General features: G+C 56.0%; 63 protein-coding genes, 1 pseudogene and 1 CRISPR repeat array (1 of these 65 only partly in view). Of the genes and pseudogenes, 40 read left to right on the forward strand and 24 right to left on the reverse strand.

Annotated features, from left to right (window positions below):
• Positions 1-37 precede the first annotated feature (37 nt).
• Positions 38-476: a CRISPR direct-repeat array (repeat unit 30 nt; unit sequence GTTGCAATAAGACTCTAGGAGAATTGAAAT).
• A gap of 248 nt (positions 477-724) precedes the next feature.
• On the forward strand, positions 725-4,390 hold the full coding sequence (locus tag PFER_RS11805; protein ID WP_052696158.1) for a triple tyrosine motif-containing protein: 3,666 nt from the start codon (positions 725-727) through the stop codon (positions 4,388-4,390).
• Between the two features lie 59 nt (positions 4,391-4,449).
• Here the strand turns inward: PFER_RS11805 and PFER_RS01240 are convergent, their stop codons facing one another.
• Together PFER_RS01240 and PFER_RS01245 are read right to left on the reverse strand one after the other, a co-directional pair.
• Positions 4,450-5,145, reverse strand: a complete 696-nt coding sequence (locus tag PFER_RS01240; RefSeq protein WP_048147956.1) for a DUF1614 domain-containing protein — start codon at positions 5,143-5,145, stop codon at positions 4,450-4,452.
• Complete coding sequence (locus PFER_RS01245; RefSeq protein WP_048148335.1) at positions 5,142-5,495, reverse strand: ASCH domain-containing protein; 354 nt, start codon at positions 5,493-5,495, stop codon at positions 5,142-5,144. Before PFER_RS01245 ends, PFER_RS01240 begins: the two co-directional genes overlap by 4 nt.
• Positions 5,496-5,605: 110 nt before the next feature.
• Between PFER_RS01245 and PFER_RS01250 the strand changes: the two genes are divergently transcribed.
• Genes PFER_RS01250 through mobB form a run of 8 tightly spaced genes read left to right on the forward strand, consistent with a single transcriptional unit; the run spans position 5,606 to position 15,939 of the window.
• A complete protein-coding gene (locus PFER_RS01250; protein WP_048147957.1) occupies positions 5,606-7,369 on the forward strand; it encodes an ATP-binding protein in 1,764 nt (587 codons plus the stop codon).
• Complete coding sequence (locus PFER_RS01255) at positions 7,366-8,706, forward strand: metallophosphoesterase family protein (RefSeq protein WP_048147958.1); 1,341 nt, start codon at positions 7,366-7,368, stop codon at positions 8,704-8,706. The genes PFER_RS01250 and PFER_RS01255 overlap by 4 nt, the downstream gene beginning before the upstream one ends.
• Positions 8,703-11,381: a DNA double-strand break repair ATPase Rad50 gene (gene rad50 / locus PFER_RS01260; RefSeq protein ID WP_048147959.1), complete on the forward strand. Its 2,679-nt coding sequence runs from the start codon at positions 8,703-8,705 to the stop codon at positions 11,379-11,381. The genes PFER_RS01255 and rad50 overlap by 4 nt, the downstream gene beginning before the upstream one ends.
• 2 nt (positions 11,382-11,383) lie before the next feature.
• Positions 11,384-12,592 (forward strand): DNA double-strand break repair nuclease NurA, encoded by a 1,209-nt coding sequence (locus PFER_RS01265; RefSeq protein ID WP_048147960.1) that lies wholly within the window; start codon positions 11,384-11,386, stop codon positions 12,590-12,592.
• A 4-nt stretch (positions 12,593-12,596) separates the two neighbouring features.
• Positions 12,597-13,571 (forward strand): ATP-binding cassette domain-containing protein, encoded by a 975-nt coding sequence (locus PFER_RS01270; protein ID WP_048147961.1) that lies wholly within the window; start codon positions 12,597-12,599, stop codon positions 13,569-13,571.
• A complete protein-coding gene (locus PFER_RS01275; RefSeq protein WP_048147962.1) occupies positions 13,571-14,374 on the forward strand; it encodes an ABC transporter permease in 804 nt (267 codons plus the stop codon). Before PFER_RS01270 ends, PFER_RS01275 begins: the two co-directional genes overlap by 1 nt.
• A complete protein-coding gene (locus tag PFER_RS01280; protein ID WP_048147963.1) occupies positions 14,361-15,179 on the forward strand; it encodes an ABC transporter permease in 819 nt (272 codons plus the stop codon). Before PFER_RS01275 ends, PFER_RS01280 begins: the two co-directional genes overlap by 14 nt.
• Positions 15,180-15,204: 25 nt before the next feature.
• Positions 15,205-15,939: a molybdopterin-guanine dinucleotide biosynthesis protein B gene (mobB, locus tag PFER_RS01285; protein ID WP_048147964.1), complete on the forward strand. Its 735-nt coding sequence runs from the start codon at positions 15,205-15,207 to the stop codon at positions 15,937-15,939.
• 5 nt (positions 15,940-15,944) lie between these two features.
• Here the strand turns inward: mobB and PFER_RS12525 are convergent, their stop codons facing one another.
• The 4 genes from PFER_RS12525 to PFER_RS01300 are packed head-to-tail and all read right to left on the reverse strand — an operon-like array spanning position 15,945 to position 17,068.
• Entirely contained in the window at positions 15,945-16,094 is a 150-nt protein-coding gene (locus PFER_RS12525; protein ID WP_084593886.1) for a PIN domain-containing protein, read from the reverse strand.
• Positions 16,091-16,417 (reverse strand): PIN domain-containing protein, encoded by a 327-nt coding sequence (locus PFER_RS01290; protein WP_048147965.1) that lies wholly within the window; start codon positions 16,415-16,417, stop codon positions 16,091-16,093. Before PFER_RS01290 ends, PFER_RS12525 begins: the two co-directional genes overlap by 4 nt.
• Entirely contained in the window at positions 16,414-16,611 is a 198-nt protein-coding gene (locus PFER_RS01295; RefSeq protein WP_157254987.1) for a hypothetical protein, read from the reverse strand. The genes PFER_RS01290 and PFER_RS01295 overlap by 4 nt, the downstream gene beginning before the upstream one ends.
• A gap of 58 nt (positions 16,612-16,669) precedes the next feature.
• Complete coding sequence (locus tag PFER_RS01300) at positions 16,670-17,068, reverse strand: M67 family metallopeptidase (protein ID WP_048147967.1); 399 nt, start codon at positions 17,066-17,068, stop codon at positions 16,670-16,672.
• Positions 17,069-17,178: 110 nt separating this feature from the next.
• Here PFER_RS01300 and PFER_RS12100 point away from each other — a divergent pair, with 110 nt between their 5' ends.
• On the forward strand, positions 17,179-17,328 hold the full coding sequence (locus PFER_RS12100) for a hypothetical protein (RefSeq protein WP_157254989.1): 150 nt from the start codon (positions 17,179-17,181) through the stop codon (positions 17,326-17,328).
• On the opposite strand, the gene PFER_RS01305 is transcribed toward PFER_RS12100, so the two are convergent.
• The 3 genes from PFER_RS01305 to PFER_RS01315 form a co-directional block, all read right to left on the reverse strand.
• Positions 17,318-17,626, reverse strand: coding sequence for a hypothetical protein (locus PFER_RS01305; protein WP_245612390.1), 309 nt, complete (start codon positions 17,624-17,626; stop codon positions 17,318-17,320). The genes PFER_RS12100 and PFER_RS01305 overlap by 11 nt on opposite strands.
• Before the next feature lie 38 nt (positions 17,627-17,664).
• Positions 17,665-18,531 (reverse strand): DUF4349 domain-containing protein, encoded by an 867-nt coding sequence (locus PFER_RS01310; RefSeq protein WP_048147969.1) that lies wholly within the window; start codon positions 18,529-18,531, stop codon positions 17,665-17,667.
• Between the two features lie 94 nt (positions 18,532-18,625).
• Complete coding sequence (locus PFER_RS01315) at positions 18,626-19,837, reverse strand: CGP-CTERM-anchored Cys-rich protein (protein WP_048147970.1); 1,212 nt, start codon at positions 19,835-19,837, stop codon at positions 18,626-18,628.
• 158 nt (positions 19,838-19,995) lie between these two features.
• Between PFER_RS01315 and PFER_RS01320 the strand changes: the two genes are divergently transcribed.
• From PFER_RS01320 to cyaB, 4 genes are read left to right on the forward strand one after another with little or no spacing between them, the layout of a single operon-like run.
• Positions 19,996-20,838, forward strand: coding sequence for an SDH family Clp fold serine proteinase (locus PFER_RS01320; protein WP_048147971.1), 843 nt, complete (start codon positions 19,996-19,998; stop codon positions 20,836-20,838).
• A 47-nt stretch (positions 20,839-20,885) separates the two neighbouring features.
• Positions 20,886-21,251, forward strand: a complete 366-nt coding sequence (locus PFER_RS01325) for a DUF86 domain-containing protein (protein ID WP_245612392.1) — start codon at positions 20,886-20,888, stop codon at positions 21,249-21,251.
• Positions 21,232-21,816, forward strand: coding sequence for an archaemetzincin family Zn-dependent metalloprotease (locus PFER_RS01330; RefSeq protein ID WP_048147973.1), 585 nt, complete (start codon positions 21,232-21,234; stop codon positions 21,814-21,816). The genes PFER_RS01325 and PFER_RS01330 overlap by 20 nt, the downstream gene beginning before the upstream one ends.
• Complete coding sequence (cyaB, locus tag PFER_RS01335) at positions 21,797-22,327, forward strand: class IV adenylate cyclase (protein ID WP_048147974.1); 531 nt, start codon at positions 21,797-21,799, stop codon at positions 22,325-22,327. Before PFER_RS01330 ends, cyaB begins: the two co-directional genes overlap by 20 nt.
• Here the strand turns inward: cyaB and PFER_RS01340 are convergent.
• From PFER_RS01340 to PFER_RS01350, 3 genes are read right to left on the reverse strand one after another with little or no spacing between them, the layout of a single operon-like run.
• Complete coding sequence (locus PFER_RS01340; RefSeq protein ID WP_048147975.1) at positions 22,324-22,944, reverse strand: HD domain-containing protein; 621 nt, start codon at positions 22,942-22,944, stop codon at positions 22,324-22,326. The genes cyaB and PFER_RS01340 overlap by 4 nt on opposite strands.
• Before the next feature lie 8 nt (positions 22,945-22,952).
• Positions 22,953-23,765, reverse strand: coding sequence for a DUF4392 domain-containing protein (locus tag PFER_RS01345; RefSeq protein ID WP_048147976.1), 813 nt, complete (start codon positions 23,763-23,765; stop codon positions 22,953-22,955).
• A 2-nt stretch (positions 23,766-23,767) separates the two neighbouring features.
• Positions 23,768-24,451 carry a class I SAM-dependent methyltransferase gene (locus PFER_RS01350; RefSeq protein WP_048147977.1) on the reverse strand — a complete coding sequence of 228 codons (684 nt, stop codon included), beginning with the start codon at positions 24,449-24,451 and terminating at the stop codon, positions 23,768-23,770.
• Between the two features lie 96 nt (positions 24,452-24,547).
• Here PFER_RS01350 and PFER_RS01355 point away from each other — a divergent pair, with 96 nt between their 5' ends.
• Both PFER_RS01355 and PFER_RS01360 read left to right on the forward strand, forming a co-directional pair.
• The gene (locus tag PFER_RS01355; RefSeq protein ID WP_048147978.1) at positions 24,548-24,967 is read left to right on the forward strand and encodes a type 1 periplasmic-binding domain-containing protein; all 420 of its coding nucleotides are present in this window, start codon (positions 24,548-24,550) and stop codon (positions 24,965-24,967) included.
• Positions 24,968-25,034: 67 nt separating this feature from the next.
• Positions 25,035-25,670: a TIGR00296 family protein gene (locus PFER_RS01360; RefSeq protein ID WP_048147979.1), complete on the forward strand. Its 636-nt coding sequence runs from the start codon at positions 25,035-25,037 to the stop codon at positions 25,668-25,670.
• On the opposite strand, the gene PFER_RS01365 is transcribed toward PFER_RS01360, so the two are convergent.
• Positions 25,645-27,897, reverse strand: a complete 2,253-nt coding sequence (locus PFER_RS01365; RefSeq protein ID WP_048147980.1) for a DEAD/DEAH box helicase — start codon at positions 27,895-27,897, stop codon at positions 25,645-25,647. The genes PFER_RS01360 and PFER_RS01365 overlap by 26 nt on opposite strands.
• Before the next feature lie 78 nt (positions 27,898-27,975).
• Here PFER_RS01365 and PFER_RS01370 point away from each other — a divergent pair, with 78 nt between their 5' ends.
• Genes PFER_RS01370 through PFER_RS01380 form a run of 3 tightly spaced genes read left to right on the forward strand, consistent with a single transcriptional unit; the run spans position 27,976 to position 29,742 of the window.
• Positions 27,976-28,734, forward strand: a complete 759-nt coding sequence (locus tag PFER_RS01370) for a hypothetical protein (protein WP_157254991.1) — start codon at positions 27,976-27,978, stop codon at positions 28,732-28,734.
• 50 nt (positions 28,735-28,784) lie between these two features.
• Positions 28,785-29,126 (forward strand): DUF134 domain-containing protein, encoded by a 342-nt coding sequence (locus PFER_RS01375; RefSeq protein ID WP_048147982.1) that lies wholly within the window; start codon positions 28,785-28,787, stop codon positions 29,124-29,126.
• Positions 29,113-29,742 carry a class I SAM-dependent methyltransferase gene (locus tag PFER_RS01380; protein ID WP_048147983.1) on the forward strand — a complete coding sequence of 210 codons (630 nt, stop codon included), beginning with the start codon at positions 29,113-29,115 and terminating at the stop codon, positions 29,740-29,742. The genes PFER_RS01375 and PFER_RS01380 overlap by 14 nt, the downstream gene beginning before the upstream one ends.
• Positions 29,743-29,751: 9 nt before the next feature.
• Here the strand turns inward: PFER_RS01380 and PFER_RS01385 are convergent, their stop codons facing one another.
• Positions 29,752-30,642, reverse strand: coding sequence for a nucleotide-binding protein (locus PFER_RS01385; protein ID WP_048147984.1), 891 nt, complete (start codon positions 30,640-30,642; stop codon positions 29,752-29,754).
• Entirely contained in the window at positions 30,642-31,514 is an 873-nt protein-coding gene (locus tag PFER_RS01390) for a P-loop NTPase (protein ID WP_048147985.1), read from the reverse strand. Before PFER_RS01390 ends, PFER_RS01385 begins: the two co-directional genes overlap by 1 nt.
• A 72-nt stretch (positions 31,515-31,586) precedes the next feature.
• On the opposite strand from PFER_RS01390, the gene PFER_RS01395 reads away from it, so the two are divergent.
• Entirely contained in the window at positions 31,587-32,006 is a 420-nt protein-coding gene (locus PFER_RS01395; RefSeq protein WP_048147986.1) for a NifB/NifX family molybdenum-iron cluster-binding protein, read from the forward strand.
• A 226-nt stretch (positions 32,007-32,232) separates the two neighbouring features.
• Positions 32,233-32,739, forward strand: coding sequence for a tRNA (N6-threonylcarbamoyladenosine(37)-N6)-methyltransferase TrmO (gene tsaA / locus PFER_RS01400; protein WP_048147987.1), 507 nt, complete (start codon positions 32,233-32,235; stop codon positions 32,737-32,739).
• Here the strand turns inward: tsaA and PFER_RS01405 are convergent.
• Positions 32,736-33,476, reverse strand: a complete 741-nt coding sequence (locus tag PFER_RS01405; protein ID WP_048147988.1) for a Rossmann-like domain-containing protein — start codon at positions 33,474-33,476, stop codon at positions 32,736-32,738. The genes tsaA and PFER_RS01405 overlap by 4 nt on opposite strands.
• Positions 33,442-34,266, reverse strand: coding sequence for a hypothetical protein (locus tag PFER_RS01410; protein WP_048147989.1), 825 nt, complete (start codon positions 34,264-34,266; stop codon positions 33,442-33,444). Before PFER_RS01410 ends, PFER_RS01405 begins: the two co-directional genes overlap by 35 nt.
• A gap of 91 nt (positions 34,267-34,357) precedes the next feature.
• On the opposite strand from PFER_RS01410, the gene PFER_RS01415 reads away from it, so the two are divergent.
• The gene (locus PFER_RS01415) at positions 34,358-35,305 is read left to right on the forward strand and encodes a radical SAM protein (RefSeq protein WP_048147990.1); all 948 of its coding nucleotides are present in this window, start codon (positions 34,358-34,360) and stop codon (positions 35,303-35,305) included.
• 353 nt (positions 35,306-35,658) lie between these two features.
• Here the strand turns inward: PFER_RS01415 and PFER_RS01420 are convergent, their stop codons facing one another.
• A complete protein-coding gene (locus PFER_RS01420) occupies positions 35,659-37,137 on the reverse strand; it encodes a sodium/proline symporter (RefSeq protein WP_048147991.1) in 1,479 nt (492 codons plus the stop codon).
• Positions 37,138-37,647: 510 nt separating this feature from the next.
• On the opposite strand from PFER_RS01420, the gene PFER_RS01425 reads away from it, so the two are divergent.
• From PFER_RS01425 to PFER_RS01445, 5 genes are all read left to right on the forward strand, one after another.
• On the forward strand, positions 37,648-38,256 hold the full coding sequence (locus PFER_RS01425) for a NifB/NifX family molybdenum-iron cluster-binding protein (RefSeq protein ID WP_048147992.1): 609 nt from the start codon (positions 37,648-37,650) through the stop codon (positions 38,254-38,256).
• 68 nt (positions 38,257-38,324) lie between these two features.
• Complete coding sequence (locus tag PFER_RS01430; protein WP_048147993.1) at positions 38,325-38,522, forward strand: hypothetical protein; 198 nt, start codon at positions 38,325-38,327, stop codon at positions 38,520-38,522.
• A gap of 76 nt (positions 38,523-38,598) precedes the next feature.
• Positions 38,599-39,564: a hypothetical protein gene (locus PFER_RS01435; RefSeq protein WP_048147994.1), complete on the forward strand. Its 966-nt coding sequence runs from the start codon at positions 38,599-38,601 to the stop codon at positions 39,562-39,564.
• A gap of 65 nt (positions 39,565-39,629) precedes the next feature.
• Positions 39,630-40,214, forward strand: coding sequence for a DUF998 domain-containing protein (locus PFER_RS01440; RefSeq protein ID WP_048147995.1), 585 nt, complete (start codon positions 39,630-39,632; stop codon positions 40,212-40,214).
• Positions 40,215-40,224: 10 nt separating this feature from the next.
• Positions 40,225-40,797 carry a hypothetical protein gene (locus PFER_RS01445; protein ID WP_048147996.1) on the forward strand — a complete coding sequence of 191 codons (573 nt, stop codon included), beginning with the start codon at positions 40,225-40,227 and terminating at the stop codon, positions 40,795-40,797.
• 5 nt (positions 40,798-40,802) lie between these two features.
• Here PFER_RS01445 and sufB read toward each other — a convergent pair whose 3' ends face one another.
• Both sufB and sufC read right to left on the reverse strand, forming a co-directional pair.
• Entirely contained in the window at positions 40,803-42,158 is a 1,356-nt protein-coding gene (gene sufB, locus PFER_RS01450) for an SUF-like minimal system protein SmsB (RefSeq protein WP_048147997.1), read from the reverse strand.
• Positions 42,155-42,895, reverse strand: coding sequence for a Fe-S cluster assembly ATPase SufC (gene sufC, locus PFER_RS01455; RefSeq protein ID WP_048147998.1), 741 nt, complete (start codon positions 42,893-42,895; stop codon positions 42,155-42,157). The genes sufB and sufC overlap by 4 nt, the downstream gene beginning before the upstream one ends.
• Positions 42,896-43,018: 123 nt before the next feature.
• Between sufC and PFER_RS01460 the strand changes: the two genes are divergently transcribed.
• Both PFER_RS01460 and PFER_RS01465 read left to right on the forward strand, forming a co-directional pair.
• Positions 43,019-43,483 carry a NifB/NifX family molybdenum-iron cluster-binding protein gene (locus PFER_RS01460; protein WP_048147999.1) on the forward strand — a complete coding sequence of 155 codons (465 nt, stop codon included), beginning with the start codon at positions 43,019-43,021 and terminating at the stop codon, positions 43,481-43,483.
• 79 nt (positions 43,484-43,562) lie between these two features.
• Positions 43,563-44,375, forward strand: coding sequence for an MBL fold metallo-hydrolase (locus PFER_RS01465; RefSeq protein ID WP_048148000.1), 813 nt, complete (start codon positions 43,563-43,565; stop codon positions 44,373-44,375).
• On the opposite strand, the gene PFER_RS11810 is transcribed toward PFER_RS01465, so the two are convergent.
• Positions 44,372-45,202, reverse strand: a complete 831-nt coding sequence (locus PFER_RS11810; RefSeq protein ID WP_052696159.1) for a DUF835 domain-containing protein — start codon at positions 45,200-45,202, stop codon at positions 44,372-44,374. The two genes, PFER_RS01465 and PFER_RS11810, sit on opposite strands and share 4 nt — an antisense overlap.
• A 225-nt stretch (positions 45,203-45,427) precedes the next feature.
• On the opposite strand from PFER_RS11810, the gene PFER_RS01475 reads away from it, so the two are divergent.
• Positions 45,428-46,219: an SDR family oxidoreductase gene (locus PFER_RS01475; RefSeq protein WP_048148001.1), complete on the forward strand. Its 792-nt coding sequence runs from the start codon at positions 45,428-45,430 to the stop codon at positions 46,217-46,219.
• A gap of 21 nt (positions 46,220-46,240) precedes the next feature.
• Here PFER_RS01475 and PFER_RS01480 read toward each other — a convergent pair whose 3' ends face one another.
• A complete protein-coding gene (locus PFER_RS01480) occupies positions 46,241-47,182 on the reverse strand; it encodes a 4Fe-4S dicluster domain-containing protein (RefSeq protein WP_048148002.1) in 942 nt (313 codons plus the stop codon).
• 82 nt (positions 47,183-47,264) lie between these two features.
• On the opposite strand from PFER_RS01480, the gene PFER_RS01485 reads away from it, so the two are divergent.
• The 4 genes from PFER_RS01485 to PFER_RS01500 all read left to right on the forward strand — a co-directional run bounded on the left by PFER_RS01485 (position 47,265) and on the right by PFER_RS01500 (position 49,695).
• Positions 47,265-48,038: a TrmB family transcriptional regulator gene (locus PFER_RS01485; protein ID WP_048148003.1), complete on the forward strand. Its 774-nt coding sequence runs from the start codon at positions 47,265-47,267 to the stop codon at positions 48,036-48,038.
• Positions 48,039-48,138: 100 nt separating this feature from the next.
• Positions 48,139-48,327 carry a hypothetical protein gene (locus PFER_RS01490; protein WP_048148004.1) on the forward strand — a complete coding sequence of 63 codons (189 nt, stop codon included), beginning with the start codon at positions 48,139-48,141 and terminating at the stop codon, positions 48,325-48,327.
• Between the two features lie 6 nt (positions 48,328-48,333).
• Positions 48,334-49,320, forward strand: a complete 987-nt coding sequence (locus PFER_RS01495; RefSeq protein WP_157254995.1) for a hypothetical protein — start codon at positions 48,334-48,336, stop codon at positions 49,318-49,320.
• A gap of 66 nt (positions 49,321-49,386) precedes the next feature.
• Complete coding sequence (locus PFER_RS01500) at positions 49,387-49,695, forward strand: antibiotic biosynthesis monooxygenase (protein ID WP_048148006.1); 309 nt, start codon at positions 49,387-49,389, stop codon at positions 49,693-49,695.
• Positions 49,696-49,720: 25 nt separating this feature from the next.
• On the opposite strand, the gene PFER_RS01505 is transcribed toward PFER_RS01500, so the two are convergent.
• On the reverse strand, positions 49,721-50,140 hold the full coding sequence (locus PFER_RS01505) for a PPC domain-containing DNA-binding protein (protein ID WP_048148008.1): 420 nt from the start codon (positions 50,138-50,140) through the stop codon (positions 49,721-49,723).
• 115 nt (positions 50,141-50,255) lie between these two features.
• On the opposite strand from PFER_RS01505, the gene PFER_RS01510 reads away from it, so the two are divergent.
• Positions 50,256-50,777, forward strand: a complete 522-nt coding sequence (locus PFER_RS01510) for a hypothetical protein (RefSeq protein ID WP_048148010.1) — start codon at positions 50,256-50,258, stop codon at positions 50,775-50,777.
• On the opposite strand, the gene PFER_RS01515 is transcribed toward PFER_RS01510, so the two are convergent.
• Entirely contained in the window at positions 50,749-51,513 is a 765-nt protein-coding gene (locus PFER_RS01515; protein WP_048148012.1) for a sulfite exporter TauE/SafE family protein, read from the reverse strand. The two genes, PFER_RS01510 and PFER_RS01515, sit on opposite strands and share 29 nt — an antisense overlap.
• A 139-nt stretch (positions 51,514-51,652) precedes the next feature.
• Here PFER_RS01515 and PFER_RS01520 point away from each other — a divergent pair, with 139 nt between their 5' ends.
• The 5 genes and pseudogenes from PFER_RS01520 to PFER_RS01540 form a co-directional block, all read left to right on the forward strand.
• Positions 51,653-51,901 (forward strand): hypothetical protein, encoded by a 249-nt coding sequence (locus PFER_RS01520; protein ID WP_048148014.1) that lies wholly within the window; start codon positions 51,653-51,655, stop codon positions 51,899-51,901.
• Positions 51,898-52,539 carry a PAB0415 family putative ATP pyrophosphatase gene (locus PFER_RS01525; protein WP_048148016.1) on the forward strand — a complete coding sequence of 214 codons (642 nt, stop codon included), beginning with the start codon at positions 51,898-51,900 and terminating at the stop codon, positions 52,537-52,539. The genes PFER_RS01520 and PFER_RS01525 overlap by 4 nt, the downstream gene beginning before the upstream one ends.
• Positions 52,536-52,940: pseudogene (gene cobZ, locus PFER_RS01530) on the forward strand (alpha-ribazole phosphatase CobZ); the annotation flags it as partial. The gene PFER_RS01525 and the pseudogene cobZ, both read left to right, overlap by 4 nt.
• 204 nt (positions 52,941-53,144) lie before the next feature.
• Entirely contained in the window at positions 53,145-53,840 is a 696-nt protein-coding gene (gene cobS / locus PFER_RS01535; protein ID WP_048148020.1) for an adenosylcobinamide-GDP ribazoletransferase, read from the forward strand.
• Positions 53,837-53,955, forward strand: partial view of an NTP transferase domain-containing protein gene (locus PFER_RS01540; protein ID WP_048148022.1) — the start only. The gene runs 421 nt beyond the window's last position; 119 of the gene's 540 nt are visible here — the first part of the coding sequence; its start codon is at positions 53,837-53,839; its stop codon lies off the right edge, out of view. The genes cobS and PFER_RS01540 overlap by 4 nt, the downstream gene beginning before the upstream one ends.

A 53,955-nucleotide genomic window follows, 5' to 3' on the forward strand; every position in this document is an offset into this window, starting at 1 on the left:
TTGTTTACAAGGATGGGTACCTACAAAGCACATACAAGTTGCAATAAGACTCTAGGAGAATTGAAATGTGCGGTATTTGACATAAACGCCCCCAACACGAACAGTTGCAATAAGACTCTAGGAGAATTGAAATAACACGGAATTGAAAGAGCGGATTTTAGCGCTTTTGAGTTGCAATAAGACTCTAGGAGAATTGAAATCAAGGCTTCGCGTCGTAGTGTATGCGGTCGTCCCAACCCGTTGCAATAAGACTCTAGGAGAATTGAAATTCGTTGGTTCAGCTACTAAATCGGACTTCAACGCTACGTTGCAATAAGACTCTAGGAGAATTGAAATAGAGGTTGTTAAAACTTCCGAAGGACCCGAAGGAATAAATGTTGCAATAAGACTCTAGGAGAATTGAAATGAGAATATATGGCGGTGTAGAGCACAGGAAGCGCAAGCATGTTGCAATAAGACTCTAGGAGAATTGAAGCTGGGGGAGGTTTCTGGGGTTTTTCTGGCATCTTTCTGAGCCCCCTAAGTTACCCCCTTGTTCAGCGTTCCGTCGGTGGCTACTTTTGGTTAAACTGAAAGCCGACCAACTTTAGAGAATCCGAGGTATACTCCCACGCAGCGCTATCAGCCGCTTGTTCTTTTTCTTGATGTACATCCAACATGGAAATTGTAATATACAAGTTATGTTGCATAATCAATTGATTTATATCGCCTGGAGGGGAAAAATATGAAAAAATTGAACGTCCTAATGTTAGTACTACTTTTGCTTTTTTCCGCGGTTCCCCTCAGCACGCACTCACTCGCGGAAGCCACCACGGAGCCCGCGGCCACACCCACCTTGATGAACTTTACACTCTTTGGAACCCCGGAGGAGGGAATTGAAAGAGTTGCGAGCGGCAGTCTGGACCTCCTGCTGTCGAGCTACCCCCTCTCTACGTACAACTCCCTCCCTGGAGGGGTCATTGCAAACCTCTCACTGTACCGCACGGCCCTCGTCTACAACGAGCTCTCGTTTAACACCTACCACGACCCTGATAAGGACGCTCCCATCGTCACCGTTGGTGACCAGGTTTACTTCAACCCCTTCGCCATTAGAGAAGTCAGGTTCGCCATGAACTGGCTCGTCAACAGGGAGTACATCGTTAACGACATCCGGGCTGGCAGCGGGGAGCCCATGTTTGGATGCGTAAGGCCCACCCATCCGGCGGATGTGTACTTCGAGCCTGTCTACAGAAGCTTGGGAATCCCATCGGACGGTAACGTATACTACGCCCTTGACGTGTTTAATGACGCCATGTTAGCGGCGGTTTCTCAGGTTTCAACGTACGGACACACCCTTGAGCGTAGGGCGGATGGCTTCTGGTACTTCGACGGACAGCCCGTTACCATCAAGTTCATCATCCGCATAGAGGACGAGAGAAGGCAGATAGGCGACTACGTGGCGGATTTGATAGAAAACTACCTTGGATTCCACGTCGAAAGACTGTACTGGGACAGGAACACCGCCGGCAGCGTCGTATTCAATCACCCTCCAAGCGACTACGAGTGGAACATCTACACCGGAGGATGGGCTTCAATGGGCCTTCCCTCAGTATGGGTTGACAGCTACACAGCATGGTTCTACGGTTCATGGTTCGGTTTCGTGCCCGGTGGCGTTGAGCCCAGACACGAGAACACCCTAACCGTCAGAGAGGCACTGGAGTACATCGGGAGTGGCGACGCTTCCCTCGGTTTGAGCATGCTCGAGCCCATGTACTACACCACCCTCGACGTGCTTGGGCCCATACTCAACTGGACAGAGGAGGAGCTCACGTACCTGCTGATCCAATACTCGATAAGCCGTTCATCGGTCAGCGGCACCCCTCACCTCCACCCCGAGATCGTTCCCGACGACCCCATAAGCATAACGAGCGAGGAACAGTACTGGGACATCCAGAAGCTCAGCATGTTAGTGGGAATACTCGAAAGCCCGAGGATATTCCTTATGGAAAACACCAACTTCTACCCCGCCAGCAGGGGAAGGGTCGAGAGCATTACGGCCGAGCCGAACACGGGGATAAGCACCCGCTGGAGCCTCATGACCGCATCAACACCGGACGGAACCCTGAACGTGGGGATGGCCAATTCCTTCGTGACCCCCGCCAACCCCGTTGGGGGTATGAGGGATCTCTATTCGGCAAGTGTCCTAAACCTCGTGACGGATCCCGGCGCCTCAATGAACTTCAACGGTCGGATTGCCCCATACAGGTGTTCCTGGACGGTGGAGAACGGCCCCTTCACGGTTCCCGGGGATGCGGTGGTATACGACCAGAACGAGGGATGGGTGCCGAGGCACGCGGGAGAGGAGGCCAACGTTAGGGTGACGGTGAGCTGTGACCTTGGAAGCTGGCACAACGGAATTACCGGCGATATCGATGACATAAAGAATTACGTGGCATTCCTCTACGCCTGGTCCCAGCAGGACGGCCACGACGATAGTTACTACGATGCGAGCGTTGAGTCGAGAGTTGATTCCGTGCTCAACATGGTTAAGGGGTTCCAGTGGACGGCGGACGGCTACGTTGCCTATGGAACCTACATGAACCAGCTGGATGAGAACGTCACGGCCAGTTACTACGTGTTCTACCCGAGCCTCCCGTGGGAGCTCTACTGGGCCATGGGGGAGCTGGTGGCCGATGGTGCCGCCTACGGGGTCAGCGCCAACTACTCCTTCAGCAGCAGCGGAGAGGGAGTCATCTGGCTCGACCTCCTCAATTCGAGCCACGTGGCAGATCTCAGGACGGTGATAAGCGCCATAGCCAGCGGAAGCGCCGCCCACACCTTCCCCGGCATTGATTGGAGCTCCGCCACGGCGAGGTTCAACGCGGACATGGGCTTTAGCGATACCTACGGGCATCTGTTCATAGGCAACGGACCGTACTACATAGAGAGCTACACCGCGGAGCCGTTCAACGTCGTTCTGAGGGCCTTTGACGCTTATCCTGTAACCCGGGCGGAGCTGATGACGTTCCTCACCGGCCACTACGAGAGGGCGGACGTTACTCCCCCATCCATCGTGGACGTCAACGTCTCCCCCGAGAGCCAGGAGGTGGGCAACTTCACCACCATAAGCTGGGTGGCATCGGACGACAGCGGACTAGCGAACGTAACCCTCGAGATTACGGACCCCTCGGGGACGCCCCTGCGGGTTGAGCTCGACCCCTCCATTGGAGTTTACTCCTACGATTACACGATACCCGCAGTCGGCACGTACACGGCTAGGATAGTAGTTGAAGACACCTATGGAAACGTCCGTGAGGTGGGCCTCGAGTTCTACGGTAAGGAGAGCCTGGCAGAATCCTTAACGGTAAACGGGAGCACGGGCAACGTCACGGTCTCGACGGAGGGCGTGGAGCTCGGCATTGACGTTAACGAGAGCGTAGAGGGTGAGCAGACGATATCGGTCAACGTCACCATAACGACCAACGAGGGGGAGCTGGCAGGGGAGAACGTGAGTGGTCTGGCCGTCGCTACCACGGGCGCAGATGAAACGGTGGCCCCCGTGAAGTATGTTGCGGTCAGCGTTGAGGCGAACGAGAGCACCGTGGAGAAGTACACCCTCAACGTCAGCTACACCGATGGGGAGGTAGCAGGAATTGACGAGAGCACCCTGAGCCTCTACTACTGGAACGGAAGCGAATGGATACGCTTAAGGGACTACGTGGGCAGACAAGTTCCGAACGGGCCCTTCGTCTACGATGCCGGAGTGAACACGGTGGAAAACTACGTCTGGGCAGTGGTGGACCACTTCAGCGTCTACGCATTGGGCGGCCTTCCCGTTCCCAGTGTGGAGATAATCTCGCCAGAGGACGGTGAGGTGTTCTACACCAACACCACCGCAAACGTGACGGTAGAATGGAGCGGCCAGGACGAGCTTGCCGTTGACCACTACGAGATAAGGCTAAACGACGGAGAATGGATAAACGTCGGGCTCTCCACGGAGTACACGTTCCATGACCTCGAGCAGGGGAAGTACGAGGTTTACGTGAAGGCGGTGAACATAGCGGGCAATGAGAACACCACGAGTGTATCGTTCACGGTCTCTCCCTTCAAGAGGGCGCCCCCGGCACGCGGAAAGGGAGCGGTCAACGTCATAATCAAGCTCTGGACGCTCTACAGGTACAGGGAGATGAAGTTCGAGGAACTTTACACCGAAGCTGTCGAGGCGGGAGTGGACAACGAGACCCTCGGGGAGGCAATGGAGTACGCAACGCTCGCCAGGGAGTACTACCAGGAGGCCCTCACCTACGGGGAGCCTCCCCAGAAAGTCACGCCCCTCCAGATAAGACCACTCCTGCTGGCCTACCTCAACATGAACAGGGCGGTGGAGATACTGGAGAGGGCTTTGGGGTAGCCCTTCCCCTTTTACCTTTTCTTTCTTCTTTCGAAGCCTCGTCATTTAGGGTAAAGGTGTCAGACCAGCAAAACCGCCAGAATTCCCGCGAGGAAGATTCCATCGAAGGTTCCGGCGCCCCCTATGCTCGCCATTGGAGCCCCCAGGGACTTTATCTTGTCCATGTTCATTAAATCTGCCCCTATGAGAACCCCGAGGGTGCCGCTGGTGTAGGCTATGAGGGGCATGTTGCCGCCGAAGAGGAACGCCATCGCCACAGCCACCAGTGGGGGTAAGAGCGTCGGAACGGCTATTCCAAGCCCCTTAACGGGCCTCGCGAAGGAGTGGATTATGAGGGAGGATATAAGCGTTGCGAGTGCCACCTTGAAGAGTAGGTCGTAGGCCCCGAGGGCTATGAGCCTGAGTGTCTCGAAGAGAACCACGCTCAAAGGCACGAGGGCGCCGCCGACGTTTACAGCGACCACGGTCTTCTGCTCGCCCCAGTCCACGTAGGGTATGGGGTAGCGGATGCCGAAGAAGCTGACCTCCCTAACCCTAACCACCGGTCCGTAGCTCTTGAGCTCCATGATAGGTATGTTCACAAAGCTGCCTATGAGGGCGGCCCAGAAGAGCGTGTATGCAACAGGGATGGGAAGGCCGAGACGGCTGAAGGCCGTTGTTATCGTCCCCGCGAAGAGAAGGAAGAGTATCGGGAGTAGAATGAGAAGTATCAGCAGGAACGGAAGTGCCAGCGGGGGAAAGAGGTAGCGCCTCATTCTCTCAGCCTCCTGACGTTCGCCCACACCTGGGCTCCCCGGGCGATTTCAACCCTTTTGGGTTTTTCAAACTTCTGGGCATCGCTTAAGACCCAGGCGTAGAGGGGTTTCCCCTTGGAATACTCCCTCAGGAACTCCGGGCTCGCGTGGTGTTTGTCCACATGCGCTTCCAGCTCCTCTGGCGTGAATGGGCCGAGGACGTCAACGATTTTGACCTTCCCAAGAGCCCTCCCGTTGCTTAGTATGAGAACCGTTCCCCTAACGCTGGTTCTCTGCTTCCGTATCTCCCATACCTTCTTGCCCTCCACTATGAGCGTTGCGTAGGGTTCGCGCACTATGAGCCCCTTCATGGCCATCGCATAAACCTCCATCTCACCGTTTATAAATCCAACTCACGGCGGTACTACGCGAGTGAAAAACCATTTAAAGCTGCCGACCGTAAATAATGGGGGTGGAAGGTATGGAGATAGCAAGCCGTGAGGTCGGAATAGTCCAGGGTGAAAGCTCCGTTGGATATTTTGAATTTGTTGTAAACCCCGAGACGCGCCTGAAGTTCGGTGACTTTGTCGTTGCGAAGAATCAGGACGGTGAGTACGTTCTGGCCGTTGTGAGGAGGGTCGAGAGCAGCAATCTTCTCCTCTCCGAGGGGCACTTTACCTACCGTTCACTGAAGAGGGAGCTGGAACTCTACGAGGGAGTGAGGAACGTTGACCTGAACATCGCGAGGGCCCGCGTCCTCGGAAAGATAGTGACGCGCAGGGGCAGGGTTGTAACGCCGCTCCCCTCCAACAGGATACCCATAATGAACGGCGAAACTGTGTACCAGGCATCGAAGGAGCTCCTCGAGAGCCTCTACGCATCGGGGGAGGGCGTCAAGATAGGCGAGCTCCTGACGAGGGAAGACGGCGTTGAGGTTACCCTTGACGTTGATAAGCTCGTCTCGAGGCACTTCGCGGTTCTGGCCGTTACGGGCGCCGGAAAGTCCAACACGGTCAGCGTGATAGCGGACGAGATAGTGAACCGCTTTGGGGGAACCATAATAATCCTCGACCCCCACAGCGAGTACATAACCCTCCGCTTCCCCAACGGAGAGAAGGCGAACGTGATAGCTGGGAAGATAAGGCCCGAGGTTCTGGCGGCAGACGAGCTCGCGACCCTCGTCGGCATAGCCGAGAACGCGAAGAACCAGAGGGACTTCTTCAGGAGGGCCTACGATACGGTGACCTCCCCCGACACCTCGTTAAAGGCAAGGTACAACCTAAGCGGCGTTCTCGGAGGGGAGCTCTTCCTGAAGGCCATACTCCACGTCCTCCACGAGTGGGAGGAGAACGGCGGCGGTGAGTACTACGACCCGATAAGCAACACCTCAAAGGTCTTTGAGCTCAGAAGCGAGGACAAAGATCCGCTCGCGAAGGTCATGCGCAGGATACAGTCCTTCCTCAGGGACTACGGGGACATACTCACGAGCGAGGACTTCCTCACAAACCCCGACAACGGTGAAGGCAAGGTGCGCTTCGGAGACTTCAACGTGATTGACCTCGGGGGCCTCGACGACGACCAGATGACGGTAGTGGCCAACCACCTCATAAAGAAGACCTACGAGACGAGGGTCACCTACGAGAAGGCCAAGAAGAGGCTCGAATTCTTGAACGGTGTTATGGCGAAGAGCCCCTCGGAACTCTACCGCAAGGAGAGGGAGGAGGTCAAAAAACTCATAGAGAACATAGAGACCAACTACCCCGCCCTCACAGAGCCCGTTCTAATCATCATAGAGGAGGCCCACATATTCGCCCCCGCGGAAGGCAGGAGCGAGATAGCCCAGCTTCTCGGCAAGATAGCGAGGGAGGGAAGAAAGTTCGGAATAGGCCTAGGTATAGTCTCCCAGAGGCCAAAGAAGCTCGACCCGGAGGTTCTGAGCCAGGCGAACACCAAGATCATCCTCCGCCTTGTTGAGCCCGAGGATCAGAACCACGTGAGGAAGGCGAGCGAGCAGCTGAGCTCCGACCTCCTCGAGGACATAGCCTCCCTCGGCATAGGTGAGGCCGTGGTGGTGGGTATGTCCATAGCCCTCCCGGCGCTCGTGAGGATAGACGACTTCCAGAAGAGGGGAGGAAGGTACGGCGGAAAGGACATAGAGATAGCGAAGCGCTGGAGGAAGAAGAGGGAGGCCCTTAAGAGGAAGGAGAGGAAGAGCAAAGCCATAGCGGGGGACCTGCCGCTATGAAGTTCGCCCACATAGCCGATGTGCACCTAGGCCTCTCGAGGAGAATCGTCAATACCCGCGAGGAAGATGTGGCGAGGAACTTCGAGGAGGCCATCAGAAAGTCCCTCTCAGAGGGGGTTGACTTCATCCTCATAGCAGGGGACCTCTTCGACTCATCGAGGCCAACGCCGCAGACGCTGAGGCAGGCGGTGAGGGTTCTTGACCTGGCCAGAGAAGCAGGGGTTCCCGTTTTTGCCATCGAGGGCAACCATGACAGGACCCACAGGAAGTCCTCCGCCTACGCGCTCCTCGAGGACTTGGGCCTCATACACCTCGTGGGCATCAGGGGGGAGAGTGTGGAGAACGAGTACCTCAGGAGCGAGCCGCGGGATGATGCCTACCTCGTCTACGGGAAGGTCGGGGACGTGACGATAAAGGGCATGAAGTACCAGAACGCCCCGTGGTTCAAGAGGAACGACCTCAAGGATATCTTCCGCCCCGATGGAAAGAGCATCCTCATGCTCCACCAGGGGATTGAGGAGACCATAAAGGACGTTGAAAGCCAGTACAGCGTCGGGGAGCTTGCCCTCTCCCAGATTCCGGAGGGCTTTGCCTACTACGCCTTCGGCCACATCCACACCAATTACTTCACCAACGTGGGGAAGGCCTACCTCGTCTACCCGGGCTCCGTTGAGAGGACGAGCGCAAAGGAGTACAGCAGGAAGGTGCTCATTGACGAGTTCGGAAAGTTCCAGGTTTTCAGGGGAAAGCCCAAGGGCTTCGTCATAGCGGAGTGGAGCGATGAGGAGGGGATATTCGTCCCGAGCTTCAGGCATCTCAAGACAAGGCGCTTCTACTCCATCAAAGCGAGGAGCATGCCTCTAGGGCTCCTCAGGGACGTTCTGAGGAAGGTGAGTTCGGAGCTCAAAGTCGGGGCGGAGGACGTGGTCAAGGTCACCGTGGAGGTGGAGAAGACCTCGAACCTCGACTTCATAAAATCCCTGTTCCCCACGGAGTTCATTGACGTTGAGCAGCGCGTCGTCCTTCGTGAGGAGAGGATAGCAGGGGTAGAGGGCGTCTCCCTCGAGGACTTCTTCTCGAAGGAGGAGATAGCCGTTCTCGCTGCCCTCTTCGAGGAGGAGCCCGATATCGAGGCGCTCGTGCCCGCGGTTCTCAGGGAGTTCAGCGTGAAGGAGCCCGAGGAGAATGAGGAAAAAGAAAAACCAGAGCCCCAAAAGGGACGGAAAAAAGAGGAACCGAAGGAGAAGAGCGGAGAAGAAGGCGAGGGTAGAAAAAAGAAGCCCGACAGAAAGGGGTCGGTAACTCTGGACGCTTTCCTCAAGGGGGGTAGGGTATGAGGATAAAGGCCCTCCGTGTTGCAGACTTCAGGTCACACGAGTTAACCGAGCTTGAGTTTGGAGAGGGAATAACGCTCCTCATCGGTGAGAACGGTGCCGGAAAGAGCTCGATCCTCGAGGCCATGATGGTGGCGCTCTACTGGGACAAGCCCTCGAGGACTGCGAAGCTCAAAAAGGAGTGGATCGGGAGGATAGAAGGCGAAAACAGGCTGACCCCCAAGATAAGGCTCGACTTCTGGATTGACGGCGATGAGTACGTAGCCTACCGCGAGCTGCCCATGAACAAGCCCGGGGAGGCGAGGCTCTTCAGGAGGGTAGACGGGGAGCTCGAGACGGTTGAATCCGGCCATTCGAACGTCACCTCACATATAGAGCGCTTCCTCCCCTTCGACGTCTTCATGAACGCCGTCTACATCCGCCAGGGGGAGATAGACGCAATACTCGAGAGCGACGAGAAGAGGGAGCGCGTCATAAGGGACGTTCTCGGGTTGGAGCGCTTCGACAGGGCCTACGACAACGCGAAGCGCCTGATAGACAGGCTGAAGAACGAGAAGAAGGTGGCGGAGGAGATAGTGAGGGCCTTCGGCGAGGCGCCAAAGAGGAGGGCCGAACGCGAGGAGGAGCTCTCGAAGGCGCTGGAGAAGAAGAAGGGCATAGAAGCCGACCTCAGGACGAAGAGGGCGGAGCTCGAGGGATGGGAGAAGAAGCTCGCGAAGCTGGAGGAGAAGGAGAGAAAGCTCAGGGATCTGGAGAAAGATAGGGCGGACCTGGAGAAGCGGAAGGCAAGCCTCGAAGCCAAGAGGGAGGCACTGGAGCGGTCAATCGCCGACCTCAAAAGGGAGATAGCCGAGCTTGAGGAGAAGAAGAGCCAGTGGGAGGCCCTCAAACCGAAGGCCGAGCTCTACACGGGGCTGCTCGAGTTCAAATCCTCCTACGAGTCCCGTGAAAGGAAGCTCCTGCTGGAGAGAAAGGGGCTTGAGGCCGAGCTCAGGAACACCGAAAAGGGACTGGCGGAGCTTGAAGCCAAGGAGAAGCGCTTTGAAGAGCTTTCAGCGAAGCGCGATGTCCTCCTAAAGGAGAAGGAGGGGCTGGAGCCCTACAGGGAGAAGCACGAGCGCCTGACTTCGCTGAGGAAGGAGATTGAGAGGCTGCAGAAAAAGACGGGGAACGCGGAGAAGCTCAAGGCGGAGCTTGAAAACGCAAAGAGGGAGCTGGAGGAAATAAGGAAACGGCTCGAGGAAGTGAAGAGCGATATACGCTTAGTTGAGGCCGAGATAGAGAGGAGGGAGGAGTTCATCGAGGAGATAGAGAGTGCAGAAGGTTCCTGCCCGCTGTGCCGCCAGCCGCTGGACGGGAAGCACAAGGAAGAACTCCTCGGGAAGTTCAGGCTCGAGAAGGATGAGCTCGAGAAGAGGTACCGCTCCCTCTGGAAGGAGAAGAAGGAACTGGGTGAGCGCGAGAAGGTACTCAAAAAGGTGCTGGAGAATGAGGATAGGATAAACGCCCTCTACTCCGAGTTCCTCCGCCTCAGGGAGCTGATGGGGGAGCTTGAGAAGCTGCCCGCGGAGGATATAGAAAAGAATTTCGAGCGCCTCCGGGAGGTCGAGAAGGAACTCTACGGCATCGAGGGCGAGCTCAAAACGCTCGAGAAGGACGTGAAAAAGAGGGACGAATACAGGAAGCGTCTGGAGGAGCTGAAGGAATCTCTCGAACGCAACGGGCGCGAGATGAAGGCACTCCAGGAGGAGCTTTGGGAAAGGGGCTTTGAGAGTATGGAAGAGCTTGAGAAGAAGCTTGAAGAGCTCAAGGCTGACTACGAGAGGTTCAAGACCCTTGAGGGCTCCCTGAAGACGCTCGAAGGCAAGAAAAGGGCCCTTGCCGAGAAGGAAGAGGCCCTGAAGAAGACCGTAACCCTAATCGGCGAGCTAAGCAAGAGGCTGGGCGAGATTGAGAAGGAGGTCGAGGCCCTGAACTTCAGCGAGGAGGAGCTCAGAAAGGCCAGGGAAGCCAAGGAGAGTGTAGGAAAGCTCGTGGTGGGTCTGACGGAGAGGCTGAGCGCACTTGAGAAGGAGATTAAAAACCTCGAGCGTGAGATCGAGGAGCTCAGGGAGCAGGAGCGGAAGGCGAAGGAATCCGGGGAGAAGCTTAAAATCCTTGAGGTGAGGATTCCGGAGCTCGAGCGCTTCAGGAAGAAGATAAGGGAGTACAAGAACCGCTACAAACTCTCCGCCCTGAGTGAGATAAGCAGGGACGCGAGCGAGATTTTCGCCGAGATGACGGAGGAGAAGTACAGCGCCGTCGTGGCCATCCCGAGGGAGAACAAGGTGGAGCTGAAGGTGCTCTACGGCAACGAGGAGAGGGATCTCTCGTTCCTCAGCGGCGGGGAGAGGATAAGCCTTGCTTTAGCCTTCAGGCTGGCCCTCTCGCGCTACCTAGCGGCGAAGGTCTCCAAGAGCGGCATAACCCTCCTCATACTCGACGAGCCAACGCCCTACCTCGACGAGGAGAGGAGAAAGAGGCTGGTGGAGATCATGCAGAGCTACCTCCGCAGGATTCCGCAGGTCATAGTGGTCTCCCACGACGAGGAGCTCAAGGACGCGGCCGACAGGGTCATCAAGGTGGCCCTGGTTGATGGAGTTTCGAGGGTCAGCGAGGAGAAGGTAGAGGGGTGGTGAGGATGCTCTACAGACTCTTCGGTGAGGAACAGCTCAAACTCCTCAAAGGCGAGCTCGAGGAGTACGTCGATAGGATTAGGGTCCTTGAGGATGTGGAACTCGACTGGAGACCCCTGCCGGGGGAAGTTGAAACCAAAAAAGCCTACGCCGTGGACGGGAGCAGAAAAAGCAGGAGGTTCAGCGGGCTCATAGCCTACTCCACCTCCGCCTTCGCCTACGGGAGCGGCCCTTCAAAGAGGCTCGTCTATTCAAACCTCCTCACTGCCAACGAGGACTTCGAGGACGAGCTCTTCAGGCTCCAGATGTCCGGACTGGAGGCGAGGATGTGCGCCATCATCGGCTCCCTCTACGAGCCGGAGCTTCTCTTCATGGATGGAACCCTCAGCGGCGCCCTTATAAGGCCTCCCACCTTCCCCAGGGCCGAGAACCGCTACGAGGAGCTTAAGGGGAAGATAGGCGAGGAGAGGATAATGGCGCTCATAGAGGAGCACCTGAACGACCTCGAGGAGCACCACGAAGAACTCCTCAACGAAGCGGCAGGTAAGGAGGAGTTAAGCACCGTCAAAGATAAGCCCGTGGTGCTCTCCGATGGAGCGCTCTTCAGGGGGGAGTTCGACCGCGAGGTGAGGAAGGGACTCCACATAATCTTCAACTACGTGGAGTACAAGTTCGCCCACGAGAAGATGCTCGAGACTGTGAGCCCCGTGTACATAGCCAAAACTCAGTACTCCAGAAGTCTCTCAAAGTCCGAAAAGCTCGACGTGCCCGATACGGTCCTCATAGACGGCTGGATAGCCCTCCACAACGCGGAGGAGACTGGCTACATAGTTTCCCCTACCCCCAAGCCCACTAAGGCACCGTCCTTCACCAGCAAGCTGATGGAAGCGTTCCCCAAGCACTTCCCGAAGCTCAAAGAGATTTACGAGAGGGGAATAAACTACGCCTACGTCCGCCTCGCACCAGGGGAACCCCTCTACCTCCTCGAGTTCACGGGGGAGATAGACAAGAAGCTCATCGGAAAAGTCCTCTACCACTCCGCCGACGTGGGCTACCCCGTGCCGCTGATTAGGGCGCACCACGGTGTGAAAATCACCGAAAAGCTCTTTTCCCGGGAGCTAAATGCCCTGACGAACCGCCTCGCCGAGGAGTGGGAACTCGAGTACCGCCTCCTGAAGGCCCTCTTTGCCTACGGAAGAAGCCCCCTGGGGTGAGGGAATGAAGGCCGTCGAGGTCAGGGAGCTCAGGAAAAGCTATCCCAGGAAGATTCCCTTCCCGCTTCGAAAGGTGGAGTGGGTTGAGGCCGTTAAGGGGATAACCTTCGACGTAAAGAAGGGGGAGCTCTTCGGCCTCCTCGGGCCCAACGGAGCAGGAAAGACAACGACGATAAAGATGCTCACCACGCTCCTCGAGCCGAGCGGAGGAACCGCGAGGGTTCTCGGATACGACGTTGTTAAAGAAGCCAGAGAGGTAAGGAAGAGGATAAACCTCGTTGCTGAAGGGGAAAGAACCCTCTACTGGCGCCTCTCAGCCTACGAGAACCTCAAGTACTTCGCGAGGATATACTACGTGCCGAAGGCCGAGGAGAAGGAGCGCATAGAAGAGCTTTTGAAGCTCGTCGGCCTCTGGGAGAGGAGGAACGACCTCGTGATGGGTTTTTCCAGGGGAATGAAGCAGAGGCTGGCCATAGCGAAGGCCCTCATAAACGACCCGGAGGTTCTCTTTCTGGATGAACCCACCCTCGGCCTCGACGTCCAGAGCGCCCTCTTCGTAAGGGAGTTCGTGAGGAAGCTCGTGGATGAGGAGGGAAAGACGGTAATCCTTACCACCCACTACATGGCGGAGGCGGAGGAGCTCGCTGATCGGATAGCCATAATAGACCACGGAAAGCTCATAGCCCTCGACACCCCAGAGGGGCTCAAGAGGCTCGTTAGGGAGGGGGACGCGGTTGAGGTGCGCGTGAGGGACTTCCAGCAGGCGAAGCTCGAAGGAAGCCCCTACAGGCTGGCGGTCATTGAAGAGGACCCTTCATCGAACACTCTGACACTCAGGGGGAGCGTTGACGAGGAGGAGCTCCCAAAGCTCGTCGAGTGGCTCGTGAAGAGCGGCGCAAAGGTGCTCTCCGTGGAGAGGAAGGAGCCCACGCTGGAAGACGTCTTCATAAAGCTAACCGGAAGGGCCATAAGGGATTGATGCCCATGCTGGCGGTGATAGAGAAGGAGATGAGGATGTTCTTCCGCTACCCGCTGAGGGTAGTGAGCTCCCTCCTGGTCGGGATAGTCTTTCTCATCCAGTTCATCTTCTTCGGCCAGGCGGTGCTTGGGGGCAGGTATTCGGATATACTCGCGAGTGCGACGGGGCTGGGGGATTACCCAACCTACGCGCTCATAGGCTACGTCCTCTGGTGGCTCTTCGCGTCTCCGATAGAGGCCTACATATTCGGCGTAAGAAGGGAGCTCCAGAGGGGAACGCTCGAGGGCAACATAGCGGCCCCGATAGGGGACATAACCTTCCTCGTTGGGCTCGCTGTTGGGTGGGTGCTCATAGACAACGTCCTGATGGCGGTGGTGTTCGCCTTCGGGGTGGTGGTTTTCGGCATACCCATCACGTGGGGGATACTCCTAAAGCTGCTCCCCGTGCTCCTGCTGGCGTTCGTGTCTTTCCTCGGCTTCGGGATAATCTTCGCGGGGCTGGTGATGCTCTTCAAGAACATAGGGGCCCTGGGGCAGATATTCGAGTTTCTCGTGCTCTTCCTCTCCGGGGTCTTCTTCCCCATGAACGTCATGCCCGCCTGGGTGAGAACGGCCGGAGAGCTGATACCCCTAACTCACGCCATAAACCTTGCGAGGGGAGCATTCATAGGACGCTCCTACCTGGAGATGCTGCCGAGCCTCGAGGCCCTTTTCCTCCTGAGCGCCCTTTACTGGGGTGTGGGATACCTCCTCTTCAAGTGGGCCGAGAAAACCACGAGGGTGGTGGGCTATGGAGGCTACTGAGTTCAGGGCTTTCTGGGGCGTCATGGTGAAGAGCTGGAGGGTGTTCACCAGCTACAAGGTGTGGCTGGTTACGGACATAGCCATGGGGCTCTTCTTCGTGGCGCAGGCCCTCCTCATAGGGCTCGGCCTCACGGGGGAGAGGAACTCGCCGGCGCTTCAAAAACTGACCGGCTACTCCGACTACGTGACCTTCGCGGTTCTGGGCTTGATGGTTCTGTTCTTCGGCATGACGTTCCTGAGTGGCTTTGTGTGGAGTGTGGTGGACGAGCTCTACGCGGGAACCCTTGAGTCATCCTTCGCCGCCCCGATGAGGAGGATAACCTTCTTCCTCGGCAACGTGGCGATGAGGCTTCTCCTCACGCTCCTCTACCTGATACTCTATTTGGTGTTCTTCAAGCTGCTCTTCGGGATAAGCCTGAGCCCCACCGGCTTCCTGAGGGGCATTCCCATCCTTTTCATTGGATCAATCGGGATGATAGGCTTCGGCATGGCCGCCACCGGAGTGGTCATATACTTCCGAGACCCCGGGCCATTCATAAGCATCCTCGAGATGCTCGTGTTCGCGCTGAGCGGGGCGATGTATCCCATAGACATACTCCCGCGTTGGCTGGCGCTCCTCGCAAAAATTTTACCCTATGCGCCAACGACAGACGCCCTCAGAACGGCCGTCACCCACGGCTACGGGACGGCATCGGCGAAGATAGCATACGTCGCGTTCGTGTCTCTCGTCTACGCCCTCCTTGGTTTCCTCGTCTACAGGTGGAGCGAGAGGCAGGCTAGGAGGGTAGGACTTAAGAGCTACTGAGGTGAGTACGTGTGGAGGTGGTTAAATGAGGGCGGTCGCCTTCGTGGGATTCAAGAAGAGCGGTAAAACAACGACAGTTGAAGCGGTCGCGAGGGTTCTAAGGAATAGAGGCTACCGCGTGGCGATAGCAAAGAGCATGCACACGGAGTTTGACAGGGAAGGGACCGACACCTGGCGCTTCTCAAAGGTTGCCGACTCGGTTATTGTGAGGGCCAGCGACACGGACGCTCTGCTGTTCAAAGCAAAAGACATAAACGCGCTCCTCTCAATGGTGCAGGCAGACTTCCTCCTCCTTGAGGGGTTTAAAGACATTCACCACGTCCCGAAGGTCGTCTGTGCCAGGGGCGAGGAGGACTTTAGGGAGCTCAACGACGGCCTGGCCATAGCTGTCAGTGGCGTCATAGCAGAAAGCGGCGTTGAGGCGATAGACGGCCTCCCCGTCATAAACGCCCTCACCGAAGCGGAGAGACTGGCCAACGTTGTTGAAAAGCGCGCCTTCATGCTTCCCAACATAGACTGCGGCATGTGCGGCTTCCGCTGTGCTGATATGGCGAGGATGATAGTTAAGGGCGAGAAAACCGTGAAGGACTGCGTTGTACTGAGCCAGAAGCCCAGAGTTACCGTCAAAATAGACGGTCAGGTTCTCCCCATGAAGGACTGGGTTCAGGAGCTCGTCGAGAAGACGATAAAGGGCATGCTCTCTGCTATGAAGGGCTATCGCGGGGGAAGGAGGATAGAGATAGTGATAAGGGAGGATTGAGACCTTCACCTTCCCCAGTATTGTTTTGGCAACAGCTCTACTATCTCCCGTGCTCTTTCAAAATCTCTGTCGAACGTCGCTATTTTCTTTGTTCCATATTCAAATGCGGTCGTTATTATCCTTGCGTCGTGGGGAAGCAGGCCGTAGTGCTTCATGAAAAGGAGCGTCCGTCCCAGTCACGGGAATCTGGCACTATCATGATGTCAAACGCTTCGAACACTGCCAATACTTTCTTTCCGATTTCGTAGGCAAATTCTGCCATTCCTGGATCTTTGGAGAGTTTTTCTCTGATGGCCAGAGAAGACTTCACGCCAAAATTTCTACCCATTTCCCTTTTGAGAATGATAAAAAGGAACTCATCAACGACGATGTCCGACGTTATCTTTGGTTCTTCCGATGTGAGGAGCCTCTCCGCAAATTCCGCAAACTCTCCGTTGGTTGTGTAATGGTAGAATACACTCGTATCTATATAAATCACTGCTCATACGCCTCTGTCCGGAGCTTTTTGAACTCCTCGTTCGTCCCTCCCTCGCCAAACATTCCTCTTTTAACATCCTTGGCGAGTTCTTTAATCTCCCGTCTAATCTCTTCGATTTCTATAAGCTCCTGAATCGTCTTTATGTCCAGGTTCCCCATGAGCTTTTTTAGGGTGGTGTTCTCCATGTGTTTCACCTGTCTTTTAGTTGGTTGTGGATTGATTTAAATGTTGTCTCTATCTCATTGGGTTTCGTCATATAACCCTAACCCTCACTTCCCTCACCTTCCCCCCTTCTGGGAGATACGCCCCGTAGTTCCCCTCATTGTCCACTATAAGCCATACAACCGGCCACAGCTCCATTCCCTTTAAATCCCTCCCGCTCGGCCTCGGCGGACACTTGAGATGGGAGTGGAATATTCCAACGACCTCAAGCCCCTTCTTTTCTGCCCCCTCTATCGCCTCGACCATCTCCACGGGCTCCATCTCGAAGGCAGCCGGGGAATTCAGCCTGTTGCCCACGAAGCGAACTTCCTCGACGGCTATGTTATCCCCCTCCCGCTTTCCGAAGAGGAAGCCGCAAACCTCCACCTCGCTTCTCCCAGCTACCTCCAGTATGGCCGAGAGGTGGGGGCGTTTAATCTTCAGCTCCATTCTGTTCACCGATGTAATTATATGTGCAGAAAAGCTTATAAGTTTAACATACAACCCATCCCCCGGCATCAATGTAGTATCACTTAAAGTGATATATGGAGGTGGAAAGAATGCTCGCGAGGATTGTGTATTTCCGCAGGGACACGGTTCCGGTAGAAGAGGTAATAGCGGCAAGCAGGTATGAGACCGCCCTGAACGTGGCAAAAAAGCACCTGAAGCGATGGGAAGCGGTCTCCTTCGAGATAGAGCTCATAGCATGAGTTCAAGCGCCCGGGCAAAGCGCTCCTCGAAGTCCGCGTCGTCGGCCGCGGGCCTCTCCTTCCCCAACGCTATTCTTTCGAGTGTTTTAACCGCGTTCTCCCACATCTCCTCAAAGGTGTCCCCCTTCTCCACGGCGTTCCTCAGCACGTGCCACCTCTCCCTCTCCCCGTCGTAAACGAGGATTCTGGGTATGAGCTCGATGTCCATGAAGGTGTTATCAAGTGAAAGTTCCACCCTGAAGGGGCCGACCTCGAGGAATCCCTCCTCCCTGAGTTTTTGCTTCCACTCCATAGGCATCAAAAAAGGTGGGGGTGGGGGGTTTATAGGGCTAACGCCTACTCCCTGCGTGGGGCGTAGCGGTCGTAGAGCCTCTTTGCGATGTAAACCATTGGAAGGAGGGGAAGGAGAACCACAACTGCCGCCACAGCCAGCTCGAGGAGCGCTATCACCACCCCAATCGCGGCGTAAATCCTCTCCCTGAAGTGGGTCTCGAGCTCAAAGGCGGGCCTCTCTTTGCTCTCTATCGTAACGTGGTAGGTTACGTAGTCCGTCACCTTCTCGTAGTAATCCTTCTGGAGGTAGAGGTAGTTGAGGCGCGAGTTGATAGATGATATCCTGTTCTCGAGCGCCATAAGTTCCTCCACGTCTTTCGCCATGTCGTAGAACTCCATGAGCTTCGCCTTCTCCGCCTCAAGGCTCTCTATCTCCGCCATGATCTGGTTGTACTGGCTCGTGACATCCTCCGTTTCCAGACGGAGGCTCTTAATGCGGTAGGCTTTTAGGAACTCCTCCATTCTAGCCTCATTTTCAGCGGTGTTCGGGACCCTGAAGGTGATGTAATAAACAACCCTCTCCTCGCTCCTTTCGAGATTCTCGCTCACCACGTAGCCGTTCAGCTCGGTCACCTTGCCCTTGAGCTTAGAAGCCAGCCCCACGGGGTCCTCGTACTGGACGGTGATGTAGTAGTCCTTCCTGAGCCGCTGGAGTGTTTCCCCCGTTGACGTGGGGACCGTTTGAGTTGAGGGTTCGACGGAGTAGTCCTCCATTCCCCCGCGGGATGCCGGGACGAAAACGGGCGTTGAGGAGGGAGCGTAGGCACCGCTTGAAGCGCCCCTGGTTCCGGAGGAACCCAGGAGGTAGAGGGCACCGCACAGCGCAATGAGGATTATAACAGCCACGACCAGTATGCTGCGCCTTCTCATCCAATCACCATTTAAAACTCTCCTCTAAAATATTTAAGGCGAGCGACGGCTTCAAGCGGGTTCGAAGTGAAAGAGGTGAAAAGGAGAATAAGAGTCAGCGCCTCCTCAGGAGAAGCGGAAGGAGGGCTAAGGCTGCAACAAACGTCGGTCCACAGGTGGGAGCTTCCACAGTCGTGGGGGACGTTTCGGTGTTTGAGGGGCTTGGGGTGGTTTTCACGGGGGTTTCCTTGGAAAGTACCACATCTCCCGGCGGGAGCGTGTAGCTTTCCGGGGTTGAGACGCACCTTACAAGCGAAGGATTTGAGCTCTCGTCGTAGGGCATCCACCTGTAAGTGCCGTTCTTGTCCTCGTACCAGCCTATGTGGGAGTTGTGGCCGGCCTTACCGCGCTCGACAACCTTAACTATCTCCTCCACGTCCTCCTCGGGTATGGAAACTATCCCGTTCTCGCGGAGCCACTCGAGCTCCTCCCTGAGGGCCGCCTTAAAGTCGAAGGTGTACTCGTCCACGACCCCGCTCGGAGCGTTCACCGTCTCGGATGTAAACGTGAGGTTCCCGCAGACGCCCAGCTCCCTCAGAGCAGCCTTTATCTCCTCCAGCTCCCCGGGTGAGGGCTTATCCTCGCCGTAAACGGCCGCGTAAACCTCCCCCTCCGGGAGTTTTATGACCTTCTCGGGGTCAACGCCGTGCCTCCGGAGGCACTCCTCAAAGCGCTCGTTTGGCTTCCACGTGCACACTCCATTGTAGCAGCCGCAGGTGGTCTCCTCAAAGCACGAGTACCACGGTTTATACACGCATACCGAGACAACCTCCTTCGCCGCCTCCCTAGTGGTGCAGATTTCCCCTGAGCAGCCGCCCGTGGCACAGTCCCTATCGGAGACGCACTCCTTCCCCTTTATGGGGCTGATGACGATGCGGATGTTTTTCTTTTCGAGCGTGAGGTTCTTCACCGCCCAGCCGGCTTTCCTCAGCTTTTCGAGGGTTTCGTTCTCGATTATTAAAGGTGCCCTGAGCTCGGCGTGAGCGTAGGTCGAGTTGAAGCTCTTTGGGGGTATCTCTATCCTTATGTGCAGTCCATCCTCCTCCCAGAGCATCACGGCTACCCTCTCATCGTAGTGGGAGCGGTAAACTATCCTCCCGTCGAGGAGGGAGACGTTCCCGGCATTCTGAAGGGGAGTTAGGTCGTAGGTTACCCCGGGCTTGTTGAGGTAGACTTCCACCGCAAGGTTGTCCATGGGGGAGAAACACGCGCTCGTCAGCGGAACCAGCATTAGAAGTATTATCGTCGCGATGGTCAATCCCTTCATGCCACCACCAGAGTAAGTTTGGCTTGGAGGTATATACGGCTAACGATGGCTTCAATCCAGTTTGGAGCGTTGCCTTCTTCTTTCGAAAGTCCCCCTTTATGGATGACGCAGGCGGGAAAGGTTATTAACACCAACGACCAAAATAATGTGGTGGGAACATGGACGCCCTCAGCGGATTCGCGGGCTCTATACTCTGGTGGCTGTTCTTCTTCTACCTGCTGATGGCCCCGCAACTGCAGTTCAGAGCCCTACAGGCCAGCAGGGCAAAGCTCCTAAGGGCACTCTCAAGAAAGAGGAACTCCACGGTTATAACGATGATACACCGCCAGGAGAGCATAGGACTCTTTGGAATACCCGTCTACAAGTTCATAAGCGTCGAGGACAGCGAGGATGTCCTGAGGGCAATAAGGATGGCACCGAAGGACAAACCAATAGACCTGATCATCCACACACCGGGGGGACTGGTTTTAGCGGCGACGCAGATAGCGAAGGCCCTAAGAGACCACCCGGCCGAGACAAGGGTTATAGTCCCCCACTACGCCATGAGCGGAGGCACTTTGATAGCGCTCGCTGCCGACAGGATAATTATGGACCCCCACGCGGTTTTGGGGCCGGTGGACCCGCAGCTCGGCCAGTACCCCGCACCGAGCATAGTGAGGGCCGTTGAAAAGAAGGGTGTCGAGAAGGTTGACGACCAAACGCTAATTTTGGCGGACGTGGCGGAGAAGGCCATCAAGCAGGTCAGGGACTTCCTCTTCGACATATTGAAGGACAAGTACGGAGAGGAAAAGGCGGCGGAACTGGCGGAGATGCTCACGGAGGGCCGGTGGACCCATGACTACCCGATAACGGTCGAGCACGCCAGGGAGCTGGGCCTCCACGTGGAGACGGACGTGCCGGAGGAAGTGTACGCCCTTATGGAGCTCTACAAGCAGCCCATGAAGCAGCGCGGAACGGTGGAGTTCATGCCCTACCCGGTGAAGCAGGAGGGCAGGCGCTGAACCCCAAAGTTTAATTTTCCCTTTTCCTATCCCCCATGGGTGGTGTCATGCTTGAAGAGAGCCTCAAACTGATAGAGGAGAACCTTCCTGAAACCCTCGAGGAGTTCAGGGCGATGGGCCTGGCCAAGGACGGGGTATACAAGCGGCTCGAGTTCGCGCTCCAGTGCCTCTTTGACGAGCTCTCCGAGAAGAGGAAGGAGCTATCGGACGAACCCGTTTTTGGATACGGAGATGTGATAGCGGAGCTCCACGAAAAGGGAGTTCTCGACGATGGGCTCAGGGAGAAGGCGGAGTTCCTGCGCCAGCTCAGGGAAATCCTAATTTACAACTACGACATTATAAACGACGAGATAGCCTTCAGGAACATGAGGGAGTACGTAGAGGCGATACGGGATGTCAAGAGGGCGCTCTAGCCTCACCCTTGTGCCCATAATTACTCAATTAGACAATTACATAATTGAAGAACTGTTTAAGAGGCTCGCCAGACGACTTGAGGGGCTCGGCATCAGGACGGTTGTGGGGGAGGCACTATCCCCTGCACTCTTCAGGGGGGCGTACAACCCAATCCACGGCCAGTACCTTGCCGGGGACATAATCAAAGCCCTCCCCGGGAACTTCACCCTTGGGATAACCGACGTGGACATATACGAGGAGGGCTTTAACTTCCTCTTCGGGCTCGCGGTTCCGAGGCTCGGGAGGGCGGTGGTTTCGCTCCACAGGCTCGACCCGCGCTTCTACGGGGAGAAATTTGATGAGAGCCTCTTCATGGAGCGCGCCCTGAAGGAGGCCCTCCACGAGTTCGGCCATCTAATGAGGCTCCCCCACTGTCCGGACTGGAACTGCCTGATGCACTTCTCGAACTCGATAATCGAGGTTGATATGAAGGGAGACCGCTTCTGTCAGAGATGCCTGAAAAGGTTAAAATACATGGCCGGACAGATGGTGGATGGGGAAGAAAATGATAGAAGTAGAGGTTAAGGGATACGCGAACGGTAGCGTCATGAAGGCGGTTAAGGAGAAATTCAATCTGATGCGCAGGGAGATGCACGAGGATACATACTACCAGCACCCCTGCAGGGACTTTGCCGAGACGGATGAAGCTCTGAGGATAAGGGTGAAGCGATTTAACGGCCACTTTGAGGCGTTTTTAACCTACAAAGGGCCCAAGATTGACGAAAGATCAAAAACGAGGCGTGAGATAGAGGTCACCATAGAGGACCCCGATAAGTATGAGGAACTCCTCAAAGCGCTCGGGTTCAGGGAGGTCACAACGGTCCGTAAGGTGAGGGAGAAGTACTTCGTCAGGAAGGGTGTTGTAGTGGCGCTCGACGAGGTTGAGGAACTGGGCACATTCATCGAGGCCGAGACCCTGGTTGAAGAAGGGCAGGACGTGGAGGGTGCCGTTAAAGAACTCGTTGAGCTCCTCAAGTCTCTCGGAGTGAAGAGGTTTGAGAGGCGCTCCTACCTAGAGCTCCTTCTGGGGCGCTAAAGCTCACCCTCGATTTCCCTCCTTATCCTTTCTATGAACTGGACGGTAAAGGCGTGCCTTTTCTCCGCGAGCCGTTTGGCGGTCTCCGTGTACATCAAATCTCTGAGCTTCAGTATCTTCTCATCGAAGTGCCTTAAGGAATCCTCGATGCTCCTCCCGTGCTCGCCGGAGTACATGAAAACCCTGGCTACTCCAACGGCCCCTATGGCGTCGAGCTTGTCGGCGTCGCTGAGTATCTTTGCCTCCAGCGTCTCCGGCTCCGGCCCGCGGGAAAAGCGGTGGGCCTCTATGGCGTGAGCGACGGAAGCAACCTTCTCCCCGGGGTAGCCCATGCTCCTGAGGTAGCGCCTCGCTATCCGCGCACTCTCGAGGGCGTGGTCTTCAACCTTCCCCGAATCCTCAAGGGGTCTCGCTATGTCGTGGAGGAGGGCAGCTAGAGCAAGAACCTCGAGATCGGCCCCTTCCTCCCTCCCTATGTGGAGGCATAGGTTGAATACCCTCTCCACGTGGCTGAAGCCGTGCGTACCCTCCCTGTCAAAGAAACTTTTGGCGAACTCTCTCGTGCGCTCTATCAGTTTGATTGAAGCTGGACTTGTTATGAACTCCTCCACTTTCATGGAACCACCTACGGCGAGATTTTCTCTATGACGATTTCCCTGAGCAGCTCCAGGAAGCGCTCGTGGACGTCAACGCTTATCCCGTCCACACTCATCGCGACCTTCTTTACAACACCGTCTATGATTCCGGCCTCGACGAGGGCTTTTAAGTTTTCCCTCTCGTCCCACCCTTTGAGCAGGTTCTTCCCGAAGGCCAGCGAGGCCTGGGCGAGGAGCCCATATGCCCCCCAGTTGGAGACGGCCGAGAGGACGAGGTGCTTTGCCCCAACGGTGCTCGCTATCCTCTTCCCGAGGGGGATGTACTCCTCGACGAGGGGCTTTACGTTGCCCATGCCTATCTCGTTCCCGCCGTCACCTATCCCTATGGTGGGGGTTCCTCTCTCGAGGGCGTCAATGAAGAGGCCGTCGTAGGGCTTCGCCTTCACCTCGAGGCCGCTCATGGAGTAGTAGCGCCAGTCCTCTGCCCTTCCCGGGGTTTCAACGCTTATGAGGAGGGTGTAGCGTTCGAGGAGGGGCTCCCTCGTGAACTTAACCCCCATCCCCTTTAAGGCCTCCTCCACCTCCGGGTAGGTGAGTATCTCCGCCTTTCCTCCCAGCTCCTCGATCCCAAGGTAAAGAGCCAGTGCCCCGAGCGGTCCGTCCGTCTCGGGGATGTCGAGGGGGGGTATGGGAAAACCCGTCACGATAAGGGTTCTGTCCGCGTTCTCCAAAAGTTCCTGGGCGGCCCTCCCAAGGAAAGCCGGGTTCTCAAGGCGATAGCGGAGGTAGAGCTCCCTAACCCCCCGCCCGCCAACGTCCGTATTTATCAGATGGGCTATCATAATCACTTCCTCCTGAACACCGCGAGATAGGAATACTCCTTGGTCTCGACTTCCTGCACCTTGGTGAAATAAAGCTTGCAAAGGAGGTCTATGGCGGTTCTGCCCCAGATGTTGAAGCGCACCTCGAAACTGCCCTCAGGGCTCTCGAAAACGGCGGTGAAGTAGCGTTCGTCCTTATCCTTGCGGATGCGGCTTACCCAGTAGCCGTCCGCTATGACCTCGCTCCTCTCCAGGAGGGGCAGTATCTCGCGCATGTCGTTGTACTGGATGACGAAGAGGCCCCCGGGTCTGAGAACGCGCCTCACCTCCTTGAACACCTGGTTGAGCTCGGAAGGGGTGAAGTGGACGACGCTGTTGCCCACGAACACCACGTAGTCAAAGCTCTCGTCCTCGAAGGGCAGGTTCCGGGCATCACCCCTCACGAACTCCACCTTAGAACCCCTCTCCTTGGCGTAGGCCCTGGCCCTCTCGAGGAGGAAGTCGCTGATATCGAGGCCGACGACCTCATGTCCCATATCCTCAAGAAGGAAGGAGAATCCGCCAACCCCACAGGCAAGGTCCAAAACCTTCCCTCTGCTGGAGAGGATGCTCGTGAGGTAAGGTTTAAGCTCCCGCAGCCTCCTCTGATACTCGGGGGAGTCAATATCGTTGTAGGCCTTTGAGAAGAAGTAGTACCTGTCCTCCATGTCCCCACCCGCTTAATCTCCGATGAACTCCCTAAAAAGCCTTCCTTCCCAAAGCCTTTTAAGAACCTCCCCGGAGTTTCCATAGGTGAAGGAAAGATGCCCATTATGGGAATAAACATAACGAAATTGAGCATAGAAAAGGGGAACCCCCCGGTACCGCAGGTCGAGGTTGACCTCACGCCCAAGGTTAATGGAATAAGGCTCGGGGAGATGAGGACTCCAACGGGCAAGATCAACGGTATAGAGGTTCTCTTTGAGTACGGCGTCACCTACAAGCCCGACGTTGCAAAGGCCAGCATCGAGGGAGTTGTCTTCTACCTCCCGAGGAACAGGGACGATGTTGACAGGATACTGGACGAGTGGGAGAACGAGAAGAAGCTCGACCCCAACATGTTCGCAGAGGTTGTAAACGCCGTCACCATGGAGGCCATGCCGCTCCTCATGCTCCTCTCAAAGGAGCTCCGCCTGCCCTACCCGATACCAGTCCCGAGGGTCAACGTTACGGCGAAGGGCTGAACGCCCTCATACTTTTCTTCTGGATATGGTTAAATAGTTTGAGAGCGATACACCTAGGGGTGATACCGTGTACCACATCACCGATGAAGAAGGGGAGTTCCTCGTGAGGCTGGCTAGGAAGGCCATAGAGGAGTACCTCCGGACGGGGAGGGAGATCGAGCCACCTGAGGACACCCCTGAGAAGCTCTGGGAAAAGATGGGTGTCTTCGTTACGCTCAACCGTCACAAAACTCCCCCCCAGAGCGCTCTTAGGGGCTGCATAGGCTACCCCTTACCATACCTCCCCCTCGTGAAGGCCACGATAAGGGCGGCGATAGCGGCCGCGGTTGAGGATCCGCGCTTTCCACCCGTTGAAGCCGAAGAGCTGGACGGCCTCCTCATAGAAGTGAGCGTTCTAACGCCCCCGGAGCTCATAGAGGGGCCCCCAATCGAGCGTCCGAAGAAGATAAAAATCGGGAGGGACGGCCTTATAGTGGAGAGGGGCCCTTACAGCGGACTGCTCCTCCCGCAGGTGCCCGTGGAGTGGGGATGGGACGAGGAGGAGTTTTTGGCCGAGACGTGCTGGAAGGCGGGCCTCCCTCCAGACTGCTGGCTGGATGAGGAGAGCAGGTTCTACCGCTTCACCGCGGAGATATTTGAGGAAGAAAAGCCGAAGGGGCCGGTAAAACGGAAGCCGCTCACTCCTCCTCGTAGGGGGCGGTGATGACCTTCCGTATCTCCCTCGCCTTCTTTTCCCCTATGCCCTCCACCTCCATGAGCTCCTCCTCCGTTGCGGTGAAGACCCTCTCCACGCTGCCGAAGTGCTTGAGGAGACGCTTGGCCAGGGTTGCGGAGACGTTGGGTAAACCCTCAACTATCAACCTCTGCCTCCCCGCCAATGTTAAGGCCTTCTTCTCGCCCCTGAGTGAGACCTCCCTTCTCTTCTCCTCCTGCTCGCGCCTGGCTATGAGGTGTATGAAGCTCGCCGTCTCCTTCGCGTCCCTTGAGAAGAGTATGGGCACGCCCCAGTCCACGGCGAGGGCAGCTAGGGCACCCCTTATGGCGTTGGGATGGACGTTTCTCACCCCATAGAGCTCGCCCTCCACTATCACGACCGCCCTCGGGTAGGCCTCCCTCAGACGGCCCATCTGCTCGAAGAGCCTCCCGTCAATGATGGACTGAATAAAATCGTTCCCGCTCTTCCTCTCTATGGCAACGTCATCAGCAACGACGTAGTCCCCAACGTCGAGCGTTTTGACCACCACTTCCGCCCCCAGCTCCTTCAGGAACTTGGGGACGCCGCTCTTCAGCTCCCTGCTGTCAACGTAAACGGTAACCCCCCTCTTATCCGGCTTCTCGAACACCGGGGCCTCTTTCGGCTCCTCCTTTGGAGCCTCCTTCGGCTTAACAAAGCTCGTGAGGGAAGCCTGCTTCTCCCTTTTCACCATCTCACTCACCCTCTTAAGGGCCTCAAACATTCCCTCCTCCTTTCTCCGGGAGCTCCAGTAGTAGGCCTCGTCCCTCGTTCCCCTCGCCATGAGCACGACCACGCGTCCGGGTCTGTGCCTTCCCGTCCTTCCCCTCCTCTGTATGCTCCTTATGGCCGAGGGAACAGGCTCATAGAAAACCACGAGGTCAACCTCCGGAACGTCAAGGCCTTCCTCCCCAACGCTCGTGGCAACGAGCACGGGAAAAGCGCCGGCCGAGAAGAGCTCGAGTATCTCCTTCTGCTTTTTCTGGTTCATCCCCTTGTCCTTTCCCCTGCTGGCCTGCCCAACGAAGCGGACGGCTTTTATCCCCATCGCGTTGAGCTCCGTGGCGAGCCTCTTCGAGGTCTCGCGGTAGTTGGTGAAGACTATCACCTTGGCGTTCTCCTTCGCCTCAAGCTGGGCCCTCACGAGTTCAAAGAGCTTCTCCATCTTTGGGTGGTCAAGTCCTAGCTCGCTCGCCTGAACCACGAGGGCAAGGGCCTTCCTCATACGGGTGTCTTCCATTAGAATACGGGCCGACTTGGTGCGCCCCTTCTTCCCCTCCTCGATGAGCTTCTTTAGGTAGGCTCTGAGCGCGGAGAGCCCCTGGGTTTCGAGGAGCTCAATCGCGTGGTAGAGCTTCATGGCCATGGCCTGATAAATTCTGAGACGCGCGAGGGAGTAGTTTCCGGAGGCGAGCTCCCTGTTCAGCCTGCTCCCCACCTCGAGGATAACCTTCTTCGGGACGTCGGGAGAGTACGACTCTATCATCCCGGCCTCCTTCAGGGGTTTGAGGGAGTCCTTTAAGAGCTCGCGCAGGAGCTTCCTCACGTCCTTGTAGAGGTCGGGCAGCTCAACCTTGACCCACTCCACCTTAACCCCCTGAACGTAGGGTCTCACATCGGGAGACCTCTCCGTCCTCACCTCCACGTGCTCAATCCCGAGGTTTTTCAATATCTCGCGTATCTTCTCCTCCGTGCCTCCCGGAGAGGCCGTGAGGCCAAGAACAAGGGGGTTTCTGGCGCTCCGCAGGTACTCCTTCGCTATGTACACGTAGGCGTAGTTCCCGACGGCCCTGTGCGCCTCATCGAAAACGAGAAGCGATACCTCCCCGAGGTCTATCCTCCCGGTTACAAGGTCGTTCTCCACCGTCTGGGGCGTGGCGGTTATTATCTTGCTCCTCCTCCATACCTCCCTTCTCTTCTCGGGGGAAAGTTCGCCCGTGAGGGTGTTTATCGCCTCCTCCGGGAGGTTGAAGAGCCTCAAAAAGCTCTCCCTGTGCTGAAGGGCCAGGGGCTTCGTCGGGGCGAGCATGAGAACCTTCCCGCCGTACTTCGAGAGGCGGTAGTCGGCTATAAGCATCGCTATAAGCGTCTTGCCTAACCCGGTGGGCAGGACCACCAGGCAGTTCCGCTCCTTGCATCGGGCGTATATAACCTCCTGATATACGCGGGGCTGGATGAGCTCTCTTCGCAGGTACATCACCTCAATTAGTGCACCACGGTTTATAAACGCGCCGCCGGAAAAACCTTAAATAGGGAATAACTCAAACCAATCACGGTGAGTAATATGAGGAACAACACATGGAAGTTAGTGACTATTGCGGGCCTCCTCATAATCGCGCTCATCGCCTACGGCCACTCGGGAGGGAGGGAAAGCTGCGAGAAAGCTTACCCTTCGGTTTACTACAACTTCACCCCTCCATCGCCCGGGGAGGTGGAGGCCCTCCTTCCGAGCTCTGCAAACCTGGAAGAGCTCGGTGATGCCATGGTGAGTGCATTCAACGAAACCCACAACCCGAACTACGTCATCTCTCTCGCCAACCTCTCCATGAAGGAGGGCATCGCCTCAAACTTCTCGGGGGCGTTCACTTACCTCGTTGAGAACGGGAGCTATTCTGCAAGCCTCGGTACTCCTAACTTCATCCCGCCCCACTTTGAGATGATATCCTACCCGAAGGTGGCGGAGTTCGAGGCGTTTCATGCATACACGCTCCTCGAGAGGGGGGACGAAAAGCTCCTGGTGGTATTCTACATCCTGAACTCCGGAGCGAGAGCGGAGTTTACGGTCATCTACCCCCACAACTGGAGCCTTGAAAAATCATCAACCCCACCAACATGGCGCTGTGGCCCGAGGATAGCGGAGGACGGGGAGAACGTCCTCTCCTGTGAGGCGAATGAAAACATTAACGCCACACCAATGGCCTATAGTGAGCGTGAGTCGTTGGGGTTCCTTCCGGAGGGAAAAGTGGGCGCCTTCTACGTCCTCCTTCGCGGAGATGAGGGGAAGGTGGAGCTCAGGTTCGAGCCCATCCAGTGAACACCAAAACTTTCTAAAACCCCTTTTCCCATCTTCATTCAGGTGAAAGAATGCCCGGAGGAATGGGACCCGGATGGAGGCGGGGAAGAAGGAGAAAGAGGCGGAGGATAGGCTTCATCCCGCAGGTCAGGCACTTCTATCCCGCTGGACCCCCCTTGAGCCCTCCCAAGCCGCCGATATTCATGAGCTATGAGGAGTTCGAGGCCTTGAGGCTCGTTGACCACGAGGGGCTCACCCAGGAGGAGGCGGGTAGAAAGATGGGTGTCTCAAGGGGCACCGTGTGGCGCGCCCTCACTTCCGCCCGCAGGAAGGTCGCCCTCATGATAGTGGAGGGCAGGGAACTGATAATCCTGCCTCAGGGGAACGAGGTGCCGAAGGATGCCGAAGACTGAACCCTTCGAAAACTTCAGGGAGCGCTACGAGGAGTGGTTCGAGAGGCACCGCTACGCCTACCTCTCGGAACTTGAGGCCGTTAAGATGCTCCTCCCCAGGGAAGGAATAGGGGCTGAGATAGGCGTTGGGACGGGTCGCTTTGCCGCGCCCCTTGGCGTAAAACTCGGTGTCGAACCCTCACGGAGTATGGCGGATCTCGCGAGACTAAGGGGTGTGGAGGTCATTGAGGGGACTGCCGAGGACTTACCCTTTGAGGACGAGAGCCTTGACTACCTCCTCATGGTCACAACGATTTGCTTCGTTGACGACCCCGAGAAAGCTTTGAAGGAGGCCTACCGCGTCCTGAAACCCGGGGGAGCGATTGTAATCGGCTTCGTTGACAGGGAGAGCCCCATAGGAAGGGAGTACGAACGCAACAAGGAGAGGAGTGTTTTCTATCGCGAGGCGAAGTTCTTCTCGACCGCGGAGGTCGTGGAACTCCTGAAGAAAGCGGGCTTTAGGGAGTTTGAGTTCGTCCAGACGCTCTTCCATCCCCTAGAAGAGGTTAAGGAGATTGAACCCGTTAAGAAGGGCTACGGAGAGGGAAGCTTCGTGGTAATAAAGGCAGTCAAATGAAAAAGGAAATCAGCCGATTATCTCCTCTTTTATCCTCTCGGCTATCCCCCTTATCGCGAGGGAAGCCTTTGAGTCGGGGAACGCTTCCACCACCGGCCTGAGCACCACCATGCTCCTTGGAATGGCCCTATCGTAGGGCACTTCTCCAAGTATGGGGATGCCCTCGCTCTCGGCCCACTCCCTGAGGGCGGTAAAGCCGGGGTTGATGTCGGCCTTGTTGATTATGAGGTAGGCCGGTTCCCTGAAGTGCTGAACGACCTTGTAGGCCCTCTGGACGTCGCTGAGTGAAGCTGGCGTCGGCTCGGCTATGAGTATGGCAACGTCCGCTCCTCCAAGGCTCGCTATCACCTGGCAGCCTATACCAGCGGCGCTGTCAACTATCATGTGCTCGAGGTTGAGCTCCTTCATCAGCTTCGCGGCCCATTCCTTCTCTTCAGTTACCAGCTTTCCGCTCTCGGGCCTTCCAACGTCGAGCTGGGCCGAGATGATGGGGAAGCCGTACTTGGTGGTCGCCTTCCTGACAACGCCGGAGCGGACCTCCTCGAGGCTTATGGTTCCCGCCACCGGGCACACCAGACCGCAGACGTTGCAGCCCTCGCACGTCAGCTCGTTCACGACGTAGTTGCCCTCCTCGTCGAGGTAAATACAATCGTAGGGGCAGCGCTCCATACATATGCCGCACCTTATGCAGCTCTCGGTGTTTATGCGCGCGACCTTTGCACCCACATGCTCCCTCTCCTCCTCCCACTCCCTGACGCCGAGGAGGAGGCCGAGGTTTGGCGCCTCAGCGTCGGCATCAACCGCCACAAACGAGTACTCGTCCTTGAGGAAGTAGAGGAGCGAGGCTGTGATGGTGCTCTTTCCAACACCGCCCTTGCCGCTCGCTATCGCTATCTGCATCACTCACCACCTCCGAGGAATTCGAGAACCCTCTTGGCAAGGCCTTTGAATATCTCCGCTTCGGGGTACTCGATCAGGACTATCGGCTTCCCCTCAACGTAGCTCCTCACGATGTTCTCGCTGTAGGGTATCTCCGCAACCACCTCGGCCCCGTACTTCCGGGCGAGCCCGTAGACCTTCTCCTTCTCGCCGAGGTCTGCCCTGTTCACCACGACCCACGTTGGAATACCCATAAGCCTCCCAAGCTCGAGGATGAGTTCCGTGTCGTGGATTCCGAGGGGGGTTGGCTCGGTAACCGCTATGAGGAGCTTTGAACCCTCGATAGCCTTGGAAACTGTATTGCCGGTTCCGGCCGCCGTATCCACCATCAGGAGCCCCTCCCTCACCTCAAGCGCCTTCTTCTTTGCCGCAACTACGAGGGGCATTGACCTCTCTTCGCCCTCCCTCAGTTTGCCCGTGACGAGGGTGAAGCCGTAGGGGGTTTCCGTAACGTAGGTGTGCCCTATGAGCCTCTCCCCCGGGAGTATGGCCCCCAGGACGGGACAGACGATTTCACATGCCCGGCAGCCGGAGCAGAGCGTCGGCATGAGGAAAGGCGTTCCATCGCGCATGGTTATGATGGCGTGCTCCTCGCAGACCTCCGCACACTTCCGGCATTTTGTACACTTCGAGTAATCGAAGCGCGGCATGAACTGCATAACAGCCCTCTCGTTTTTGAGCTCCACCCCCAGGAGAAGGTGGTCGTTCGGAGCCTCAACATCGAGGTCGGCAAAAGTAAGCTCCGTTCCGAGCTTTTTGAGTGCTACAGCAAGGTTTACAGCCACTGTAGACTTTCCAGTACCCCCTTTTCCACCGCTCACGGCTATCTGCAAGCTCTCACCTCCGGAATTAGGGCAACCTAAAAGCTTTTAAACTTTGTGCATAAGCTCAAAACGGTGGTGCTCATGGCGGAAAAGAGATGCCTCAAGGTTGCCTTTGGAATGGAAGATGACGAACACCTTATAGACGCTCACTACGGCGACTCGGAGTTCTTCGCGATCTACGAGGTCTGCGAGGACGGGAGCGTAAAGCTCCTCGAAAAGAGGCACAATAAGGCCAGGGACTTTGAGGAGGAAGAGGACGAGGGGCACGGAGACCCGAGGAAATTCAAGGCCGTTGTGGGCCAGCTCCTCGACGTTGATGTTTTAGCGGCCTTTAGAATGGGACCGAACTTTTTGAGAATCCGTGACAAGACCAACAAGGTAGCCTTTTTCACGAGGACGAGGGATCTGAGCGTGGCCCTCCAGAGGGTCGTGGAGAACTTCGACGACCTCTGGGAGCAGGTGGGGGCAAAGAAGGCGGAGAAGCCCCCGATAGAGGAGTGAGCCTTCACTCCCCCCTTCTCCCACGGGAACAACCAGAGGGTTTCTCCATGGGGTTCCCGGGCATCGTGCCGAAGGTGGCGGCCCTCTCCGCACCGTACGCGTTTCTCGCCCTCCATCCCCCTAGCAGTCTAGCACAGATACCCTCCAGTTCACCGGGAGTTCAAGTTGTGCACCATAACGGTGGATAGCTTAAAATACCCCGCCTCCAAATTGCATGGGGATAGACATGAACGGAGAGAAGAGTTATACAAATATGTGCTATCGCCCGGTTGGAGTCATTCACAGCCCTTTCAAGGAGCCCAAAGACGTCCCAATACAGGCTTCCGCGGCAAGGGGGGTTAAAGGAACCGTTGATGTACTTTCTGAGTTCGAGGAGGGCCTAAAGGATATCGAGGGCTTCTCACACGTGATTTTGATCTACCACTTCCACAGGGCGAAGTTCAGAAGTCTTTTAGTGAGGCCATACATGGACGAGAACTACCACGGAGTATTCGCCACGAGGGCACCGGCGCGGCCGAACCCAATCGGCATCTCAATAGTGAGACTCGTTGAGAGGCGCGGAAACGTCCTGATAGTTGAGGACGTTGATGTCCTAGATGGAACTCCCCTCCTGGACATAAAGCCCTATGTGCCAGAGTTCGACTACAGGGAAGGAGTGAGAGCCGGCTGGCTTGAAGAAAACGTCCACAAGCTCCCAGAGGCAAAAGACGATGGAAGGTTCGCAAGTGGTTAGCGAACCTCCACCACGTACTTCCTGTTGCCCTCCTCAAACCCCCTGAAGGAGCCGAGCTTAAGGCCGAGGAGGGCCCTTTTAAGGTTCACCACGTTCATCGCCGCGAGGTGGGTAATTCCCGTCCCTTTGACGAGCTCCGGATGGAGCTGGGCTGTTGGGCCGGTCAGAACTATCAGTTCCGCATTTTTCGCCCTGTCGAGGATCATCTCAAGGGTCCCGTTTACGAGCGCTGAGCCGCTGGCGATTACCGCTTCAGCCCCCGGGAGAAGAATGTACTCTAAAGCGTCGCTGAGAGTCTCTCTATCCCAGAGCTTCGGGTTCCTCTCGAAGACGAGGGTTTTAATTCCCTTCTCGCGGAGAGCCCTGACCACCGGCGGCATGTTGCCTATCATGGCCACTCTGCCCGCGTCTTCTGGGAGGAGCTCAAGGACGTCAACCCACTCCGCGCCGCTCAGGTCGATGTGGTACTGTGAGACCGCGTTTATCGCCGCTATCCCGAGGGTTCGCTCGATGACGTTCAGGCTGTCGGCCTTTTCGATGAAGGCCTCAATGGATGGCTCGTCTATCGAGTTCCTGTACCTCTGAATCTCCTCAGGAAGAGTCATGGCGACGCCCAGGGCCTTTCCATCTGGCCCTTCCGCCAATATCCAGGTGTAGGGCAACCCAAAGCCGAAATCGAGCAGTTTAAGCCCGTCTGAGAGCTCAAGAGCCTTTCTTTTGATTTCGCTCAAAAGCAATTTTCACCACCTCCCCCTCTTCGAACGTGCCCACCAGTTTGATCAGCGGGTTGTTGCAGTAAGCCCCAATTCCCCTTATCTCCCTTCCATCAGCCAGCACCTTAAAGTTTGTCTCAAAAATCGAAACGCCGTTTGAGAGCCTATCCACCACGGGGAGCTCCAGCCCAAAAATGCTCACCTTCCCAGTCTTCCCGAAGAGGGCGCCATAGCGGTAGTGCGGGAGGCCACCTTCCAGTGGAGTACCCCTTGAGAGCAGGGGCGTGAGGGAGGGTTCGCCCCTCTTCACCGGACGTGCCCAGCAGTAGTGCCCATGACACTCAACGACCTCAAACTCATCCCCTTTAGCACTCAGCACCAGTGGGTGGATGAGCGAGCGTAGGGAGAAGGCACCGCGGGCCCTGAAGGCATCTTCACAAGGCCTTAGCTCAAAGTGGGCATGTCTGTTGCTCCATGGGCTGAAGAATCCGGAAGCTACCATCTCCCCAATGGGGTCACCGAGGGTCAGACGTTCACCCTTTCTAACGGCAGGTCTCACATGAAGCACCTTCAGACAGACCCCATTGGCCCGTATAACCGTTAGATAGTCCTCCCTCACCGGAATATAAGAGGGCGTTCTAACCTTTCGGGTGTCCACCACGATGCCCCCTTCGAGAGGGTAGAGTGCCTCCTCAGGGAAGTAAACGTCAAGGGCCGTACCGAGCCTGTGGGCAGGATACGGACTGTTGTAAAAGCTCCACCACGAGTTTTCAGGCACTTCAAAGGAGAGCTCCCCCAAGACGGCTATCCTCATACGGTCACCGTCCCCATGTCGCTGAACACGTATATGAACCTTCCGAGGAAACCCTTATACACCTTTAGGGCAACCTAACTCCGGTGGTGGTATGATAGCCTTCGGACCGGTCCCTTCAAGGAGGCTCGGCAGGAGCCTCGGTGTGAACAACATCCCCGATAAGGTGTGCTCATTCGCCTGCGTTTACTGCCAGATAGGGAAGACCCTGAGGATGGAACTTGAGAGGAGGCCCTTCTACGAGCCAGAACTAATCTTCCAGGAGGTTAAGGAGAAAGTAGAAGAAGCGCTCGCGAGGAACGAGCGGATAGACTACATCACATTCGTCCCCGATGGAGAGCCGACTCTCGACATCAACCTCGGAAGGGAAGTTGAACTCTTGAAGACATTTGGAATTCCCCTCGCGATTCTCACGAACTCCTCGCTCATCTGGAGGGAGGACGTCAGGGAGGATCTCCTAAAGTTCGACTTCGTCTCGCTGAAGGTCGATGCCGTCAGCGAGCCGCTCTGGAGGAGAATAAACAGGCCCCACAAGAGCCTGAGTCTTGAGAAGATCCTCGAGAGCATGCTGGAGTTCAGGAAGGACTTTAGGGGAAAGGTCGTCACCGAGACGATGCTGGTAGATGAAATAGACTACGGAGACGAGTTTGAGAAGATAGCCGAGTTTCTGAAGGAGCTGAAACCGGATAAAGCGTACATAGCGATCCCCACGAGGCCGCCGGCAGAGCCGTGGGTAAAACCGGCTAAGGAAGAAGTAATCCACCGCGCTTACCAGATCTTCAGCGAGATTCTGGGAGAAGAACGGGTTGAGTACCTCATAGGCTACGAGGGGAACGCTTTCGCCTTCACAGGCAACGTTGAGGAGGATCTGCTGAGCATAACCGCGGTTCACCCAATGCGCGAGGAAGCCGTTAGGGAGTTCCTGGAGAAGGCGAACGCCGACTGGAGCGTCGTTGAGAAGCTCCTGAAAGAAGGAACGCTGATAGAGCTCGAATACAACGGAAGGAAGTTCTACATGAGGAAGCTGAAGAGCAGGGAGTAATCCCCCTATTTTTTGCCAAAGCGTTAGGGCGATACTGTCGGGATAAGCGTTGGGGTTCTGTACACAGGATATTTTGCATCTTACTTGCAATACTCGAGGACAGCGGGATTCTGGCAAGGTTTGTGGTGGTCCTCGACAAATTGATGGGCAAAATCGGCCTCTCGAGAAGGGTGAAGCCAGAATCAAGCAGTTCGAGACCATCGACAAGGGAAAGTGCCGTCCTCCTAACTTCTCCAAGCAGCATTCAAACTACCATGGGAATACGCTCTCCCCACTTAAGCATGCATCGATTCCGGGTACTTAACAGGCATCAAGGAACACCGAAGCAGAGAACAGATAAAAATAGAAAAGGGTCATTCCATGGCCTTCATTATCTCGTCGACGTTCTCGGGGGTTTTGGTGATAAGGCTGACCACTATAGTGGCCAGGAGGGCAAACGTAAATGCAGGGACTAGCTCGTAGATACCGGTACTGGCCTTGAGGTAGAGCTTCCAAATTATCGTGGTCAGGGTTCCGACGACCATTCCCGCAACGACACCCCACTTGGTCGTCCTCTTCCAGTAGAGTGAAAGCAGCAACGTCGGACCTATCGAGGCTCCAAGGCCGCCCCAGGCGAAGAGCACGAACCAGAATATAATGTCCTTAGCGAAGTAGGCGAGAATTGCCGCGAGAATGCCAATGACGAAGACAGTAATCCTACTTATCTTGAGAGCAACTTCCTCGGTGAGTGGCTCACCCTTCCTGAGGACCTCCTGGTAGAAGTCCTTAACGATGGTCGAGGAAACTACGAGGAGCTGGGAGTCCGCCGTCGAGAGTATTGCCGCGAAGATTCCTCCCATGAGGATTCCGTAGAGTACCGGCCCGAAGAACTGGGCGCTTAGGAGCGGGTACACCATCTCAGTACTCTCGTTAGGCAGCATGCTGACATCAGGGTAGAGGGCCCTTCCTGCGAGGCCTATGAAGACGGCGCCCCAGGCCATGACGACGTTCCAGAAGGTTCCTATAACTGTTGACTGCCTTAGCCTGTCCGGGTCGTCAATGGACATGTAACGGACGAGTATGTGCGGTTGACCCGGGGAACCAAGGCCTATTCCGAGGAATCCTATAACAACGCCTGCACCGAATGCCCACGGGTCTACCAGTTTGGGGTCAAGTGCCTTGAGTGTGTCGAGAACCATACCAAGGCCACCGGCATGGGCCACCGCAACCACCGGGAGTACCGTAAGGCCGATTATCATTATGACAGCCCTGATAACGTCGTTGTACGCAACTGCCACGAAACCACCTAGCACCATGTAGATGACGATCATGAAGACCGATATCAGGAGACCCCAGAAAAGGCTGATTCCCAGTGAAGCGCTAAGGGTTTTAGCACCTGCGTTGAACTGTGCACCGACGTACGAGGTCAGGAATATGACTATGATTATTGAGACCACCAGCCTCACTATCTTAGCCGTGTCCCTGAACCTAGCCTCAAAGTAGTCTGGAACCGTTATCGCGTCAAACTTCTCGGAGAAGCGCCTCAATCGCATTCCCATGTAGACGAACTGGAGCATCTCAACTGTGATATATCCTGCGGCTGCCCAGACAGCAGCAGTGCCCATCTTGTAAGCCATTCCACTGAGACCCAGAACGAGCCAGCTTGACCTTCCCGATGAAACGGCCGAAAGGGCAACGGTAATCTTATCCATGGCCCTGCCGCCAACGAAGAAGTCCTCCTCGGTCTTAGTCCTTTTCATGGCATAAAACCCAACAAATATTGGCAGCAGTAGAGTGAACAAGAAAGCAATCATGGCCGCGGGCTCTTTGAGCAGTTCGTAGGCGTTGCTCATGCCCTCACCTCCTTCGGGGCGGTGGCATAGTACACAACCACTGAGGCCAGCACTATAAGGGCCGGCAGAACCAACAGTACGAACTTTGCCCATCCGTACATATCTCCACCTCCCTCAGAGTTCAAACAAGCTAGCAAATAATGTCAAATAGGAGACGATTAGTATATTTTGGATGAACCTATATAAACATTATGGCTCATTTAGATGCATTAATGTCTATTATTGTAAGAAAAAATAAAGCAATTTCCAGATTGTTTTTGGAAAACAACGGTAGTTAGTATTCGATTAGCCTTATCTATCCCTAATTGTATCCACGATTTTCAAACAAAGGCGGGAAAAATTCGTAAGATGGCCCAATAATCCAGAACCACACCAAACGAATATCGTTTGTTTCAGTTCGGAGATCGGATGTAGCGGAGTAGGAATATTTATCCAGCTGGTAGTTTGTTAGGGCAACCGAAAACTTTATATGTTGTGCATATGCACAAAATAATAGAAGGAGGTGATGGTATGAGGATTGCGGTACCTACCAACGGTGGAGGACTCAACGACACCGTTGCACCCGTGTTCGCGAGGGCACCTGCCTTTTACATAGCGGACGTTGACGAGAACGGAAACGTCACCAACGAGAAGGTCATCCAGAATGGTGCAGCCATGGCCGGAGGAGGAGCCGGCCCGATGGCGGTGCAGACGCTCATCAACGAGGGCGTCGAGGCAATAATAGCCCCACAGGTCGGCCCGAACGCCCTAGGCGCTATCCAGGCCGCGGGCATCAGGCTCTATCAGGTCACCCCAGGAACCCCTGTTGAGGAGGCCATAAAGGCGGTGGCCGGGGGAAGTGTGGGACAGTTCAGCGTTCCAGCACCGCCGACCCCAACGGCTCCGCAGAGCCCCGTGCCAGCCTACGGGCCCTATCCTGCCGCTCCAGCGTACCCGCCGTACCCCGCCTACGGCTACGGCCCCGGATACGGATGGGGCAGAGGCGGCTGGGGAAGAGGACGCGGTTTCGGCAGAGGACGGGGCAGAGGCGGAAGAGGCTGGGGAGCCCAGCTTGGCTACTGCCCCTGGACCGGCCGGCCGAGCAGGAGGACGTGGCTCGCCAGGTTCTTCGGCTGGTGATGGGGGCATCTTTTAGTCTCGTTTATTGGGTTTGAAGCACGGAACCTAGAACCGCAGGAGGAAAACATATGCCACGCGGGTTTGGCAGGGGATACAGAAGGTACGGTCTCTTCCCTTTCAGGGGCGTCTACGGCCTTATAGACCTGCTGTTCCTCATCGGGATCCTGTACTTCCTCGTTAAGCTCTTTATCGTTGCGGCGCCCTATGCGGCCGGCCTGCTGGTGCTCCTCCTCCTGAGGGAGTTTCTCCGGCCCCGGCCCTTTTAAGAGCCCTATTTTTAAGCTTATGCTAATTGGGTTACACTTTTAAGTTCCGAAACATATTCATTCCGGAGATAGCTCGATGACCCAAGAGCGGAGGTATTTCTTCTGGTTCCTTCTCGCTTCCCTCTCGGCGCTCTTCGGCGAGGTTAGCATAGGGGCCACGCTTTACCCCTTCTTCTCTCCGTGGGGAATCCTCGTTATTCTCCCCCTCTACGGCCTTCACACCCTTGTCCTGGCTTCGGTGGTTTACCGCTTTGGGAGGCCGCGCTTCGAGACGCTCTACCTTGCCGGTGTTATCTTTGGCCTTTATGAAGCGTACATCACGAAGATAATCTGGAACCCCTCGTGGGAGTCCCCTGTGCAGGTTGGCGGGATAAGCGTCTTCGAGTTCCTTGTCGTGGTGCTCTTCTGGCATCCGTTCATGTCCTTCATGATGCCCGTAGGGGTGGCCGAGCTACTGACCTCAAGGAGGAAGCTACTTCCCGGGTTCATCCTGAAGAGGCCCCTCTTATTTGCTCTCATCCTCGGGGCCTTGGAAAGCTCAAACTCCCCCTCACCAATCCACTCACTCCTTTCCCTCGCTTCAACGCTTGGAGTCATTCTGGCGCTCATGCACCTCTGGAGGAGGAAATACGAGGGGGAGGACATGGCCTCACTCCTGCCGACAGTGGGGGAGCTAAAAGTTCTCGTGCCCTTCCTCCTGGCGTACTACATAACCCTCGGCCTCGGATTGAACAGGGGAGCGATACCGGGGCTCGCCCCCCAGGCCTTTGTGTGGGCATTCTACGCCCTCACGTTCTACCTCCTCTACCGCGCCCTGATGAGGTCAAGGGCTTCAGAGGTTGAAAATGTTGGGTGCGCCCCTTCAATGGGCTTCCTGCTTAAGTTCTCCCTCGTCTGGACGCTCTCAGGGGTTCTTTTCTCGACGGTTGAGGGGCCATTCCACGAGCTGAAGTTCGTGATAATCGCCCTCCTCTGGCTGATTGGTGGAGGCATCGGAGTGGTGAGCCTTGTGAGGAGTGCCAGGTGGGCGTTGAGGCAATAGTCCAAGGCGGCTCAATCCCAACAGCAAACGTTAAAATGTCAAGTACAAAATTCAGATGATGACATATGAGGCGGAGCCAACTCTACGCGGGATTGACGGCGCCACTGGTCTCCTTCTCCGGCATAGCCCTAGCCATACTCGTGAACCGCTCGTGGTGGAGCCTCACCGACAACGCGATAAGTGACCTCGGAAGGGTAGGCCTTCCGCACAACTGGCTCCTCAACCTCCCGCTGATCCTGACCGCCCTTCTCGGGATTTACTACGCCATCGGCCTCCTGGGAGAGATGAGGAATAGGGTGGAGAAAGCTGGAGTGGGCGTTTTTACCCTCGGCCTCGTTTTTCTGGCGCTGATAGGAGCATTCCCGGAGGGAACGTCACCCCACTACACCGTGAGCTGGGGCTTCTTTCTCTTCGCGAGCCTCGGCTATCTGATAATCGGGTTGGGGCTGTGGATGGAAGGCCACAGGAACATTGGGACGTTCACAGTCCTACTCTTCATCACCGAGGTTCTCCTGACACGGTGGGCCTTTGGAACCTTCAGGGGAATCGCCATACCGGAGTTCATAGCGGCCTTATCCGTTGTGACGTGGCACTACACCACCCTGGCCTCCGTAGGTAAAGACTATAAGTCCCAAGGCGTGCAACCATAGTGGTGAGAAAATGAAAGTAGGAGAAGCACTCCTCAGAATATTCCCCGAGGTTCCGGAGCTCGAGAACGTGGACTTCTCAAAGTATGCCTCACAGTACGTCCCGCTCATCCTGGCCTTTGCAGACAGTGGAAAAACAGGGCTGAGGGAGTTCGAAGGATTCGTTGAGGCCCAGACGGGCAGCAAGGACGTGGTTGGCAACGTCCTTATCTCGGTTTTCCAGTACATCATAATCGCCTACCGCAGGTACGGGAGCTACGAGGTTGTGGTTCCCGCCCTAAAGCTGTTCATGAACCTCAAGGGCTGGCTCAACAAAAACGGGCACGAAAAAGAGTGGCAGCTTCTTCTCCACAACTTCCTCGGTTATCTCGTCACTATGATGCCCCCCATAGCTGAGAACGAAGAGTGCGGGATGGCCAACGCCTACCTGACCTTTATCCACGCCCTGACCCTGGAGGCCCGGGAGAGCTTTGCGGAGGCCTACTTTGAGAAGCTCGAGGCGAGCGCGTCCACCCAGCTTATGGCCCTCAGGGAGCGCTGTGGCATTGAGGAGAAAGTACCAAAGGAAAAAAGGAAGGGCTGCTGAGCGGTTCACATTCCGCCGCTGACGGCCAGCTCTATTATCCTCCTTATCTCGACGAGGAACTCCATGGGAATGTCCTTGAGCATCGGGTCGAGGAAGCCCTTGACTATGAGCTGAGTAGCTTTCTCCTCGCTCAGCCCGCGGCTCATGAGGTAGAAGAGCTCCTCTTCCTTTATCTTGCCTATCGCGGCCTCGTGGCTGAGCTCAGCGTCGTCCACCCTGCTTACAAGCCCCGGGTAGGTCTCCATAAACGCTTTGTCGCTCATGAGAAGGGCGTCGCAGCTTATGTGGCCCTTCGTCTTTGGTGCCTCCGCTTTTATAACGCCGCGCGTTATCACACTGCTCTCGTCCATTATAACGGTCTTGCTCGCGTTGATTCCTGAGGCGCCTTTTCCCATAAGGTACATCTCGCCCCCGAGGTCAATGTACCAGTCCTTCTGGCCGAGGAGTATGCCGTTGAGTTCGACGTAGCCGTTCTCCTCAACCCAGTACTTGGGATTGGCCACGTTGCTCTTCCCTGATCCGAGGCCAACGGTCGTGTTGATGAAGCGCGCGCCCTTCCCTATCTTTGCCCTCGTCATGGGCCTCGTGTGAACGTACTCCGGCCAGTTCTGGAGGACTGTGAGCTGCGCCTTCGCCCCATCGTGGAGATACGCCTCCGTCATGTCGAGGTGGAGGGAGTGCTTGACAAGGATCGGGGCAGTACAGCCCTCTATGAGGTGGAACTCGGTGTTCTTCTCTGCGATTATGATTATGTGCGGCGCCTGTGCCAGCGCGCTCTCCTGTATGAGGAAGAACAGGTGCAGCGGGAAGGGAACCTTGAGGCCCTCCTTCACGTAGAGGAAGATTCCACCGTTCCACACTGCGGTGTGATAGGCCGTAAGCTTGCTTTCGTCCGTGCGGAAGAGCTTGAGGAAGTGTTCTTTCACCATATCGGGATACTTTCTGACGGCCTCCTCCGTGGGGAGGACAATGAGGCCCTTCTTCGCCCACTCCTGGAGGAACTGGTTGTAGATAACGCCCGTGTCAGTCTGGACCGCCAGACCGGCTATGTACTTCTGCTCCACCTCGCTTATGCCCAGCCTGTCGAGGAGGGCCTTCATTTCGGGTGGAAGGTCTTCGAGGCTCTCTATGTGGTCGGGGATGCTCTTGATCTCGGGCTTAGCTATGAACTGGAGAAGCTGCTCCTCGCTGATGATGGGGTCATTGTGGGGGGCCCGCTCAAAAGCCTCAAGCGCCTTGTACCTTATCCTCGTCATCCACTCGGGCTCTTTGTTCCTCTTTGCGAGCTCCTCGATCTGGTTCTCGATGATGGCCTTCGCCTCGGCGATTGTTATCGTCTCGCGCTCCGAATGGAGATTCATGCTCCCACCTCCTCGAATATTCTGGCGAACCCTTCGCGGTCGATCTGGTCAGCGAGCTCGCCGGAGCCGGTCTTGACGATCCTGCCGTCCTTCATGACGTGGACTTTCATCTTCTCCCTGTCAAGGTGGCCTAGAATCCTCCCGTAGTGGGTGATTAGGAGTATCGCCGTGCCGCGCTGGTGGAGCTCCTCTATCTTCCTGCTTATTATGCTTAGTGAGTCAACGTCAACGCCGCTGTCCGGCTCGTCAAGGATTAGGAGCTTGGGCTCTATGAGAAGCGCCTGGAGAAGCTCGAGCCTCTTCCTTTCGCCACCGGAGAAGCCGACGTTCACGTAGCGGTGCAAATCCTCCTCCTTGAACCAGAGCTCCTTGGCCTTCTCAACTACGAGGTCGTAGGCTTCAGCTGGATCCATTCCCTTCAGCTCCACCAGAACCTGCTGAAGGAACTCGATTATCCTAACACCCTCGACCTCGTGAGGGTGCTGGAAGGCCAGCATTATCCCTCTCTTTGCCCTCTCATCCGGACCGATGCCCGTTACGTCCTCGCCATCGAAGAGTATCCTACCGTCCGTGACCTTGTACTTCGGGTGTCCCGCTATCGTTAAGGCGAGCGTTGATTTTCCGGAGCCGTTGGGCCCCATGACAACGTGAAACTCCCCGGAGCTTATCTCGAGGTTGACCCCCCTAAGAATCTCCCTGTTCTCAACGGTGACATGGATGCTGTCAACTTTGAGCATTGACTCACCTCCATGGGTAGCTTGATGGGACGTTTTTTAAGCATATTGGAACACCGATGGGTAATGAGCATATGCACAAGACTTTTAACTTAGGCCTCCCTAATTTAGGAGGAGGTGGTAAAGATGAGGATAATAGTTTCAACCGTAAACGGTGGACTCGACGACAGGGTGAACCCCGCCTTTGGAAGAACCCCGACGTTCACGATAGTGGACGTTGATAACGACCAGATAGCCAACGTTCGGGTCGTTCCGAATCCAGGTTACTCCCAGGCGAGGGGAGCGGGAGTTACCGCTGCACAATTCGCCATAGACCAGGGCGCTGAGGTAGTCATAGCCGGTCAGTTTGGTCCCAACTCGTCTGGAGTGCTCCAGGCCGCTGGCATAAGAATGGCCTCTGCACCTGCAAACATGACGGTTCGCGAGGCAGTCGAGGCCTTCCTCCGCGGTGAGCTCACAGGGCCAGTTATGGGTCCCGAGGGCGGCGGAATGGGCGGAGGCTACGGCGCTGGCATGGGAAGAGGACGTGGAATGGGCCGCGGCAGAGGAGCCGGCGGTGGTATGGGTAGAGGTCGCGGTGGCGGCTGGTGAAGCCTTTCAACATTTTTTCATTTTACCAAAACCTTAAATCTCCAAACTAGGATGAGGGAGACAACAGGGGCGAACCCCTATGAAGTTAACCATAATTTTTGAGAACCACGCCGGCTGGAAGAAGGGGCTCCTCGGCTACCACGGCTTTTCCGCGCTGGTTGAGCACGACGGTTACAGGGTGCTCGTTGATACAGGGACGGAGGGGAAGGTTCTCCTCCACAACATGCACGAGCTCGGGGTTGAACCGGATTCCATTGACGCGCTGTTCCTCACGCACGGCCATTACGACCATACCGGCGGACTAAAGGCCTTCCTCGAGGAGAGAGGGGAGGGTGTAGGGGTTTACGCACATCCAGGGATTTTTGAGCGCAGGGTTGCCCTAAAACCTCGGGTGAGGGAGATTGGTATTCCCCTCACGAGGGCGGAGCTAGAGAAACTGGGAGCGCGCTTTTACCTAAATGACGGGCCCAAAGAGCTTCTTCCGGGGTTCATCTCGTCCGGAGAAATTCCAAGGGTTTACTGGGACAGGGCCGTGGGATACCTCGTGAGGGAGGGACCGTACTTAAGAGACCCCGTCAGGGACGACATGGCCCTCATTGTGGAGGTTAAGGGGGGCATAGCGGTTATAACGGGCTGCGGCCACAGTGGAATACTCAACATAGCGGAACACGCGGCCCGGCTAACGGGGAAGCCGATAAAAGCCCTGATCGGAGGTTTTCATCTCAGGGGCGCGAAGACGGAACTGCTCCGGCAGACCGTAGGGGGGCTCAAAGCCCTAGGTGTGGAAGGGCTCTACGCCGGCCACTGCACGGGGACGGACGAGTACGCCTACCTCAGGGCCCACCTTGAAAACGTTGAACCGCTGCACGTGGGAAAGGTTGTGAAGCTCTAAACATCAGCGCCCCACTCGGGGAACTCCCTCGTCAGGAGCGCCCATTCCCTTTTGTCCCACACGTCCGGTGAGGTGGATACGAGAACGGTTGAGCCTGTGATGAGGGCGTAGTCCTTGATATTGGAGAGGAACTTTACGACCCCCTCAAAGTCGTTCTCAATCACAAGGTACTCCATGCTCTCTATGAGGACTACCTTTGGGATGTTGCTTTCCTTCAGGAACGTCACGATAAGGTGGCCCAGGTACTCGAGGTTCGTTGGCCTCACGCACTCTCTGCACTCGACCTTCGCAAGCCACAGGACGGGGGTTTTCTCAAGGCCGAACCTCTTTTTAGTGCGCTCGGGATGGCTTCGGGAGATAATGAGACCGGGCATGCCCTGGGCCAGCCCCGTGAACACCTCCTTCTCCCTCCCCACTGGAAGGACGTACGTTCCGGGAGAAAGGCATACCTCAACCTCTGGGGAGGACGCGGAAGGCTCCAGGGCGACCTCCACCCTGTACTTCTCGATGAGTGTGCGGAAAAGGGAAGCGAAGGCATAGAGAAAGAGCAGCTGGAAGACTATCCATACATTGTCCGCTATCCAAGCGGTCCTTTCAGCGAACTCCTCACTAAAATATTCCGGGAAATAACCCGGGGCATAGAGGGCCTCCCCGAGAAGCCAAACCGCGGAGGCCAGAACCAGGGCATCGTAGAATCTGCCTGCCCCCGAATAGCGCTCTTTGAAGGGTTTTCTAAATCTGAAGGCTAGGGCAAACGTCACAACGTTGATGATGAGTGTTACCGTCTCGTTGAGCTCCTCGCTAGCGAGGAATTTCACGATGTCCACGGACACCACCGGCCCCCTTCTTTTCAATTCGGGGCCCTATTTAAGGTTTTTTATTACCATTTTGCCAGACAGAGTGCCCAAATGAAACATCACTTGCATTGTATTTCCCTCCCAGGGTTTCAGAATACGCGAGAATTCCTAAAAGCAACCCCGTTCATGGAGGTAGATAACAATTCACGGAAAAAATTTTAGCGGTTGAGGACGTAATCCCAACGGTGACGCCCCATGCTTGGAATAGACCTCTCCGGGAGGCTGGCTTTCACGACCGCCTCAAGCAAGGGCATAGGCTTCGGCGTTGCAAGGGTTCTGGCGAAGGCTGGAGCGGACGTTATACTCCTCTCACGGAGCGAGGAGAACCTGAAGAGGGCGAAGGAGAAGATTAAGGGCGAGAGCGACGTTGAGGTCAGTTACATAGTTGCCGACCTCACCAAGAGGGAAGACCTCCAGAGAACTGTGAAGGAACTCGAAAACATCGGCGAACCTGACATATTCTTCTTCTCCACCGGCGGGCCGAAGCCGGGCGACTTCATGGAGATGGACATGGAGGACTGGGAAGGAGCCGTTAAACTGCTCCTCTATCCGGCTGTCTATCTCACAAAGGCGCTCGTTCCGGCTATGGAGCGGAAAGGCTTTGGGAGGATAGTCTACTCCACCAGTGTGGCCATAAAGGAGCCGGTCTCAAACATCGCTTTGAGCAACGTGGTGAGGATTTCGATGGCCGGCCTCGTGAGAACGCTCGCGAAAGAGCTTGGGCCGAAGGGCATAACTGTCAACGGCATAATGCCCGGCATCATAAGGACGGACAGGATGATACAGCTCGCAAATGACAGGGCAGCGCGGGAAGGCAAGACCGTTGAAGAGGCACTCCAGGAGTACGCGAAGCCGATACCCCTTGGAAGACTTGGTGAGCCGGAGGAGATAGGCTACCTCGTGGCTTTCTTGGCCAGCGACCTCGGGGGCTACATAAACGGTGCCATGATTCCCGTTGATGGGGGCAGGCTTAACTCGGTGTTTTAGATGCCTCCTCTTTTTCTATTATCATCTCATAGGCCGCTTTATCCTCTCGTAGTCCCCCTTCGTGAACGTGCACTCCTTTACGCAGACCGAGCATCCGAGGGTTCTTGAGAAGACGACGGCGCACTTCGTGTAATCTATGTGCACCTCCCGGCCGTTCTCCCTCTTCGGCGTTATGTAAATAGCTTGAGCCGGGCAGGCCCTAACGCACGCGTTGCAGCGGTCGCAGAAGTCCGGAATCCACTCGTATTCCCAAACGCGCTCGTCGGTGTAGGGAAGCTCCAGATCTGTGTAAACGGCCCCTATCCTCACGCTCGGCCCGTTTTCTAGAGTTATCAAAAGCCCGTGCTTGCCTATGTATCCCAGCCCCGCCTTCTGGGCCAGAAGCGGAAAGTTCGTGCTCCCACCAACGGCCGGATCTGGTTGAGCGTTGTATCCCCTCTCCCTCAAAAACTCCGCTATCTTGTAGGCCGCCCGGGTTAAGCGGTAGTAGGTTCTCCACACCTCGATTCCGGCTCTAAAGCCAGGTGCCTTCGCTATCTCCTCCTTCCTCATCTCGCCTATAAGCACAATCGCGTTCTCGAAGAGCACCGCCCTGTTAGAGAAGACCAGCTCCGGAGTAAGCTTCGTGTAGCCGACTTTCAAAACGCCGAGTGATTTTGCATAGCTCTCAAGCTCCTCAAAGAACTCCGGCGGGGCAGTCTTTTTACCCTTCCCAGGGTTTCTCCCTACGCTCGTCACGCATCTCCTCCCGTAGTAGGCAGTGCCCAGGAGAGAGGGTAGAACGAGTGCCATCTTGAGTATGTGGGTTCCGGGCTTTCCGTATAACGCGACCACCTCGGGCACTAATCTGCCTTCGGGGGAGTTGGGGGAGTTCTCAAAGGCCGGTTTAAGGGTTGTGTACCTCCTCACGTCCGGGAAGACCGCGTAGACGAACTTTCTCGCGAGCTTCGCCTTGAGGCTCATCTCATCACCGCATACCAATCTGGGAAAAGAAATAAAAGGATGTTGTAACTACTTAAGTTACATCACCCTATCGGTGAGCGGTATGCTCGATGAGAAGCTCGTTGAAACTCTCAAGCGTCTTGGCCTTAAGGACTATGAGGCTAGGGTTTACGCCGCTTTGGTGCTCCTCGGCCCCTCAAAGGCAAGCGAAGTGGCGAGGGAGAGCGGGGTTCCGAGGCCGAAGGTCTACGAGGTGCTGAAAGAGCTTCACAGGAAGGGCTTCGTTGACTTCAGTGGGGGGAAGCCGGCCTTCTTCCGTGCGGTGGAGCCGGAGAAGGTCATAGGGGCACTCAGGGACGAGTACATAAAGTCGGCCGAAGAGGCGATAATCTCCCTCAAAAGCGGAGGTAAAAGGGAAAAGGAGTGGTATCCGGTATGGTACCTCCAGGGAGAGTGGAACATCCGCGGGAAGGCCGAGGAGCTTATCGAGGGGGCACAGAGGGAGGTCATGGCGGCCTTTGTTGATAGGCGGTTTTCCAGGAAGCTAACGAGGGCATTAAGGAACACCAATGGGAGAGGGGTTGAGGTTGCCGTCATTCTCCTCGGAGGAAAGAGGCCGAAGTACCTTGAGGGAATGAGGGTTGAGTTGGTTGACCCGAGGAAGCTTCAGAGGAAGGAAGACCTCAGGGACATCTTCGTCCACTCGATGTTTGAGGGGCATTATGCCGTCAAGGCTCTTATCATCGTCGATTCCAGGGAGTCTCTCATGATATACGAGGAGAAGGACGTCCTAAAGGGCATCCTCGTGACCATGCCCTTCATCCCGACCTTCCAGAGGACGGCGTTGCTCTACCTCATAGACGAGGCTGGAGTTTGAACTCTTTACAAGGGCTTTGATTGAGCGCGAAAGAATCAGCCTTAGCAAATTCGAAACCCTAAAATACTTTCGAGGTGTAGAACGAAACCGGTGCCTGTGTATGGTTCGCGTGATGCCCGATCAGATAACGGTAAAGCGCTCCGGGATGCTTGCCAAGGAGAAGACCGAGCGCTACAAACGGGAAGCTGGGGAAGTTAGGGATTATTCAAGGCTCGAAACGGTGATAGTCCTCCTGCTCGGGATAATCGCAATCGGTTTTGTAATATTCGTGCTGAGCCACTACCTGTGAGGGATTTTGGTGAAAAAGTTTCGAAAGTATTTTTTCTGGCTTATCCTCGGTGCTTTATCCACTTACTTCGCCGAAGTTATAACTGCCTCGACACCTTTCCCCTTCTTCACGCCCTCCGGCCTCCTCGTGACTTACCCCTTCTACACTCTGAACATGCTGGTTTTTGCTTACGTAGCCTTTCAAAAGCGGAAGGTTGACCTCTACACCCTCTTTCTTGCCGGCCAGATCTTCGGGCTCTTCGAGGCCTACGGAACCAAGATGCTCTGGAGTCCGGGGTGGGGAGCGGAGCCGAAGTTCCTCGGAATCTCGGTGATTCCCTTCCTCCTGCTCATCTTCCTCTGGCACCCCTTGATGTCGTTCACCCTTCCCATCATCATCGCGGAAAGCTACCTCACATCCTCCAATGAGGTGCTCGCAGGCATTCCGGGGTGGATCTCGCGGTACTTAAATAACAAAAGAACCCAATATATGCTTCTCGTCCTCTTCGTGCTTTTCTGTGCGATAAACCAGACCGTCAATTCGCCCTCAAAAACGGTCTCTCTCCTCTCTCCATCGGCCTCGTGGCTTCTTATCCTTCTCTCAATCGGGCTCTGGAGGAGGAAAGGCCTTGTCCATGGTCTCCGGGAGCTTCTGCCCACGAAAGGGGAGATTTTGGTTATTTTCCCCCTCTTTTTCCTTATGTATGCCCTGCTCGGTATCTATCTGTTCCCCGAGGGCATACCTCCACTGAAAGGGCAGGCTGGTGTGTGGGTTCTGTACGTGTTCTTTGGAGCACTCCTCTACCTTGACGTCAAATCACCCCATTCGAAGGTGTCAGACGCCCCGCCAGAGGTTCCGTGGAGAGTTTTTGCATCCCTTGGATTCCTAGTTGCGCTTGCTGCCTATTTACTCCCAAAATCTGTGCCTCTAGTGGTTATCTCATGGATTCTCGGGGGTTTCCTTGGGCTCGCGCTGTTCGCCGGAGCGGTGGCCAGGGTATTGAAAAAAGGGTAACCCATTTCGAATCCCGTTGAAACACAAGAGTTATATCCCCTAGAGGCTACTTACACCGGTGATACCATGGCAATCATGAGGCTGTGGCACGGGCGCGTGCCGAGGGAGAAGGGAGACGCCTACGAGCGCTTTCTAATAGAGCGGGCGGTTCCGGACTACAGCTCCGTCGAGGGGCTTTTGAAGCTCCACTTCACGAGACGGGACGAGGAGAACGAGACCCACTTTCTGCTCGTGACGATATGGGATTCAATGGAGTCCATTAAAAAGTTCGCGGGCGAAAACCCCGAGCTGGCCAAGTACTACCCGGAGGACAACGAGTTTCTTCTGGAGAAGGAGAAATACGTTCAGCATTACGAGATATTCTATGAGAAATGAGGAGCGGGGGAATCCCCCAGCGTTTTCACTCTTCCACATCCCACAGGCTCAGCCCGTTCTCCTGGGGCTTCCTCTCAAGGATTTCCCCAAGGAGCTCCTGGATGAAGACCTCCGCCACGAAGACCTCGCCTTCAACCAAGTGCCCGCCGTAGAGCGAACCATCCGAATCCCCCAGTGCGACGTGGATGTGGGCGAAGGGCTCTCCGTCCTTGAGGCTTACGTTCCCGCTCAGTGAGACGAGCTCATACGTTCCACTCAGCTCGATGACATTGTATCCGCCCGCAGCCTCGTCGAAATAGCCTATCTTCGGGTTCCGGAGGCTGCCTATGGCGCTAACGGTACCCATAAGAACGTTGTTCTTCTTCGCGAACTCGTTTATGTATCTGAGAAGCTCCTCCCCCTCGGGTACGCGAAAGAGGAAGGCCCGGCCCTTAGAAAACTTCATAATGCATCACCAGAGATTAATATGCGGACGAGGATTTAACGCTTTGGGTAATTTAGAATGCGGTTCCCATGGAAAGGTACTTTAATCCGGGGGTCGGATCTTCTGGGGGAGACGTATGAACCCAAAGACCATCATGTTCTGGCTCCTCGTGGTGCTCTCGTTCCTCCTCCCCATGCCCGGAGCCGTGGCCTTCGCCAACTGGGACGCTCCCTACGGGTTCTACAAGGACCTTGCGACTTGGCTCGAGTGTTCATCCTCCGCGCTGCTGCTTGTGCTCGGGTACGGAGCCTACGAACGAAAAAGAGGAGAGATTAGCCGGGGCACACTCATCGCCGCCGTCCTCCTGTGGATCGTTACGGTCGGACTCGGTTACCTACCTCAGGGCCCTATTCGCGGGGAGATGGGGTATGGCGGAGGGAACGTTTTGAGCTTCCTCTTCGGAGGCCTCGTGGGCCTCCTTCTCAGCCTAATGCTCTTCCCCATGACCCTTCCGGACATCTTGGCGGGCGGCCCGTACCCCTACGATAGGCCTCTAGTCATAGTTTGGTACGTCCTCCTAGTGATGGCCGTGGTTCTCGCGGTGGCATGCATCAAGAAAAAGAGGGAACTCAAGGCACAGCATAGCCAAGCCCCTTGAGAATCATCCTTATGGCCAGAAAGGCCATCACAACGGCGAAGGCCTTCGTGAGCTGCGATGCCTTCGTCCTCTTCGCAATCCTTGCCCCGAGCTGAGCGCCAACTATGAGGCCGGGCACGAGGAGGAGCAGCCACTGGAATTCAACGTTGCCCAGCATGTAGTGCTTCAGAGCGCCACTGGTTGCGGTGAACACAATGGCGAAGCTTGAAGTGGCAACGGCGTAGTGTATCGGGAGCCCCATGTAAGTGAGGAAGGGCACGTTTATGGCCCCGCCGCCGATTCCAAGGAGACCGCTTGCTATCCCCGCGATGAAACCGCCGATTGGAACCACTTTATAGTCGAGCTCGACCTGACTCAGGTCTACTTCGTGTGGCTCCCTGCTCTTCTTGCGATAGAGTCTTATCGCCACGAGGAAGAGGACAACACCGAAGATCACCTTGAGCTGGGAGGAGCTTATGTAGCTCGTGGCCCACGCCCCTATGTATGCCCCAAAAACAGCCGTTGAGGCGAGCAGAAGGCCGGCCTTGTAGTGTATCCTCCCCTGCCTGTGGTAAGCAAGGGCGGAGCTGAGCGAGGTAAAAACAACTGCCGCGCTTGAAGTTCCGACGGCGTGGTGAATTTCAACACCAAGGAGGTTCAGAGTGGGAACGACTAAGAAGCCGCCGCCGAGGCCGAAGAGGGCCGCAAGGATGCCTATGAAAACCCCAACACCAAAGTATTCAATGTACCTCAACAAATCACCGCACCTCCATGTGACTCGTTCAGCATCGTTAAGATACACGTCGAAAGGGCTTAATAAACCTGTCGGGAAGGAGTTAATGTGGCAGCAGCACAATGGATAAAAACTCCAAAGAGTTTACAGGATTGGTGGTGGTATGGAGACGAAAAAGTGCCCCTTCTGTGGAGGGGTTATGGTCAAGGGGAAGAGTCCCCAGGAAGGCTATTCCCTCTACTTCTGGAAGGCTCCGTGGAAGAAGGACCTTAAGGGAGCGATTAGCGGGACCGTAAAGGCTTACCCGTGGCTCTGCCTTGACTGCGGGGCGGTGATTCCGTACGTGGAGGAGAGGGAACTCCAGAAAGTTAGGGCGGAATACGAGGAGGCAAGGCTGGGGGGAGGGGTTTGAAGGGCGTGGCATTTTTCTCGGGAGGAAAGGATGGGCTCTACGCAACCTATCTGGCGGAAAAGCGCGGGGTTGATGTCCCATACCTCCTAACGCTCAAGACGACAATAGGCCTCTCCCCCCACTGGGAGAACTTTGGGGCCTTGGAAACGCTGGCTGAGGCCATGGGGCGGGAACTGCTCACCTTTGACATGGCGAAGGGGAGCGAAGCCTTAGCGGAGTTCATAGGCTCACTCGGCATTGATTACATCATAGCGGGTGACGTTTACCTCGAGGATCACATGAGATGGGTCGAATCCCTCGCTGAGAAAGCGGGCGTAAAACCGCTCGAACCTCTTTGGGGAAAAAACACTAGGGAGCTTGCCGAGGAAATGCTGAATGCAGACTTCAGGTGGGCAATAATAGCGGTAAATAAGAAAAAGCTCGGAGAGGAGTGGCTCGGCTACACCTTCCGCTCGGTTGAGGATTTGGAGAAGTTCCTCGAAGCGAACCCCGGGGTCGACCCGATCGGCGAAGCGGGGGAATTCCACACGGTCGTTTTGGAATGCCCTCTTTGCGAGGAGAGGTTTGATATCGAGATAAACTCCGTTGATGAAAGTGAAAGGTACTGGTGGCTGAGGTTCAGGCTGGTGAGAGAATGAACACCCAAGAAATCCTCCATAGGCTCGAATCAAAGGGGATAACCCTTGAGGCGATACTCGATACTGCCGTGGGGCTCTACATAGGGGAAGGAAAAGAAGCCGCCAGAGAAAAGCTCAGAGGGCTGATGCTCCGCTATCTTAACGACATCAACGTTCAGGCTCTCCTGATGGCCGCCCTACTGCTCGAGGGGCGGTTTAAAGTCGAGGGCGACCCTGTGAACCTCGTGGCGGACGAGCTGATGGGCATCAACATAGCCGAGTACATCGGCGGAAAGATGGCACTCTTCAACTTCTTCTACTACGACACCAGAAAGCCCGGAATTTTGAAGGAACTCCCGCCGTTCCTCGATGACGCTATCGGAGGGTTTATAGCCGGCTGCATGACGGCGCTATTTTCTCAGCCTCTCCTCCCAGCGCAGGAAGATGAAGAGGAATATGAAGAATATCGTGATGTAGTAGCTGACGCTAAAGGGAACCTTACCAACGAGGCCAAGCGTGTAGAGGGCAGCGAGGATGAGGACGAGGGGGAGCAGGAGGCGGTAAAGGGTCTTTCTCTCCATGGGCGGTGGTAGGTTGCAGCGCTTAAAAGCTTTAGGGGGAGTGTTATGAGAAACGTTCTTCCATTCCTCACGCGGGTTCCGGTAAGGGGCGACTTCGAGAAGACCAGGGGAGAGCTATGGGCCTTCCCGCTGGTCGCCCTGGTGAGCTCGGCCATCCCAACCTTTATCCTGTACCTCAAGCTCCCACTGGCGAACGTTCTTGCCCTTCTTGCCCTCTACTTTACGATTGGTCTCCTCCACCTGGATGGCTTGGCCGACTGGGCGGATGGAATAATGGTCAAGGGCGACAGGGAGAGGAAAATTCGGGTTATGAAGGACGTGAACACCGGAATAGCGGGAATTTTTGCGGTCGTTATGGCTCTTCTCCTCCAGGTTTACTCCCTTCCGCTCGTTCCGTTCTATGCCATCTTCCTGGCCGAGCTGAACTCCAAATATGCCATGCTGCTGGCCCTTGCCACCAAAAGGTCCCTTGGGAGTGGTTTGGGTGCGTACTTCATGGAGGGAATGAACCGGAGGCAGCTGGCCTTCGGGAGCCTGCTTTACCTAACCCTCCTCTTGCCCCCGGCTCTTTACGACCCCAAGAGCTTACTTTCGCCCCTGGGCCTTCTTGCCGGTGCCTACGTGGTCAAGCTCAGCATTGAGAATTTTGGAGGCATAAACGGGGACTGCATCGGTGCAGTTGCGGAGTTAACCCGCGCTGGAACGCTTTTGGTTATGGCACTTGTGTGGTGGTACGCGTGATAATCATCCTAGCCGGGGGCAAGTCAACGCGCATGGGAAAGGAAAAGCCCGTTCTGAAAATAGCTGGAAGAGAAATGCTCCTCCGGATTTACGAGAGTGCCTCGCGTGTTGATGA

This window comes from Palaeococcus ferrophilus DSM 13482 (genome assembly GCF_000966265.1).
Classification (GTDB): Archaea; Methanobacteriota_B; Thermococci; order Thermococcales; family Thermococcaceae; genus Palaeococcus; species Palaeococcus ferrophilus.

Coding starts and splice junctions, on each gene's coding strand:
- PFER_RS01280 (WP_048147963.1), top strand. CDS start 14,361: ATGGAGGCTACTGAGTTCAGGGCTTTCTGGGGCGTCATGGTGAAGAGC.
- PFER_RS01490 (WP_048148004.1), top strand. CDS start 48,139: ATGGTTCGCGTGATGCCCGATCAGATAACGGTAAAGCGCTCCGGGATG.
- PFER_RS01520 (WP_048148014.1), top strand. CDS start 51,653: ATGGAGACGAAAAAGTGCCCCTTCTGTGGAGGGGTTATGGTCAAGGGG.
- PFER_RS01350 (WP_048147977.1), bottom strand. CDS start 24,451: ATGGAGGACAGGTACTACTTCTTCTCAAAGGCCTACAACGATATTGAC.
- PFER_RS11805 (WP_052696158.1), top strand. CDS start 725: ATGAAAAAATTGAACGTCCTAATGTTAGTACTACTTTTGCTTTTTTCC.
- PFER_RS01445 (WP_048147996.1), top strand. CDS start 40,225: ATGAAAGTAGGAGAAGCACTCCTCAGAATATTCCCCGAGGTTCCGGAG.
- PFER_RS01320 (WP_048147971.1), top strand. CDS start 19,996: ATGGACGCCCTCAGCGGATTCGCGGGCTCTATACTCTGGTGGCTGTTC.
- PFER_RS01325 (WP_245612392.1), top strand. CDS start 20,886: ATGCTTGAAGAGAGCCTCAAACTGATAGAGGAGAACCTTCCTGAAACC.
- PFER_RS01355 (WP_048147978.1), top strand. CDS start 24,548: ATGCCCATTATGGGAATAAACATAACGAAATTGAGCATAGAAAAGGGG.
- PFER_RS01310 (WP_048147969.1), bottom strand. CDS start 18,531: ATGAGAAGGCGCAGCATACTGGTCGTGGCTGTTATAATCCTCATTGCG.
- sufC (WP_048147998.1), bottom strand. CDS start 42,895: ATGCTCAAAGTTGACAGCATCCATGTCACCGTTGAGAACAGGGAGATT.
- PFER_RS01435 (WP_048147994.1), top strand. CDS start 38,599: ATGACCCAAGAGCGGAGGTATTTCTTCTGGTTCCTTCTCGCTTCCCTC.
- PFER_RS01245 (WP_048148335.1), bottom strand. CDS start 5,495: ATGAAGGGGCTCATAGTGCGCGAACCCTACGCAACGCTCATAGTGGAG.
- PFER_RS01465 (WP_048148000.1), top strand. CDS start 43,563: ATGAAGTTAACCATAATTTTTGAGAACCACGCCGGCTGGAAGAAGGGG.
- PFER_RS01395 (WP_048147986.1), top strand. CDS start 31,587: ATGGCGGAAAAGAGATGCCTCAAGGTTGCCTTTGGAATGGAAGATGAC.
- PFER_RS01270 (WP_048147961.1), top strand. CDS start 12,597: ATGAAGGCCGTCGAGGTCAGGGAGCTCAGGAAAAGCTATCCCAGGAAG.
- PFER_RS01340 (WP_048147975.1), bottom strand. CDS start 22,944: ATGAAAGTGGAGGAGTTCATAACAAGTCCAGCTTCAATCAAACTGATA.
- PFER_RS01480 (WP_048148002.1), bottom strand. CDS start 47,182: ATGAGCCTCAAGGCGAAGCTCGCGAGAAAGTTCGTCTACGCGGTCTTC.
- PFER_RS01475 (WP_048148001.1), top strand. CDS start 45,428: ATGCTTGGAATAGACCTCTCCGGGAGGCTGGCTTTCACGACCGCCTCA.
- tsaA (WP_048147987.1), top strand. CDS start 32,233: ATGAACGGAGAGAAGAGTTATACAAATATGTGCTATCGCCCGGTTGGA.
- PFER_RS01380 (WP_048147983.1), top strand. CDS start 29,113: ATGCCGAAGACTGAACCCTTCGAAAACTTCAGGGAGCGCTACGAGGAG.
- sufB (WP_048147997.1), bottom strand. CDS start 42,158: ATGAATCTCCATTCGGAGCGCGAGACGATAACAATCGCCGAGGCGAAG.
- PFER_RS01255 (WP_048147958.1), top strand. CDS start 7,366: ATGAAGTTCGCCCACATAGCCGATGTGCACCTAGGCCTCTCGAGGAGA.
- cobS (WP_048148020.1), top strand. CDS start 53,145: ATGAGAAACGTTCTTCCATTCCTCACGCGGGTTCCGGTAAGGGGCGAC.
- PFER_RS01265 (WP_048147960.1), top strand. CDS start 11,384: ATGCTCTACAGACTCTTCGGTGAGGAACAGCTCAAACTCCTCAAAGGC.
- PFER_RS01460 (WP_048147999.1), top strand. CDS start 43,019: ATGAGGATAATAGTTTCAACCGTAAACGGTGGACTCGACGACAGGGTG.
- PFER_RS12100 (WP_157254989.1), top strand. CDS start 17,179: ATGCTCGCGAGGATTGTGTATTTCCGCAGGGACACGGTTCCGGTAGAA.
- PFER_RS01240 (WP_048147956.1), bottom strand. CDS start 5,145: ATGAGGCGCTACCTCTTTCCCCCGCTGGCACTTCCGTTCCTGCTGATA.
- PFER_RS01250 (WP_048147957.1), top strand. CDS start 5,606: ATGGAGATAGCAAGCCGTGAGGTCGGAATAGTCCAGGGTGAAAGCTCC.
- cyaB (WP_048147974.1), top strand. CDS start 21,797: ATGATAGAAGTAGAGGTTAAGGGATACGCGAACGGTAGCGTCATGAAG.
- PFER_RS01305 (WP_245612390.1), bottom strand. CDS start 17,626: ATGCCTATGGAGTGGAAGCAAAAACTCAGGGAGGAGGGATTCCTCGAG.
- PFER_RS01510 (WP_048148010.1), top strand. CDS start 50,256: ATGAACCCAAAGACCATCATGTTCTGGCTCCTCGTGGTGCTCTCGTTC.
- PFER_RS01375 (WP_048147982.1), top strand. CDS start 28,785: ATGCCCGGAGGAATGGGACCCGGATGGAGGCGGGGAAGAAGGAGAAAG.
- PFER_RS01430 (WP_048147993.1), top strand. CDS start 38,325: ATGCCACGCGGGTTTGGCAGGGGATACAGAAGGTACGGTCTCTTCCCT.
- mobB (WP_048147964.1), top strand. CDS start 15,205: ATGAGGGCGGTCGCCTTCGTGGGATTCAAGAAGAGCGGTAAAACAACG.
- PFER_RS01425 (WP_048147992.1), top strand. CDS start 37,648: ATGAGGATTGCGGTACCTACCAACGGTGGAGGACTCAACGACACCGTT.
- PFER_RS01440 (WP_048147995.1), top strand. CDS start 39,630: ATGAGGCGGAGCCAACTCTACGCGGGATTGACGGCGCCACTGGTCTCC.
- PFER_RS01485 (WP_048148003.1), top strand. CDS start 47,265: ATGCTCGATGAGAAGCTCGTTGAAACTCTCAAGCGTCTTGGCCTTAAG.
- PFER_RS01315 (WP_048147970.1), bottom strand. CDS start 19,837: ATGAAGGGATTGACCATCGCGACGATAATACTTCTAATGCTGGTTCCG.
- PFER_RS01410 (WP_048147989.1), bottom strand. CDS start 34,266: ATGAGGATAGCCGTCTTGGGGGAGCTCTCCTTTGAAGTGCCTGAAAAC.
- rad50 (WP_048147959.1), top strand. CDS start 8,703: ATGAGGATAAAGGCCCTCCGTGTTGCAGACTTCAGGTCACACGAGTTA.
- PFER_RS01365 (WP_048147980.1), bottom strand. CDS start 27,897: ATGTACCTGCGAAGAGAGCTCATCCAGCCCCGCGTATATCAGGAGGTT.
- PFER_RS01505 (WP_048148008.1), bottom strand. CDS start 50,140: ATGAAGTTTTCTAAGGGCCGGGCCTTCCTCTTTCGCGTACCCGAGGGG.
- PFER_RS01275 (WP_048147962.1), top strand. CDS start 13,571: ATGCCCATGCTGGCGGTGATAGAGAAGGAGATGAGGATGTTCTTCCGC.
- PFER_RS01385 (WP_048147984.1), bottom strand. CDS start 30,642: ATGCAGATAGCGATAGCGAGCGGCAAGGGCGGTGTTGGAAAGAGCACC.
- PFER_RS01345 (WP_048147976.1), bottom strand. CDS start 23,765: ATGATAGCCCATCTGATAAATACGGACGTTGGCGGGCGGGGGGTTAGG.
- PFER_RS01420 (WP_048147991.1), bottom strand. CDS start 37,137: ATGAGCAACGCCTACGAACTGCTCAAAGAGCCCGCGGCCATGATTGCT.
- PFER_RS01415 (WP_048147990.1), top strand. CDS start 34,358: ATGATAGCCTTCGGACCGGTCCCTTCAAGGAGGCTCGGCAGGAGCCTC.
- PFER_RS01300 (WP_048147967.1), bottom strand. CDS start 17,068: ATGGAGCTGAAGATTAAACGCCCCCACCTCTCGGCCATACTGGAGGTA.
- PFER_RS12525 (WP_084593886.1), bottom strand. CDS start 16,094: ATGAAGCACTACGGCCTGCTTCCCCACGACGCAAGGATAATAACGACC.
- PFER_RS01500 (WP_048148006.1), top strand. CDS start 49,387: ATGGCAATCATGAGGCTGTGGCACGGGCGCGTGCCGAGGGAGAAGGGA.
- PFER_RS01330 (WP_048147973.1), top strand. CDS start 21,232: ATGTCAAGAGGGCGCTCTAGCCTCACCCTTGTGCCCATAATTACTCAA.